Raw genomic sequence first — 57,671 nt, 5'->3', positions numbered from 1 at the left:
TTGGGAATTTTTGGTAACGGATAAAGCGACCAATGGTAGCAGACGTGCCGCCTGTACCTGCGCTCATCACCACCCAAGATGGAACTGGGTAACGCTCCAGTTTCATCTGATCGAAGATACTGTTGGCGATATTGTTGTTACCACGCCAGTCGGTTGCTCGCTCGGCGTAAGTGAACTGATCCATGTAGTGACCATTGAGCTCTTTGGCCAAACGGCGCGATTCTGCGTAGATCTGATCGGTGTGATCGACAAGGTGGGCTTTACCGCCGTAAAACTCGATCTGTTCAATCTTCTTCTTGGCTGTGGACTTTGGCACCACAGCAATAAAAGGTAAGCCTAAGAGACGAGCAAAGTAGGCTTCAGATACAGCCGTACTGCCTGAAGAAGATTCGATGATGGTGGTTTTAGGCCCAACCCATCCGTTACACAGTGCAAATAAAAACAGTGATCGAGCAAGGCGGTGTTTCAGTGACCCTGTCGGATGGGTACTTTCATCTTTAAGGTAAACATCCACATCTGGCACACTTGGCAGATTGAGCTTTATTAGGTGAGTATCGGCGCTACGTTGAAAGTCAGCGTCAATTTTGGCGATGGCCTGATTTACCCATTCTCTATCTATCATAATCTGCTACCTCAATATGTTTTGATGTTGAACTCAATACTGAATCAACTGAGAATAATTCTCAACCCCAAATTATTTAGGGGTAATGCCACAGCATAGCAAGCCCATTTTCAACCATGAGAATCGTGCAAGAAAAGTGTGCGACAGATAACGCTTCGAAAACGGCAGGAATGAAAAAGCGGCTAAGTCCTACTTAGCCGCTACACCTAGCACTTACTACATTGTAAGTGATTATTTTTATTTACACTTTGCCAGCATTACCGATGTTGGTTGACCTGCATCGGAGAACTTCAAGCTATACACGTATCGGCCTGATTCAAACAAGGTTGCCGATGAATCCTTACCATAACCGCCAAGCCCCAGTGGCACCTCTTGGTTAACTTTAAGCTCCAAGCCAGTGGCAGAATATTGCGGGTCCCAAGTGCTCGCAGCAAATTGCATTCGAGCGCTACCAGCATTCTCATTGATCACCAGTTGATAGACATTTTGTCCTTTATAGGTGAGTCTGCGCTCATCTAGGTGTTTCCAGTCGGTCGTCTCACCGACGACATACAACTGGCTGCTGATTGGCCCTGAACCACTGACGTCCGGGTTATCACACTGCCCCATAAACGCATCACCCGTGATCTCATCGCTACCCGATGAAATCCACGAAGAGATTGGCCCTGCCGCAGATGGCTGTATTACTTTAAAGAAACGAGCTTCAAACGGATCAAGGTCAAACTGATAGTTACCCGAGGCCAATGCGATCGACTCGCTTGTTTGAAGATCTTGAATCGCCCCTTCTGACCCAGCATGCTCTCCACTTAAGGTCACAGTTTGAGCCTGATCACTGGTACTCACCACATAAAGCAAAGCTTCATCTGTACCTTGCTTGTGATCAACATAAAGATTCTGATTAGCTACAACATTAGTACGCACACCATTAGACAAGGCTGGATGATCTTTTCTTAGCTGCATCAACTCAGAGATGTAGGCTTTAAGCGCTTGTTGGTTAGCATCCAACACATCGCCCGTAACCCCCTCCACCTTGCCAGAAGTACGTGCAACGTGATCATCACACCATCCTTGAATAGCGCAGTCGGTTTCTACTTTGTCAGCAAATCCATCAAGCTGGTCGCCAATCTCTTCGCCGTAATAGGTAGTGATTGGGCCTGTATAAGCTGCTTGGAACGAGAAAACCGCACGATGGCGCTGCCAATACTCGGCCTCATTTGGCTCGGCAATATTGCCTCGCTGCAACAGATCACCAAAGCGTACGAGATCATGGTTACCAAGCATCAGGTTTGGTGTTGCATGATCAGGATAAACAGAGTGTAGACTCATGCCTTGATTGAGCCAGTCACCACCTTTGCCCCCTGTGCCACCTTCACTGATGCCGAAAGTTTCCACCATGCGGTAACGCACCGGAAAATCGAAAGCCGAACAGAGCGCCGGGCTGCCCTCTTCCCCATATCCCGTCTCTTTGATGTAGTTTTCGTTATTCCAGATCTCAGCCACCATGTAGCCAAGAGGGTTTACTATCGCACCATCTTTGTCTACGTAAGTGACGGATTGAGAAGCTTCGTCGACTGCTTTGCGGAGCTGCACCCAAGCCGAGGTAGGCACTTGATAAGCTTGGTCTAAACGCCAGCCATCAATCTTGAGTTCAGTCACCCAATATTGAGCCACTTCTTTGTAAAACTCGAGGCTTTGTGGGTAGTCCACGGGATTACTACCACCGCTTGGTCGTTTTCCCGTCGGCGAAGCGACAACATTGTCTTTGTGGTGACCAAAAACACCATCAAAAAACACATATAGCCCCTTAGCGTGGGCTTTCTCCACCAGCTCTTTGGCCTTCTCCATAGTGCCAAATCTTGGGTCGATGGCGAAATAGTTAGTGGCAAAATAGCCCGTAGCATCCAATCGATCTGCCCAATGGTCTTGGCCAGATACTGCCACGGAATCAAACACTGGGGTGAGCCAGATGGCATTCATACCCAAAGATTCAATGTAATCCAGCGAGTCGATAATGCCTTGAATATCGCCCATGTGATGGCTAGTACCGTAACCCGTACCATGGCCGATACTGGTATCCCCATTGACGAAGCTCTCAACCATAACTTGGTAGATTCTAAGATCATTACCTTCTTCAGCAGAACAAGCGTATTGCTCTATAGGCAAGCTGGTCTCTGAGCCAGAGTCATCACTACCACTACTGCCACACCCCGCAAGAGCTGCGGCGAGCGACAAACTGATTATCGACTTACTAAAATTCACGTTACTACTCCACTGTATTGCTCTTATAGTGATCCCATATTAAGGGTTTATAAATTGAACAAACCCTCCTTAAGGGCCAAGCATCAGGGAGGAGTCTCTGGGCTGAGTTAGCTCGGTCACGCTTTAACAAACTGAGGGCACTACAAAGTGGACACTGCATCACAAATTCAACGCAGATTATCTACATCTCAGGAGAAAAAATTTTTTACCAGACATCGCTTTGTATCTAAGTTATCAACTTGCGAGGAAGTAATGGCACATTGTCAAATGGAACTCTTATAAAGTGGTTGAATTTTTATCTATAAAATTAGACAGTTAACTATGAATCAAAGCAGTACAAGGAAGTCATCAATGATCACCCCCAAGCCGCTCAAAAAAGGCGACAAAATCGGTTTCTTTTCCCCATCGTCACCTGCGACAGTATTCGCCCCAAAGCGATTTGAGCGAGCAAAATCCTACTTAGAGTCTCATGGGTTTGAACTGATTGCAGGCTCGCTCACTGGTGTTTCAGATGGTTATCGTTCTGGCTCTATCCAAGCTCGAGCCGACGAGTTGAATGCATTGATCCGTGACCCACAAGTGCGCTGCATTATGTCCACCATTGGCGGCAACAACAGCAATGCATTACTCCCATACATTGACTACGACGCCTTAAAACGCGACCCAAAGATCATCATTGGGTATTCTGATGTTACCGCTTTACTGCTAGGCATCTACGCAAAAACAGGGATAGTCACCTTCTACGGCCCGGCATTGGTGGCTTCATTTGGCGAGTTCCCACCGCTTGTCGACCAAACCATGCACTCCTTTCTAGAACTGGTCACCAACCCACACCTAGGTGACTTAGCGCAGCCCTACCAGTACCTAATGCCTGAATTCTGGACCGACACCATGATCAACTGGGAAACTCAAGACGGCCCAAAACCCGTAACGCCTAATGAATGGCAGTTCATCGGCCAAGGGCGAGTCACAGGTCGCATCATCGGTGGCAACCTCAACACCATGGCAGGGATCTGGGGCAGTCCATACATGCCGAACATTGAAGAAGGGGACATCTTATTACTCGAAGATTGCCTAAAAGGCATAGAAACCATCGAGCGCTCTTTTGCGCATCTATTGGCCTGTGGCGTGTTTGATAAAGTTGGAGCAATTATTCTTGGCAAACATGAACTGTTTGACGATAAAGGGACAGGGCGAACACCGCTAGACGTGCTTTTAGAAGTATTGAACGGAAAAAGCGTCCCGATCCTATACGGCTTTGATAGCTGCCATACTCATCCAATGTTGACGACACCGATAGGAGTTCAGGCATCGATTGATTTTGATAAGTGCCAGATAAGCCTAATTTAAGCAACAAGGATCGCTTGCCCCTATAAAAATCGCTCTCAGTAGCAACTTGCCACTGAGAGCGATGACACCACCTAAGTTCCGTATCCTAAGGTGAATATCTGGTTAAAGCGACAATTACATCGGCTCATTCACCTGCACAACAAGCTTACCGAAGTTTTTGCCTTCAAGCAGGCCGATAAAGGCTTCTGGTGCCTGTTCTAGCCCTTGTACCATGTGCTCTTTATATTGGATTTTTCCTTCTGCTAACCACTTACTCATGTCTGCGGCAAACTCACCGTATCGATGGCCATAGTCGTCAAAAATAATGAAGCCTTGCATCTTGATTCGTTTGATCAGAAGTTTTGCCATCAGCATCGACATACGGTCAGGCCCTTCTGGCAGGGAAGTGGCGTTGTATTGTGAAATCAGGCCACACAAAGGGATACGTGCGCCAGTGTTAAGCAGTGGCATTACCGCATCAAACACTTTACCGCCAACGTTTTCAAAGTACACATCGATACCATCGGTACAAACCTCGGCAAGTTGCGCAGCAAAATCTTGCGCTTTGTGGTCGATACAAGCATCAAAGCCAAGCGTATCTGTCGCAAAAGAGCATTTCTCTTCTCCACCAGCAATACCAATCACTTTGCAGCCTTTAAGCTTTGCAATCTGACCCACCATAGAGCCGACTGCACCTGTCGCAGCAGCCACGACAACCGTTTCTCCCTCTTTCGGCTGACCAATATCCAACAGCCCCATGTAAGCGGTGAAACCTGGCATACCCATTACACCTAATGCATAAGACGGGAACTGTGGCGTTTTGCCCAATTTGATCAGGCCTTCACCGTTTGATACCCCATAGTCTTGCCAGCCTGAGAATGCCAGTACCCACTCACCCACCTCGTAATCTGGGTGGTTTGAGACTTCCACCTGACTCACGGTACCACCGACCATAGCTTCATCAATCGCCACAGGGTCAGCATAGGATTCAGCATCGCTCATGCGACCTCGCATGTACGGATCAAGAGAAAGATAAACCGAACGCAGCAAAATCTCGCCATCGTTGGCCACAGGTTTTTCCGCTTCAACAAAACGGAAGTTTTCAGCCGTTGGTGCACCCACTGGGCGAGACGCTAAAACAATTTGGCGGTTGGCAGTTGTCATGGTGACTCCTTTTGTGTGACTTGATTTTAATATTAGACCAGTCGTCTAGTTGTGATTTCTAAAAAATCCTGCGAGAACGCTTTGCAAACCAAAGTGTAGAAGCGCAGGATGATTTGGCGGCTATTTCGCCTTAAGTAATTGCTTAGTGGTGCTTAATGCGTGATGCAAATGTTCACCATCTTGGCTGAGCTTGTTGAGCAAACTCGCCCCAAGCCATAGTTGGTACAGTGTTTTGGCAGTGCCCGTCGCATCTTGTACTTGAATCGAACCATCATCAATACCCGCTTCAATGCCTTTTGCTATCGCTAAGACAATTCTTGCAGCTCCTCTATTAAGAGCTTCTCGCATCGGCTCAGAAAGATCGGCAACCTCCGCGCTGAGCTTAACCACGGCGCACTTGTTGGCGTTACACACACCTTCTTCGACATTTAGCCAGCGAGAAAAGTAATCCATCACTCGTTCTAAGCCTGTACCCTGATTGCCAAGCAAAATCGCTTCAATCCTCTCCAAGTAAAGATCAAAGTAATCGACTATCAGCGCCTCCCCAAATTGCTCTTTCGACTTGAAGTAGTGATAGAAAGATCCTTTAGGCACTTCGGCAGTTTTTAACAACTCTGACAGACCAACAGCAGTGAAGCCTTTATTAACAATCAGCTGATAGCCAACTTCAAGAATGTGCTGACGAGTTTGGTTCGTTTTCATGTTCATGGCGCTTACCTTAACCAAAATTAGACCAGTCGTCTAGAAAAAGATCATTCCTTACATCGTTCTCATAACAAGCAATAAATACCCAATCCAAATAACACTGACATTTACATCTCCACAACATCCTGTGAGCCATTTTTATAATCATATTGGGAGTAAAATCGCAGCGCAATTGACGATCAATATCACAAAAATTGCATTTCAATTTAATGACACCAATTGCGTATTAAACGCCTAAGCGATCTCGTAACCCTTTACAGCACTGATATACCAAGGGTTGCACAATCTAGGTCTGGAATTATAAAACGTACGATGTGAGACCCTAAAATTAGCCGGAAAATTCATGCCAATTAAGGGGATGACATTCGCTTAAAAGTTCAACAAAATGGCAACAATTAAAACACACGTTTGAATAATAATTTTTTCGAGTGACTTTGCTCTATCACTCGTTTTTCAACATCAGCACAAGGAAAGTACCCATGTCTACTCAAGAAACATTTAAAGCATTCACATCACAACTCGAAACTGTGACTAACCCGTTCTACAACTTCAATCAGTTGATCACTAAAAACGTTGAGACACTGTCTAAAATCCAGCTAGAAAGCCTTCAGGCATACAGCACGCTAGGCAACGAGACACTACAAAGCATGGCAGCGATCAAACAACCTCAAGACCTTGCTGGCTATGGCACCAAGCAAATGGAAGTGGCGAGCAAAATTTCTCAGCAACTTCTAGAAGACAGCCAAAAGCTGTCTCAGCTTGGTCAAGATTTCAAAGTAGCTGCGGACGAGTTAGCAGCAGCATCTGTTCAAACAGCAAAAAGTGCTTAATTAACGCGATACTGATACCAATACCACTAATTATGTGATCTTGTATTGCGACGGACAGATTTTCTCTGGCAAGGAAGAAATCTTATGCCTAGCTGGGACTAGGGATATGATTTCTGACGCCGCTAGAGGAAATATGGACTAGCTAGACTGAGCAGATAATTGGTGGGATTGGTATCACATTGCTTGCTCACCCTCTCGCTCCCCCCAGATCGTGAGTAAGTTGTAGCGTTATCTTTAGCTTTTTGGCGGTGCACTGATTTGCGAGGGGTGCACTGCCGTTTTTGTTTGCTTGTTAACAAGGACGTCAGGATGGAAAATAAATCGCCGTTCGAAGGCATGATGAATAACATGCTTCAATACAGCCAAGCTTGGATGGAAAATCTTGGCCAGCCAACGCAAAACACCTTAATGAAGACTCAAGCAGAAGACTTAGGTAAGTGGCTGCAATCTGTGTCAGAAAACCCAACCAACACCATTGAGCAACAGATGAATTGGTGGACGCAGCAAGTCAGCTTGCTCAATCAATGCATCTTAGGCACGTCTGGTGAAGAAAAAGAAACTGACCGCCGTTTCCGTGATCCTGCTTGGAATGAAAACCCACTCTACAAATACATCAAAGAGAGCTATAAGCTCGCTTGCAACACGATTCAAGAATCGGTCGAGAATTCACAAGGTCTTGATGAACAAACGAAAGAACGCCTAGCGTTTTTTACTCGTCAGTATCTTAACGCGATGTCGCCAAGTAACTTTGTTGCCACCAACCCAGAAATCTTGAAACTGACCATGGAATCTAACGGTGAAAACCTAATCCAAGGCATGAAACAGTTCCGCCAAGATTTGGCTCAAAGCGCCGACACGCTGAACATCCGCATGACGGATAAAACCAAATTTGCCTTAGGTGAAAACATCGCCGCCACGCCGGGTAAAGTGGTATTCAAGAATGAGATGTTTGAGCTTATCCAATACAAGCCGACCACTGAACAAGTTTATAAGCGTCCGATGTTGGTGGTGCCACCGTTTGTAAATAAGTACTACATCATGGATGTGAACCCAGAGACTTCATACGTCAAATGGTTAGTGAGCCAAGGGCATACGGTGTTTATGATGTCTTGGGTGAACCCAAATGCAGACATGCGTGACGTCGGCTACGGAGACTACGTGACCCGTGGGATCTTGCCAGCACTTGATGCCATTGAAGCACAAACGGGTGAGCGTGAAGTCAACGGCGTGGGTTACTGCATTGGCGGCACCACATTAGTGGCAGCAATGGCCTACCTTGCTGGCAAACGACGTAAGCAGCGCATCAAGTCTGCCACTTTACTGACAACTATCTTGGACTTTAAAAAACCGGGCGAGTTGGGCATTTTCATCAATGATCCAATCATCTCTAGCATCGAAGCGCAAAACAATCTTCGAGGCTATATGGATGGTCGTCAGATGGCGGTTTCCTTTAGCTTACTGCGTGAAAACAGCCTCTACTGGAACTACTACATCACCAACTACCTCAAGGGCGAAAGCCCAATGGCTTTCGACCTGCTTTACTGGAACTGCGACAACACCAACGTAACCGCAGCAACCCACAATCAGCTACTTCGTCAATGCTATCTGGAAAACCGTCTCGCCAAAGGCGAAATGGAGATCGATGGGGTGAAAATCGACCTGAATAAGGTGAAGTCTCCGGTCTACTTCTTATCCGCTATCGAAGATCACATCGCGCTGTGGGACGGCAACTACGAAGGCACTCAATTATTGGGTGGTGACAGCAAGTTTGTGTTGGCAGAAAGCGGCCACATCGCAGGACCAATGAACCATGTTGATGCCAACAAGTACGGTTATTGGACCAACGACAATACCGACCAAGATGCTGCGCAATGGCTGGCAAGCGCCGACAAGCACCAAGGCTCATGGTGGCCTCACTGGCAAACTTGGGTTGATGAGCGCAACTTCTCAGAAAAAATCGATGCCCGTGAACTCGAAGGTGAACTGGATGCACCTGGCGAGTATGTCCGTGCACGCATTCAAGACGTTATCCAACAGCAAACAGAAAAGGAATCTGCGTAATGAAACCAGAAGTTGGTCAGATTGCGACCATTGAAAAGCGCTTGGATGCACAAACTGTCGCAACCTTTGCCTCAGTCTCTGAAGACTATAATCCTGTGCACCTTGATGAGGAGTTTGCTAAAAGTACTCCTTTTGAGCGTCCTATCGTTCATGGCATGTTGGCTTCTAGCCTGATTTCTGGACTGCTTGCTTCAAAAGTCCCTGGTCCCGGTGGAATTTACCTTGGCCAAACGTTGAAGTTTACCTGCCCAATTTTTGTTGGTGAGACAGTAACTGCTAAAATTGAAGTGAAAAGCGTACGTGACGACAAACCCATCGCCGTGCTTGCTACTCAAATCCTGAACGCTGAAGGAAAAGTAGCGGTCGATGGTGAAGCAACGGTCATGTACACCGAATAACTTCACCTAAAAGGGACAAAGCATGAAAACTTTCAACCTAGTGATTGGAATCCTTTGTCTTGGAACACTTATTGGTTGTGCACCTCAAGGTAGCAACCACTATGCTTCACAGCCAGAAAAACAAATAAACATTGGCTATGAAGCCAAAAATCACAAGCGATAGCTTGGACTCCTCCACAACGCCCAGCTTTGGTAATTCTCTCGTTCATTGCCCTAGCTGGGTTTTTCTTAGCGCCTATTCTATCGCTGCATATATCACGCAATAAGTGCGAGTCACTCGCATGAAACCTTTCCTCATCACTGCTAGTTTTTGTGAACGCCTCACAGAAGCGCTATCTCAGGCTACCTTTTGCAGTGAATTTTGGTCACTCTTTTAGCCATCTTAAACTAAACACGTGATTATGGATGTCTCACACACTCACCATTGGTCAGTACTCTTCTGATTCTTATTGCGGCTTTGCGACCATCACACTTAGCGAAGAGAGTAAATTATTAAAGCCACAGCAGCACTCTGATATCGTTAACCCGTCTTATATCGCTCGCAGTGACAGCGGAATTTATCTGGTTTCAGAGCAGTCTCAACTACAAGGGGCAGCGCTCTATTACATTGCCAATGACAGTGATGGCTACCAAGTTAAACCCCTCAATGGTGATTATCCGTGCCACATTGCTATTTCGCCTTGCAAGCAAATGATTGGGGTGGCGCATTACGGCTCAGGTAACTTTGAACTGTTTCAATTGATGGAAAATGGTGGCATCGGTGAGCCGATAGCCAACTTACAAAACCCTATCCCACAACAGCGAGTAGGAAAGCATTCAGAGCGTCAGCAAGGCCCGCACGGCCATCAGCTCTACTTTATCGCGAAGCATCAACAGTTTGTTACTGTTGATCTGGGTGGCGATACTCTGCATTTCTATAACCTAGACAATCAACAGGTGACGCCTATTCAAACACTGGAGTTGCCAGCAGGTTCAGGCCCAAGACATGTGGTATTCAAGAAAGATGGTAGCTGCGGATTTGTGTTGTGCGAACTCAGCGAGAGTTTAATAACCCTAGAGCGAATCCAGGGTGAATGGAAAATTAAAGCTCAGCAAGCGGCACTTCCTAACACGGCTAACCATGAAGCGGCAGCGGCGATCAAACTCTCCGCAGACGAGCGTTTTCTCTACGCATCCGGTCGAGGAGAACCGCTAATTAGCTGGTTTGCCATCGACAATGGTCAAGCTAAACACCAAGGCTGCGTATCCTCCGGTGGCGACTTCCCACGAGATATTACGCTAACCGATGACGGTAAGTGGCTGATTGCAGCCAACCAAGGCTCAAATAGTCTGGCGCTGTTTTGTTTACACAAAGAATCCGGACAGCCAGAGCTGGTCGACACGCTCGAAGAAATCCATCAACCTGTGTGTGTTTGCCTGTAATCGTCTATCTACATGAACCACCAGTTGGCCTTTAACCCTCTTGGCGCAAATCCCTTGCGCCAAGTACCCCCTAGCAAAAACCGCCATTTCGAGTACACTGTCGACCGATTTTATTCTCGACCCACATGGCTTTATTTTGCATACACTCTCTGCGTTAAAATCCGGTGAGCTTGCCGGTATTACTCGACTCTCTTTGGCTGAAGACCTGACTGAATTCCCGATGGAGATCCTCTCTCTTGCGGACAGCTTGGAAATTCTGGATTTGTCGAACAACCAATTGACTGAACTACCGCAAGAGCTTACACAAATGCATAAGCTCAAGATTGTGTTTGCTTCAAACAACCTGTTCACCCACCTACCAGAAGTGTTGGGATCGCTGCCAAACCTTGAAATGGTGGGCTTTAAGTCGAACCAAATTCATCATGTTGCAGAAGATGCACTGCCGCAAAAGCTGCGCTGGCTGATCTTAACTGACAACCAACTCACCCATTTACCAGAGTCATTAGGTGAACGACCAAGAATGCAAAAGCTGGCGCTGGCAGGCAACCAGCTCGTTAAGCTACCTCAAAGCCTCGCTAAACTGCACAATCTAGAGTTGGTACGCATCTCTGCCAATGCATTGACCGAGTGTCCTGAGCAACTACTTGGCTTACCAAAACTGGCGTGGCTAGCCTTTTCTGGAAACCCATTTAGCCAATCAGAAATTAAAAATACGTCCGTACCTAGCGTTGCATCAAACAGCTTCGAGCTTGGTAAGCTGCTGGGGCAGGGCGCTTCGGGGGTGATTTCTAAAGCGCAATGGATTGAGCAACCACAAGGTCTACCAAATGACATTGCCGTTAAGGTATTTAAGGGAGAAGTAACCAGTGACGGTTACCCTGAAGATGAGCTGCAGGCGTGCCTAAAAGTGGGCAATCACCCTAATTTGGTCCAGTCTTTAGCACAAGTGTGTGAAACTGGTTACCTCGCTCTGATCATGAATCTAATTCCCGAGCACTACAAAAACCTTGGACTACCGCCGAGCCTAGAAAGCTGCACCCGCGATACCTTCCCACTAGGCTTTAATCTAAGCATTGATGAGATTGAAAAAATCGTTGCGCAAATGGACACCGTGTTTACTCACCTCCACAACAATCAGGTATGTCACGGTGACTTGTATGCGCACAACACCCTGTTTGATCAAGACGCCAATATCATTTTTGGTGACTTTGGCGCCGCCACCATGTACCACATGCTAAGCGATGACCAGCAGCAACAAGTTCGACGCATTGAGCAACGTGCGCTTAACCATTTCATTGATGATCTGCTCTCTGTTTGTGAGCTAAATGATCACAATGACGCTCGATTTATCGCTCTGCGTGAACGCTGCCAATAGCATGGACCGAGGGCAGCAGTTAAAGCTGCCCTTCTAGCCAATTGATGAAGGTACGGATCTTGGGACGATCCTCCGTGCCTAAAGGACAAATCACATCATAGCTCTTGGTCGTCGGCATACTCGGGTATGGCGTGACAAGCTCACCAGATTCAATCAAATCTTTCACGAAGTGATATTTGCCCATGCCCACACCAATGTTGTGCAAGGCACTCAAAAATCCCATCTCGCGATGACTGACGCAGTAAAACTGTTCAAAGATATCGATATCTAACTGCAAATAATCTCGCCAGCGCTGCCATACGTCAGACCCAACCGCATGAATGAAATTAATCCGTTTCAAGGATTCAAGCCCATCTTCATATAACCGATGTTTTTTGGCGTACTGTGGGGTACAGACGGGTATATATTCATCGCCAAACAGACGTTTACGGTACATGTCTTTCATGTCTTGGGTATCGTAGTAGATGGCTACTTCAATGTTGTGTTTGTGGAAGTCTTGCTGTTCTTGATAGCCCCAAATGTTGAGATTGAACTTAGGGTACTTGGCTTTAAAATCTGCCAACCTTGGCAGTAACCAGCCATTGGCAAAGCCTGTTGAGGTAGCAATGTTCAGCTCTCCCGCCATATCTGTCGCTTTGATCTCTTCGATCTCAGAGAAAATGCCGTGAAGGTTTTTCGACAAGGTATGGTGAAAGCGAGCCCCTTCTTCTGTCAGCTCAAGCTGGCGTGTCCCACGAACAAACAGGTTAAACCCCAGCTCTTTTTCCAACACTTTAATGCGATGACTCACCGCACTTTGAGTGAGATGAAGCTGCTTTCCCGTGATAGTGAAGCTTAAGGATTTCGCCGCCATATCAAAAGTGTGTAGGTTTCTGAGCAATAACTGTTGATTGGCCATAACGCCCCCTATGGATTAAAAATTTTAATTCATGCTACTAGCTGATTCGTTTGTTCGCACTAGAAATTAAGTCATAAAATGCCTTAAAAGTTATGAAATGTGACCCGACACTGCGGATGACGACCGAGTCAGGTACACAAACAAAATCAATAATCAAAACTAGGGGCGTAAATGAACATACTCGGATATATGCAAAAAGTGGGTAAGGCACTGATGGTACCAGTTGCCACCCTACCAGCCGCCGCCATTCTTATGGGGATTGGCTATTGGCTTGATCCTGTCGGATGGGGCTCGGAAAACATCTTGGCAGCTTTTTTAATCAAATCTGGTGGTGCCATCATCGATAATATGGCGGTGCTATTTGCAGTCGGTGTTGCCTTCGGTTTAAGTAAAGACAAAAACGGCTCTGCGGCGTTATCAGGCTTTGTCATGTACTTGGTGGTGACGACTTTGCTAGCACCGGGTGCAGTGGCGCAATTACTCAGTGTTTCTATTGATGAAGTCCCTGCGGCGTTTGGTAAAATCAACAACCAGTTCATCGGCATCATCATCGGTATCCTGTCAGCGGAGATCTACAACCGCTACTCAAGTGTAGAGCTGCCGCAAGCGCTGGCGTTTTTTAGTGGTAAACGCTTGGTTCCGATTTTAACTTCCATTGCAGGCATGGCACTTTCTTTCGCCTTGCTTTACATTTGGCCTGCGGTATACGACGCACTGATCGTATTCGGCATCAAGCTTGAAAGCATGGGTGCTCTGGGTGCTGGTCTATTTGGCTTCTTTAACCGTCTATTCCTATCCGTGGGCATGCACCATGCGCTGTATCCGGTATTCTGGTTTGACGTGGTGGGCATCAATGACATACCAAACTTCCTTGGTGGCGCACAATCCATTGCCAATGGTACTGCGGTTCCGGGCCAAACTGGCATGTACCAAGCAGGCTTCTTCCCTATCATGATGTTTGGCCTGCCAGCAGCAGCACTTGCGATGTATCACTGCTCTGATGCAAAAAACAAAAACCAAGTGTTCGCTATTATGTTGGCGGCGGGTATGGCTTCATTCTTTACAGGCATCACCGAGCCGCTAGAGTTTAGCTTCATGTTCTTGGCGCCTGTACTATTCGTTATTCACGCAGCACTGACTGGATTGTCACTATATGTCGCAGCCAGCATGGAGTGGATGGCAGGCTTTGGCTTCTCCGCAGGTTTTGTCGATTTCGTACTGTCGAGCCAAAACCCACTGGCGACCAACTGGTACATGCTGATTATCCAAGGCCTTGTGTTTGCAGCGCTTTACTATGCGATCTTCCGTTTTGCCATCATCAAGTTCAACTTAAAAACACCAGGTCGTGGCGAAGACATGAACAGCGAAGCGTCTGAAGACATGCAAGGTTTGGCGAAACAGTACATTCAAGCTATCGGTGGTGAAGAGAACATCCTTGAGGTCGACAACTGCATTACTCGACTTCGCCTGACGGTAAAAGACTCCTCAATAGCAGATAGTAGCAAGCTAAAACAGTTAGGTGCAGCGGGTGTGGTTCCTGTGGGCAAAGGCGGTTTACAGGTCATTATTGGGCTGGGCAAAGTCGACAAAGTTGCTGAACAAATGAAGCTGATTCTCGCTCGATAAGCGCAAGAATTTCCTTCCTTAAAGAATTGCGATGAGTCACCTTCATCGCATCCCCCTGAAGCGCTACTTCGCTTAGTCACCGAAGCGGCGCTTCTTTTTTAGGTGAATACTGGTCATCATTAGTCTGTAGTGCTTACGATGAAACTTGAGCAAGACAAACATCCTACCAAACCATCCACTGTGACACGCGTCACACAATTAAGTTTTATATAAAACCATCCTCTCAATATTATTTATTTAAAAACAACAAGTTAAATAAGAAAGTGCATATTGCATGCTGAGCATGCAAGTTCAGCAGTGTTGGTATTACATCAAAACAAATGATATGAATATAACAAATAGTGATGAAACAAGGTGGATATGGCATTTCGTTTTACATCCGTAACTAAGTGCACCCGCCTCCAATTTCATCAGTCAGCTGACGATGAAAGTCATCACATGCTTTAACCATATCAATTATCAATTGGAACAAGAGATTTTATATGTTTGATCTAACAGGAAAGGTTGCCGTTATTACAGGTGCAGCATCAGGCATCGGTAAATGTACTGCTGAACGTTTTACCAAAGCTGGGGCAAAAGTTGTCGTTGCAGATATCAACGTTGAGCAAGGTGAAGCGACAGCGAAAGAGCTAGGCGGTTTGTTTGTTAAAGCAGATGTCACCAAAGAAGTGGAGATCCAAGCACTGATGGAGACGGCGAAACGTGAGTTTGGCCAAATGGACATCTTGGTGAACTGTGCAGGCATCTTGGGCTGGTCTTCACCGATGAACGAAGTCGATGCAGACAAACACGATCTAACGATGGCACTGAACGTTAAGAGCGTTGTATTGGCGATGAAACATGCAGCAAACAACATCAATCAAGGTGGCGCTATCGTAAACCTAGCTTCAATTGGCGGTATGATTGGCATGCCAACCTACATGGACTACGTGACCTCTAAGCACGCAGTGGTTGGTGCAACTAAGGTCGCAGCGTTAGAACTTGCGGACATGGGCGTAAGCGTCAATGCTATCTGTCCTTCAACAGTAGACACCCCGATGGCTTACGCTGAGGGTGGCGAAGCAGAATTGGCCATGTCGAAAGTGATCTGGCCAAAACGTCGCATGGCAAAACCAGAAGAAATTGCAGCTCTTGCACACTTCCTAGTAGCGGACGATTGTAAATACCTAACAGGCCAAGCACTGTGTGTTGATGGTGGCTACCAAGCTGGCATCGGTCTACCTGTCATGGAAACTATCTTGGGTGAAGAGGCTTAATCACTACAGTAGAAGAGTCTGAGTTCAGCCCCAATGATTTGGTCATCACCGCTGATGCTCGCTCAGTAACTTAAGCAAGAATGTCCTAACCATTTAGGGCATTCTTGCTATTTTGATTCGACACCAGCAATCCGCACAAACTGCCCCAACATGCATCGATTCTACCCATTACTTTCTCAAGCGCACAATTGAAGAGCGAATTAACAGCTCACACCACCACCCATACTCGAATAAATTCTAGTAAAGTATTAACAATAGTGTGATGTGAACCACATATAGAAAAATCAGCAGACACACCAAACCCCAACAAAACCTATTAATAATCAACAATATAGCAGTCAGATCGATAGCGGTGTATTGATTTCACCAGCAATCATATTGTTGATTTAATGTTAAAATAAGTGGTATAACACTTACATCCTAACGACGCACCAGAGCAAGCAGTTAACAAGATGATCTCGTGTCGGAGTCACAATTAGATTAACGCTGTTTCGCTATTGTTCTATAGCTATCAATGACAAATAGTGGTGCAGGCTCTGTGACATTTCACTCTAAAAGAGATGCACAGTACGGGAAGCCCAAGAAAAAACGATGATGTCCTAATTTATAAGGCAAGATGCTGGAGGTTAAAGACGGATTTCAGGTACCTACAATCAAAATATTCTAAGCGCAGATGATGAGTAAACTCCCCTTTACTACTTCCCCACATCTGTCGCTATCTTAGCAGGCCTTAAAGCCTGCTTTTCTTTTGCGTAAGTGATGTGATATCGCCAAGGCAAGTTAAAGTTTTGCCTTAATGGGCGTCAAATAAATACGGTGTGGTTTTGGTAATAAACTCAAAACCATGCTTTGCCACTATTGGGCGACTCATGTCTGATGCATCAATGGTGAGATACTTGATACCACGGGCTTTTGCATCACAGATACGCTTGTTCAGTAGCGCCGTATAATGGCCTTGCCCACGGTGCGAACTCAAAGTACTGCCGCCCCAAATGCCTGCAAACGGACTGGAATGGTTATAGATAATCCAAGCCGACGACACTGGTTCTCCTTGCTCGTACACCACGTAAATCGTAATTTGATCGGGTGTTTTGGTTTTCATCGCAACAAGATGGGCAAGTTTGCCACTAAAATCTCCACCCCATACTTGCTCTTGCACTTTAATCGCATCACGAATGCCCTCGTAATCACTTACTTCCGTGCATAATTCGTCCCTTTTACTATCAAGGTGGGCACTGACTACATCTAGCACCATGAATGATTCTGGCTCGTCGGCAACAAACCCTTTTTCTATCAGTACCTGAGCAATATTTTCAGGATGATCAGTATCGTAAGTCTTCCATTCAAAATTGAGGTCACGCGCTTTAAAGTAAGCCACCTCTTGATCGATAACCTGCTGCGCATCTTGCTCCGAGAAATTGAAATATGAGACGAAGCTGCCATATTTGTCTTGAGAGACAAACTTCACCACTTCCTTACTTGCCACTTTGTCATACCCTGACAGAGTTAAGTCGACACGTTCGTGCTGGTTATACAAATCCATGATCTGTTGTGGGTTCATTGCTCAATCCCTGATTGGTTGCTGGTTTGAAATACCACCTGATTGAAGTCAATCCAACCATTGGCCAGTAGTTCCATGGTAGAGAGTTTATTCGATATCCGCATATCCTGCCCACATTGAAAAAGTGGCAAGTACAAGCCTTTCTTAATCAATGCCTTTTCAATGCGTCGATAAGCGTTTATTCGAGAGGTTTCATCGCTTAGTTTGAGTGCCTCAAACACCTGATTTTTGGTAGATTGCATTAGCTTACCACCGAGGCACGCCTGCACTGTCGTGGTACACAGCAACCAACCCAACCAGGCACTTTCTAAATGCTCACTAAAGACTTCACCCGACACGATAATGTCCGCCAGAGCCTGAATTTCTGGCTTAGCAAATTCAGGATAAGCCAACACTTCTAAGTTGGCCCTAATTCCAGCTTTTTTGAGAGTCTCTAGAATGTTTTCTGCAGTTTCTATATGGCCTGATAGCTGGTAAGTGAGCACCTTTAATGGCGCAATACCTTCAACCGGAATATCCTCTATGCATTTACCCAGAACCACAGGTTCGAGATTGGTCATGCCCCCTGATCTGCGATAAAGGAGGTCATCTTTGATACCAGACAGCGGCAAGTTTAGTAGCTGCTGTTGCAACCACTTCCGATGTTTCAACCGCTTCATCCAAGCATGGTGACTTGGGTTAAAAAAAGCGTAAATACAGCCTTGTTCCCATTGCTGTTTTTGCAAAAAGCCTTCTTCAGTATCTGGGGCCAAACTGCCATGGACGATATCGCAATGTGAAGTGAACTCTTTGGCTTCTTGTCCCATGTTCCAGATTTCGACGCCATCTAGCCACGGTCGAAAGCCGTGATAGTGTTCGGAGGCATGCAGCAATGTTCGATAAGATGTCTGCTCAACCAGTCGAAATGAACCACTACCGACCCAGCCATTTTTAGTCAATTTGGCCACAGAAAGCGCACCTCTTGCCATCAGCATAGGGAGGTAGTTGGCGAGAGCTTTTGATTGGACTCGCAAGGTTGTTGCATCTAACGCCTTAAACTCGTCAATCAGGTGAAACAGACCGAGACTGACCGAATCGGTTTTAAGCAGATTATCGAACACATCTTGCACCTCATAAGCCGTCAAAGGTGAACCATCCCAGAACTTGAGTTGCTTACGCAGCGTTAGCTGCAACACTTCACCTTGATGTTGCCAACGCTGGGCTAAATCGCCCTCTAGCGATCGTGTCGCCGGGTTGTAACGCAACAGTCTAGCGTACAAGTAGCTTGCAATATGGTGCTCACTGCGACGTGATATTTCACTCGGGACCAGGCTGTGAGTTGCTCGGTAAAACGGCACTTGCAGAATATCCAATGATTGCGATTTTGTTTGATACTGACTAACGAACTCGGCAATAAATTGATCTCGCTCGTTAACCGCAATCAGCATTAGCGCTTGGTCCGTTTTACCTTCTTGCATCCATTGGCGTGCTTGGGAATGCAATGGTTCAGCCAGATCCTTGAGCAATTTCAACTTAGGTAAGTTGCCTCTTCCGACCCCTGCTTGCCAATCAATGACCCGCTCTTCAACCAACTTTTTCACCACAAACTGGGCGTTACGTTTGGTGCAGGCCAATGCCTTGGTCAAACGCTCCAATGAAATCGGTGTCCATTCATCTAATTCAAAGCCAAAGTCTCGTAAAAAAGCCAACGCCAACCAATACCGCATAAAGGTGAAATCCTTATTTAATCTTTCTATTTTTCTTCATCTTTTACTTCTGAATAATAAATACCCAAACCAAAATGAAAAGGATTTTAAGATGAATACGTTAGCCGAGTCTCAAGGCTCGATATGGAAAAATAAAACCTTTGTCACCCTATTTAGCAGCGCACTATTTGTTAGCTTTGCCAGCCAGATTTATACCTTAGCTCTGCCGCTATTGGTCTATGAACTCACCCAATCCTCACAATGGATGGGGTGGATGCGAGCCATCGAGTTTTTGCCCAACTTGCTGTTGGCATTGTTTATAGGAGTATGGGTCGATCGAAGCGACAAAAAGCGCTGGTCACGGGCGATGTTACTCGGACAGGCCATTACTGTGCTGTGTTCGTACTTGGCGGTAGAGTACCTAGCGCAGCCATTATGGGTGCTGTTTCCCTGCGCATTTTTGATGATGGCGTTTAACTACGGCTACCATAATGCTCGATTGTCGATGCTCAAAAATGCACTGCCACAGGAGAGCCAAAACACCGCTACAGCCCGCATGAGTTCACTAAACAGTGTGATGGAAACCGTGGGGCCTGTTCTCTCTGGGGCAATCATGCTGCTCGCGACTATTCACAATGTATTTGTCGGCGTAGCACTCTTGCTGATACTGGCGTGTTGGCAATTGCGTTCATTGGAGCTCAACACCACCGCTAGACCAAAAACACAAAGCACTTTCGCCGCCATTAAAGATGGTTGGCATGCATTGCACCAAGAGCGCAATATGTGGCTTATCACCTTAGCAGTGATGGTAATAAACACCACAGGCGCTGTATTTTGGATTCAAGCCATTTTCTATGCCAAAGCAGAGTTAGGACTAAATTCCGTTGGTGTGAGCTATCTGATTGCCGCCTCTGGCATTGGCGGTTTGATTGGAGCGTTTAGCGCAGATAAGCTACGCAAGAAGTGGGGACTAGGTTGGCTATTGATCGGCTCGATCGGTCTTGAGGCTGTCGGCTTTATCATTCCACTGGCAGCTTCAAACCTATGGGCGCTGGTGACAGGATTTTTCTGGATATCCGCCATCGGGCTATACAGCAATATTTGCATCTGGAGCTATCGCCAAGAAGCCTTCGATGAGGGTGTACTCGGTCGAGTAACAGGCATTACTGGCTCACTGTTCAAACTCTTAATGCCTATCGGGCTCGCAAGCTCTGGTTATCTCACTGAATGGCTTGGCGTGCAAACTGTGTTCATTGCTTGCTTCGTGATTCAAATGCTAACGGCATTGTGGCTAATGAACACTTGCGTTCGCCATATACGTTAGCTTCAGAAAAACCAAAAGCAAAACGCCCAGCAACATTGGCTGGGCGTTTGAATATTATTCAAGCAACTAGCTGTCTTGTGACACCGTAGAAGACGAATTCGGCTGTTCCACTTCGGTGAACAAGCCCTTCACTAAGCTCACACAACCGAGCAGCAAGATCACCGTAAATGGCAGTGCTGCAATAATGGTAATGGATTGCAGCGCTTGCACCGATTGAGTACCACCAATCCACAGCATCACCATGGCAATAGCACCCGAGATGATCGCCCAAATCACTTTCTGCTTCACAGGTACTTCAAGCTTGCCCCCCGCCGTCATGCCATCGATAACGATTGAACCTGAATCCAACGTGGTGACGAAGAACACAATGATCAGCGCCACGGCGATCACAGATAACACATCACCCATTGGGTAAGCATCTAGCATGTAGAACAAGCTCAAAGAGACATCAGTAATGCCTTGATCTATTCCAAGTTGTCCCACTTTAGCAATCACTTGCTCAATGGCTACACCGCCAAAAACAGACATCCAAGCAGTGGTCACAATCGTTGGGATGATTAGTACGCACACTAAGAATTCACGTACCGTTCGGCCCTTTGAAATTCGGGCTACAAACATACCAAAGAATGGCGCGTAAGCGACCCACCAAGCCCAGTAGAACACCGTCCAGCCATGCAACCACGTGGTATCTTCACGACCCGAGGTCTGGCTCAATGGCAAAATGTTTTTCACGTATCCAGTAACAGCAGTGGCTACCGAATCTAGTACGGTAGTGAAGTTGAGCAGCGCAATGAATCCAAGGAAAACAAACGCAATCACCATGTTTAGGTTGCTTAGAAGCTTCACGCCACCATCCATGCCGCGGATAACCGAGATGATCGCAAGGCCCATGATCAGCACGATGATTGACTGTTGCAGCAGCAAGCTGTTATCAAAACCAAACACATGACTAATACCACTCGCCGCTTGGGTACCACCCAAACCTAGAGACGTCGCTAGGCCAAACAGAGTCACGAGTACCGTCATCACATCAATCACGTCGCCCGCTTTACCCCATACTTTGTCGCCCAGCAACGGATAAAACACTGAACGCATCGACAGAGGTAGCCCCTTGTTGTATACGAAGTAGGCTAGGCTCAATGCCGCCATGCCATAAATCGCCCAAGCGTGCAGACCCCAGTGGAATACAGTGGCACCCAGCGCAAGCTCTCGGCCTGCATCAGTATATGGCTGTGCGTTTAATGGAGTACCAAACCAGTTGGTGTAGAAGGCTGTAGGTTCCGCAACCCCCCAAAAGATAAGGCCAATACCCATGCCCGCTGCGAACAGCATCGCTATCCAAGAGAGCATCGAGTAGTCTGCCGTGGCATGTTCACCACCTAAACGGATCTTACCTAACGGTGAGATAGCAAGAATAATGGCAAGAATTAGAAAGGCGTTACCACCCCACATGAATAGGAAATCAAAGTGCGTTAATACCGCACCTTTGACCGCATCGATTGCGGCTTTGGCATCTTCTGGCACCATAGCCAGCAGCGTGACGATAAATAAAATTGAAAGGCCTGCAGAAGCGGTAAAAACGGAGTTATGAACATCCATCCCCCACTTGGTCACATTGTCTTGACCGACTTGATAATCTGTTGAATCTATACTGTATTTTTTTGATTTAAAACCCATAAAATATGATGTTCATCTACTCGTCATGGCAAGTAGTAGGACTCTCTCCGTATCCAATGAAAAACAACGAGCTCACCTTAACACCTCACCTCAACACAAGGGGCCAAAAAGCGACTCAATGGGTTAAAATTTTCGGTGTGGAGCTCAATCCAAGGTCGGATACTTTAGCATAAAAACCCAGCAAAATTTGGCATCAGGGAAAGCAGACAAGCTGCGAACAGCGTTGAAAAGGACAAAATAAGCGCTTAAGTTACGCCTTTTTACCGTTAACTATTCCATATTAAATCTATCCAAAATAGCCTGTATTTAGGGTGTTAATAAAAAAACAAACATAGTTGTTCGACATCAACCCTCCTCGCTGAGAAAAATGTCTATTTTTCGCATAAATATTTTTCCATTCGCCCTAATTAAGCCCTGCTAATTGGCCTTATATACAAAAAGGCAGCTTAAAAAAGCTGCACTTTAATACTCTTGTGACGACACTAGCGATCGCTTACCCCCGCATACGCAACACCAGATAGATCGGCCATCTCTTTATTCCAAGTAGCAAGATCATTAATGTTGAATTGACCTAAATCATCATGACCACAAGCTCTCGACATAACTTGCATCAGCTCAACCGAAGCGGTGAAGAAGTTACACAACTGCTTCGCTGATTTCTCAACATTCAGTCTCTGGCGTAGATCCGTTTTTTGAGTGGCAATCCCCGCCGGGCAGTTATTGGTATTACACATGCGAGCGGCGACGCATCCAATCGCTTGCATCGCACTGTTTGAGACAGCGACACCATCTGCACCGAGGGCTAAGGCTTTAACAAAATCCATCGGTACTCTTAGACCACCAGTCACGATCAACGTCACTTCACCACTTTTGCCCTGCTTGTCTAGATAGCGCCGAGCTCTTGCAAGTGCGGGAATGGTTGGTACGCTAATATGATCCCTGAACATCTCAGGGGCGGCACCAGTGCCACCACCTCTACCATCTAAGATGATGTAGTCAGCACTGGCATCCAGTGCGAATTGAATATCCGCTTCGATATGATTGGCGCTAAGTTTAAAACCAATCGGAATGCCCCCCGTTACTTCTCGTACCCTGTCAGCAAAGGCTTTAAAGTCTGCTGCGCTATTTATGTCTTTAAACGTAGGAGGGGAAACCGCTGCGGTGCCTTCCTTAATACCTCGAACTTGAGAAATCTTACCGATGTTTTTAGCCCCCGGTAAATGCCCGCCCGTACCCGTTTTTGCCCCTTGCCCTCCTTTAAAGTGGAAAGCCTGCACCTGTTTTAACTTAGCTTCATCGTAGCCAAATTGGGCACTCGCCAACTCATAAAAGTAATGTGAATTGGCCGCTTGCTCTTCGGGCAACATACCCCCTTCTCCTGAACATATGCCTGTGCCAGCCAATTCAGCGCCCATCGCTAACGCAATTTTTGCCTCTTCCGAAAGAGCACCAAAACTCATATCAGAAACAAACAGCGGGATATCTAGCACCAGAGGCTTTTTCGCCTTTGGCCCAACTACCAATTTCGTCGCAACAGGCACATCCTCCATCAGAGGTTTGGTCGCCATTTGCGCCACCATCACTTGCAAGTCATCCCAATGCGGCAAGAGATGACGAGGAACCCCCATTGAAGTCATCGGGCCGTGATGACCAAGCTTTGATAGACCTTCTCTGGCTAATTGATGGATAAACTCAACCGTGGGCTCTTCGGTAGTCGCAACCGCACTTGGTGTGACATCTTTTGACGGGATAAACCCCACGCCTTCCTTACCAACCTGCTCGACAGAGAACTGTTTATGGCTACCATCACAGTAAGGCAAATTATTAGAATGCTTACAGTTACATAGATACGCATCCCCCGACTCACTCGGGGTAAACTTCATCGGTTTAAAATCCGTCCCTGCGTGGGACCCATCGCAGTAAGGTTGGTTTTTGGAGCGCCCACAGCGACAGAAGTATTGATCTTCCCCAGCCGTCAGTTCCACTTTGACTGGCTTGTTATCGGCGACGATAGGTTTGCTCATTGCTCATCCTCAGCAACTTTGCGTTGCTTTTTGTTGGTATTACTTGAGCATAGGAGAGGCTTTTTAAAACTCAACTTATTGAGAGTAAGCGGGGCAGTGTTCACCTTTCGAGGCCAACACACCCTAGTACTTAAGGCAAAAAAACACCGAGCCAAAGTGGCATACTTTGACTCGGTGTTTAGTGTTCACAATCTGAAAAGCAAGGTTAGCTATCTGACTTACCCAGCGCCTCTTCAATCTTCTTATCGGTTTTGTATTGGCTCAGAGCATAAACAGACCAGATTGCCGCAGGCAACCAACCAATCAGTGTAAGCTGCAAAATCAAACAGATAATGCCAGCAAAAGGGCGACCTATGGTGAAAAACTGAAACCAAGGCAGCAAGATAGCTAAAATTAGACGCATGTATTCATCCTTGATGATAATTAGATTACTAAACTTCCTAATACTATAGCGCTCTGTCTACTCTTCTCAAGTAGTAAGACTGCGACTTTTATCAATGCCTTTATCGACTTGCCATAGGGTGATCAGGGTTAAGTTGCAGCAAGTCCCATAAGTTGCCATAAAGGTCTTCAAACACGGCTACTACACCATAGTCTTGCTCTTTTGGCTCTCGTACAAACTTAATGCCCAAAGAGGTCATTCGCTCATAATCGCGCCAAAAATCATCGGTATTGAGAAACAAAAATACACGGCCACCCGCTTGGTTGCCGATAAAGTCGTGCTGCTCCGGTTTAGAAGCCTTAGCCAAGAGCAGGGTAACCCCATGCGAATTCGGTGGCGCTACCACCACCCAACGCTTATCTTGCTCAGGCTGATAAGTATCTTCAATGAGCTCGAACTTAAGCTTATTAACGTAAAAATCAATCGCATCATCATAGTCTTCGATCACCAAAGCGATGTGAACAATGTTCTGTTTCAATCAACTGTCCTCAGTTCGTGACCTCGCACACCATAATCGTTGTCTCGATATCATGGTGTGGAGCAAGATGCAGCGCTTTAAAACCGTGTTTTTGATATAGCGCTATATTGAAACTCTCGCACTGCAAGTAGAGCTCCGTAACGCCGAACTTGGCCGCAAGCTGTTTAGCTCGAAGTAGGAGTTGACTTGCAATCCCTTGGTTACGATAGCTAGGGTCAATGAAAACACCTCCCACCCAATGTTCGTATTGTGGGTAATATTTATTTTCTCGATATTTTAGCTCTAATACGCCTGCCAACTGGTCTTGTTGGTGTGCCACCAAAGCCATAGGGAATTGGTCACGGTGTATAGACTTTTCAGTGACTTTTCGAGCGACCATAGCTTGCGTCATGTTGGGCGCAGTATGAGCCCATTCGTCAAAATACCACTGTGCAATTTTCTCAATCTCGTGAGGGTGTTCCGACAAAGTTGATAGTTGAATACTCATTTGACTTGCCCTAACTTCAAATACGAATGCAACTCGCCATTTTTATACTCTATCGCCGAGTGAATGTTGACCTTACTATTACCGACCACTGCGAATTGATAGTGGTTGTCGCCTTTGTAAATGGAAACATTCAAAATCCCTTGAACTAACTGCCACACGCCACAGGTTTCGAAGCGATCAAACAGTCGGTATTCATGCAAAGTGCCGTCTTGGTGGAAGATAACTTCGGTAACGTAACCTGCCGTACAAGTTTTTATCCAATGAGTATCGACAACGTCTGCCATGACCAAAGCACGCTTCGTCTCCTGCCATTTAGCGAAGTAGTTTTCATCAGGTGGCGTGCTGGCAACCTGATTCTGCTCTACTAGCTCAAAGGGCTCATTTTCTCGCATATACAGTTGCTGCATCACTAATGTTTTTGTCATTGGACTACTCATAACAATTATTTGATTTAGCCTAGTAGGGACTAGGGATACGATTTCTGACGCAGCTAAAGGAAATATGGACTATCTAGGCTGATCAGATATTTAGATGGATTGGTGTCATAGCCTAGCGCTGCTGCACATCAGGAGAAATGCTAAAACCGAATTTTTGCGGTCGGATCTCACAATCACACCAAAAAGACTTGTCCATAATCGAAATGTACATTTATTGGTATGAGTTGACGAGTCGACGGATCTCGTCAAATAGGTCACTCGCTAATAAGCCACGCTCACCATGCTGCTGAGCACATCGATCAGCAGCGTGGCTATGTAACCAAACACCAAGGGTGGCTGCTTCAATCAGCGACAGTTTTTGCGCTAATAAACCACCAATCACCCCAGACAACACATCGCCCATTCCGCCTGTCGCCATACCGGGGTTGCCTGCACGACAAACATAACAGTGTGAGCCATCATCGACTAATGTCCCCGCCCCTTTGAGCACCACAACGCCGCCATATTTTTGCTGCAATGCACGAACCGCTTGGTATCGATTGGCTTCAACCTTAGCGATACTGGTACCAAGTAGCCTGGCCGCTTCTCCCGGATGAGGAGTGATGATACGTTGTGAATGAGTATTAGGAGCTTTTGCCAACCAATTGAGACCATCGGCATCCAAGACCATTGGTTTTTGACTATGGATAACATCTTTAAACAGCGAATGTCCCCATGTATTCTGCCCGAGCCCCGGTCCAAGCACTAATACGTCACTCCATTCACACTGATTTTGCAGTGCTGTTTGGTCTTCCTGCCACCCCTTTGCCATCACCTCTGGGCGAGCAGTAACGATAGCACTTACATTGTCTGGCTGAGTGAGCACAGCGGTTAATCCTGCGCCAACTCGCAAGCAAGCTTCTGAGGCCAACCGAATTGCCCCAGCCATGCCGCTATCCCCACCAATACAGGTGACTTTACCATGATCGCCTTTATGCGCCGTTCGTTTGCGAGGGCCTAAATACTTGGCAACTAAATGTTCGGAAATAACCGAGATTTGCGAGGCTTGCTGGGTTGAAAACGTATCGTCAACGCCTAAGCCTGCAAAACAGAGCTCGCCGACAAATTGTGCAGCCTGCCCAGTCACAAGGCCTTGTTTCACTCCGATGAAAGTGACCGTACTATGCGCAAGAATCGCTTGGCCAAGCGATACTCCAGTATTAGCGCATAGCCCAGATGGCACATCAACAGAGACCACAGGCACCTCTGCTAAGTTTACCGCTTCGATCAGCTGTTGTTGCGCAGCCCTTATCTGACCGTTTAACCCAGTGCCTAAAATCGCATCTATGATCAGCTCTGTTTTCGGCGGGATCAGCTCTTCTACTTCTGCAATATCCCCTTCAGCTTTAAGCCACGCATCACGGGCGATTGCAGCATCTCCTGTCAGTTTGCTGGGGTCACCCACGTGCCAAAGTTTAACCTCCACTCCAGCGTGTTTAGCCAATCTTGCCACCACATAACCATCACCACCATTGTTGCCACCTCCACAACACACCAACCAATGATTGGCCTCTGGATGGTGCTGACGAGCGTACTGGAAAACAGCTTCTCCTGCTCGCTCCATGAGTTGGTACATCGGAATACTTTGGGTTCTAGCGGCAAGTTGCTCGCCTTGGCGCACAGCTTCAGCGCTATATAAGGATGAAGGAAACAAGGATGGGGGAAGTGGGCTGGAATTCATGACTCGGCCTTTGCTTAGCAATATCTCAATCATTTATCCCAGCCTAGCGCTGGGAGATTCGAGACTAAAGGCCGACATTGCGCTTTTGTGCGCTACCCCACCATGACTAAAAACTCGACCACTGCAATCGTAATGGCAATCAATGCAACGGCTTTCCAAAATGCCACAGGGTTTCGCTCTAGCAGAGGCTTTTCTTCTAACTCTTTTTGCAACGCTTTATTCGGCGTATAGAGGTCGGAGACAAACTCGCTCAGTACGTCATAGCGTTTGGCGGGCAAATGATGCACACCTTTTTGGAACACCAAGTCCACCCACTCTGGAATATCATCTCGATACTGCTTTAAAGGGCGATAGTCCCACTTCATATGACGAGCATTTTGTACATTTTGCCCTGAAGTCGCTTTATAGGGCAGCTCACCTGCGAGCATCTCATAACCTATCACCGCCACAGAAAACAGATCGGAGCAAATGGTCGCTTCACCGTGGTTAATCGTCTCGGGTGCGGTATAATTAATTGCGCCTAAAGGCGTATCGTCCGACTTTTCTGGTGAGATCTCTTCTAACCCTTGAACCTGAACAGCACCCAAATCGATGATCTTGATGCTGCCGTCTGTGGTTAGCATCACGTTCTCAGGTTTTAGATCTCGATGCACCATATCCGCACGCTGTAAGACACGTACGGCTTTGATCAATTTATCTAAAATCGTTCGAACACTGGCTAATGATGGCGTTGGATTATCGTACATCCATTGGCGAAGGTTGATGCCATCAATGTACTCACACAACTGGTAAACAAATTTCGATTGGCGAGGTTTAGGGTACATACGCATCACTCGATCACTGTCGAGTTGGCTGCCTATCCAGTACTCATTAGAAAAGTGAGTAAGGAACTCAATATCGTCTGCGTAAAAAGGCGACGGCGCTTTAAGCACCATCTGTTTGCCTGAAGTCTCTTCAGTCACCAGATAAACATGACTACGAGTGCCAGCAAACAGCACTTTCTCGATACGGTAGTCATCAATTTTTTGGGCGACCCTGAGCGCTGGGGGAATAGAGCGCTGCAAGGTCAATTGCTGATGTTCTAGTAGTGAATGCCCTGGAAGTTCTGTCACTTCCACAATTAAGCAGCTTACATTATCTGGGCTTTGATTAGTGAGTGCTTGCTCACAGATGGTTTGGCTTAACGCCTCAAAATCTTGAATCTGAACAGTCGATGCAAGACGTTGCAGCACCTCTTGTTCCATATGATCATGCACACCATCCGTGGTCAGAATAAAACGGTCACCCACCTGTAACGATACGCTCTGGTAGTCCACTTCTAGCGTGTTATCCATGCCTAAAGCACGAGTTAAATAAGCGGCTTGTCCGAAGTTAGTGCGTTGGTGATCTCGGGTTAACAAATGGATCTGATTGTCACGAATACGATAGATACGGCTATCACCCACGTGAAAAATATGAGCCGTATTGGATTTAAAAATCACCGAGCTAAAAGTGGTGACTAAGCTGTTATGAGTAAGTGCTTGCTTCTCCCCTTGCTCAAACAGCCAGCGATTAAGGGTTTTGATAATTGATCCCGCAGCATGGCGTGTGCTCCAACTATCTGGGGTAGCGAAATAGTCCGTCACGAACTGAGTGGTTGCGATATGGCTTGCTTGCTGGCTAACGTTGCTGCAACTCACACCATCGGCGATCGACGCAACGACCCCCTTATGCGTGAGTTCTTCCAAGTTATCTGGCGCATTCACAATAAATGCATCCTGATTTTCTTCTCTTCTGCCCTTCAAGGAGCAGCCACCAAACTTGAGTGAGAGCTTGGCTTGAGTGTGTTGCAGTTTTGCGTTCATGACTTCCTACCGATGAAAGCTCAGTGGCCGGACTCCGACCACTGAGCGAGAACTAGTTCTCCCCCTTTTCAAGGGGGAGTTAGAGGGGGTTAAAAAGAGGTGGGTAGTAAATATATAGCTAAATGTATCACTTGAAATACGCCCGCAAATTAACCCCTCCTAGCCTCCCCCCGGAGCGCCGGTCGCTTGAAAAGGGGGAGAACCTAAGAACATTAGTGCGACACGTCAATCAATGTCACGCTGCCATCTTCATTCACCTCTGCAATCTTACCGCTTGGCTCTTCCATAAATAGTAGAGCGACAAAGCCTAGCACTGCTGTGCCAGCAATCACGTAGAAGAAAGTTTGGTAATCAACGAACGAAAGAATCGTTAGGTAAGTTACTGCGCCCACGTTGCCGTATGCACCTGTCATGCCTGCAATCTGACCTGTCATGCGACGCTTGATAAGTGGAACCGTTGCAAACACTGCACCTTCACCCGCTTGAACGAAGAACGAACAGACCATAGCAACCACAACTGCTAGCCAGATTGGCCACTCACTACCAACTTGACCCATCATGAAGTAGCCAACAGCAAGACCTGCGGTCAAGATAAGTAGCGTCGATTTGCGACCAAACTTATCAGAAATCCAACCGCCACCTGGGCGAGACATCAAGTTCATGAAGGCATACGCTGAAGCGACCATACCTGCCAATACAGGTGACAATTCGAATGTTTCAGAGAAGAACAGAGGCAACATAGAAACCACCGCTAGCTCTGAACCGAAAGTTGCAAAGTAAAGCACATTCAGTACCGCTACTTGCTTGAACTTGTACTGATGGATCTCTTCAACCGGCTTTTCGAAAATGCCTTTGTTCACCTTCCATACTTGGCTTGCTTCGAGTAGGTAAAGTGCCACAAGGCCTGCATAAATACCGTTAACCACAAGGTCAGAAAGCATGCCGATGTTTGAAGGAGACAGTTTCCAAGCCAATAAACCAAGTACCGCATACATTGGGATTTTCATCAGCAGTAGGAAATAAAAGTCACCTTTTGAAGTCACTTCCATCGCTGTTAGGTGTTTCGGTTTGAAGTAAGTCGAACCCTTTGGCGTATCAGTTACGTTTTTGAAGAAGATGAAAGAGAACACCAAGCTCATCACACCTGTGATAGCCGTTGCGTAACGCCAACCATCTTCACCACCGAACATCACAGCGACGGTTGGTAGGGTAAATGCTGCGGCCGCAGAACCGAAGTTACCCCAACCACCGTAAATGCCTTCTGCCGTACCCAGTTCATCATGTGGGAACCATTCAGATACCAAGCGAATACCGATAACAAAGCCTGCACCGATAAAGCCCAATAGGAAACGGGCGATCGCCGCTTGCATGAAAGAGTCTGCAAAAGCGAACATAAAACAGGGGATGGAACAGACGGCCAGCAGCGCAGAGTAAACTAATCGAGGCCCGTATTTATCGGTAAGCATACCGATCACCACACGAGCTGGTATGGTCAAAGCCACGTTAAGAATCAACAGTGTTTTGATCTCTTGAGTCGTCAATCCCAAGGTCTCTTTGACCATTGATAACATTGGCGCAAAGTTGAACCAGACGACGAAGGTAATAAAAAACGCCATCCAGCTCAGGTGCAAGATTTTCATCTTGCCCTTAAACGAAAATATTGAAAATTTAGTGTCTTCCATAACGGTTATTCCTTAAGAGGTGCCCCTTAGCCAAAAGTGCAAGACCTCGGGGCGAATCTAATTATTTTTTATATTCTTTATTTGCGATAAAACGCTTATGCGACCGCTTGAGCGGTTGGTGCAAGTTCTTTAGCAGCAACGAAAATTTGTCCTGCTTCAACTTTCAATCCAAAGGTCTCAATCGAGTGTTGCGGCTCTTCCAAACATGCGCCGGTCGCAAGATGGAAATGCTGCTTATAAAGCGGCGACGCCACATAAGGTTCACCTTCGATGGTGCCAATAATGCCGCGAGACAAAATGTTGGCTTTACCGATTGGGTCGTAATTAGAAATGGCATATAGCTGACCACTGCGTGCGTCGTTAAACACGGCGACTTGCTTGCCTTCTACCAGTGCGCACACACCTACGTTTGGCGCAATATCTTCTACTGAACAAATACTTACCCACTTTTCCATGGCATATCTCCTAACTTAAATATGTAATTTGGTTACTCAACTTCGACGACATCGATTTTCAGAGAAGGCTCTGGCTCAGGGAAACGCTGTTCGCGCACTGAGACAAATTTAAGGTTGTCATCACGATCAGCACTGTTGATGAAGTGGCTGAAACGTTTAAGTTTTTCAGGGGATTCGATGGTGGTTTTCCATTCACACTGGTATTTGGCGATATTGGCAGCCATCTCTTTTTCTAGCTCGTCACACACGCCTAGTTTGTCTTCGATAACCACTTGTTTGAGGTATTCAATGCCACCTTCAAGGTTTTCAAGCCAAACTGACGTACGTTGTAAGCGGTCTGCGGTACGGATGTAGAACATGAGTACGCGGTCGACATATTTGATCAGTGTTTCTTCGTCTAAGTCGGTCGCAATCAAGTCTGCGTGACGTGGGCGCATACCGCCGTTACCACACACGTACAAGTTCCAACCGTTTTCTGTTGCGATGATACCGATATCTTTCGACTGGGCTTCAGCACACTCACGCGTACAACCCGATACCGCAAATTTCAATTTATGAGGAGAACGTAGGCCTTTGTAGCGGTTCTCAATGTCGATAGCGTAACCAACACTGTCACCCACACCGTAACGACACCAAGTGCTACCTACACAAGATTTCACCGTACGAACCGACTTGCCGTAGGCGTGGCCAGTTTCAAAGCCTGCATCGACCAATTTCTTCCAGATGATTGGCAGGTCGTTTAGCTGCGCACCAAACAAATCGACACGCTGGCCACCAGTTATCTTGGTGTATAAGTCAAACTCTTGCGCCACTTGCCCCAAGATGATCAGTTTCTCTGGAGTGATTTCGCCGCCCGGAATACGTGGAACAACCGAATAAGTACCATCTTTTTGCATATTGCCAAGATAGATATCATTGGTGTCTTGCAGCTCCATGTGCTGATCTTCAAGAATGTAATCATTCCAGAATGACGCCAAAATCGAACCGACCGTTGGCTTACACACCATACAGCCGTGGCCTGAACCGTATTTCTCTAGCAGTTCATCGAAGGTCTTGATTTTGTTGATACGAACAATGTCAGACAGTTCTTGGCGAGAGTAAGCAAAGTGCTCACACAAGTCGTTATTCACTTCCACACCAAGGCTTAGCAATTCAGCATCAAGCACTTGTTTGGCAAGCGCACTACAACCACCACAACCCGTCGACGCATTAGTGCTGGCTTTAAGATCACCCATGGTTGCGCAACCCGCTGCTACCGCTTCTTTGATATCCGCTTTTGTCACATCAAAACATGAACAGATCACAGCGCTATCAGGTAGAGCATCTACCCCCATCGCACCAGAGTCTTCATCCGCAACATTTGGCAGGATCAGTACCGATGGGTTAGCTGGCAGTGGCATGTCGTTTTGCTTCATTTGCAGCAATGTGCCATACGCATCAGTATCACCAACCAATACCGCACCTACGATCTTGCTACCATCTTCAGAAACAATCAGGCGTTTGTAGACTTGCTCAATTTCATCATTAAAGGTGTAAGACTGCGCACCTGGTGTGCGACCATGCACTTCACCGATACTCGCAACATCAACACCCATTAGCTTCAGCTTGGTGCTCATGTCAGCGCCTTCAAACGCTTGACCTTCATCGCCAAGAATATGGCCTGCCGCCACTTTTGCCATCTGGTAGCCCGGAGCCACCAAACCAAAAATCATCTTCTCCCACAACGCACACTCACCAATGGCGTAGACATCTTCTAGGCTAGTTTGACAGTCGTTGTTAATCACGATACCGCCACGTTCGCCTAGTTCGATATCAGTGCCTTTTGCTAGTTCATCTTGTGGACGAATGCCTGCCGAGAAAACAATCACATCGGTTTCTAAGAACGAACCATCGGCAAAGTTCATGCGGTAACGTGCTGATTCACCTGCAACAATCTCAGTGGTCGCTTTTTCGGTATGAACCGAAACGCCTAGGTCTTCAATCTTGCGACGCAGCAACGCACCACCGCCATCATCTAACTGAACGGCCATCAAGCGAGGTGCAAACTCTACAACGTGCGTTTCTAGGCCAAGGTTTTTGATAGCATTCGCCGCTTCCAAACCGAGTAGGCCGCCACCAACAACAACGCCACTTTTGCTCTGCTTGCTCGCCGCCTCAATCGCATCTAAATCTTCGATGGTACGGTAAACATAACAGTGCTCTTGATCGTTACCTGGGATCGGTGGAACGAATGGGAACGAGCCTGTTGCAAGCACTAGCTTGTCGTAGCTTTCCGTGCGACCTGACGCCGTCACAACCTGCTTTGCGTCAGTATCTAGCTTGGTGACTTTTTCATTCATCACATAGCTGATGCCGTTAGCTTGGTAATACGCTTCATCTGTCATCGCCAAGTCTTCTGCGGTTTTACCCGTGAGGTACGACGTTAATTGCACTCGGTCATAAGCCAAACGTGGCTCTTCTGAGAAGGTGACAATCTCTAGATCGTCACGCTCAGAAGCAATCAATGTGTCGATAAACTTGTGGCCAACCATACCGTTGCCCACGACTAAAATTCTTTGCTTACTCATATTGTCTTCCCTGAATCTGCTTTAATTTTTATTGGCATTGCGACTTAGGCAATGCGTTGTAATGCCATTTGTTCAATTGATACGTCACCAAACTGGTCTTGCAGCTGTGCCAGCTTTTGCATCTCACTTGCTACCGACACCACTTTGCCAATCACGATCAACGCTGGTGATTGAATGTCATGGTGCTGCTTGATCTCACTCAGCTTGTCGAGCTCGCCGACAAACAGACGTTGTGAAGGTGTACAACCCTTCTCAATGAAAGCGATAGGTGTGCTTGGTGACATGCCGCCTTGGATTAGACGTTCACGAATTAGGTCCGTTTTGCTGAGCCCCATGTAGACAACTAGGGTTTGATCAAGGTTGGCTAGGGCTTCCCAGTTAAGGTCTAAGCTCTTATCGGCGTGTGCTGTAATAAAAGTACAGCCTTGGGCTAGGCCTCGGTGGGTAAGTGGAATTTGTGCGTAAGTAGTACACCCTGACGCCGCCGTAATGCCTGGGACAACTTTTACGTCAATCCCTTGCTCTGCCAGCATCAACATCTCTTCACCACCACGGCCGAAGACAAAAGAGTCTCCACCTTTTACTCGGCAGACATTCTTACCTGACAACGCCGCTTGGATCAGTAGCACATTGATCTCATCCTGAGTTGAACTATGCTTACCTTTGGCTTTGCCGACATACAGTGTTTCTGTTTGTGCGGGAAAAAGTGCTCTTATCTCTTCACTGACCAGATTGTCAAAAACAATAAGGTCAGCACTTTCGATCGCACGGACTGCTTTGACTGTTAGCAGTTCTGGGTCACCTGGGCCTGCGCCGACTAAACTCACCGTTCCTGGGCGAGCATACCGTTTCGGTTTGGTCGGGGTAGTTTGCATCATGTTCATCGCCATACTCCCTATGGGTCAAATTGAATCGCATAAACTTTGCTTTAAGGGGGTGCAAAAAAGTTGCCAAAAACTGTAATTTTCATTCATTTTTATTTTTAATCATTTAAAAACAAAAAGTTACACTGAAATTTAATAAGAACACCAGCTTGTAAAAACAACCAATTTTCGAGCCAACCCACAAAAAATGACCTCTTGTGGTGCAAACAGCCTCATTTGGGTGCACCAAACAATAAAACCCCTCTATATATAGCCATAAATCACCTACCACTTTAGGGTTATATGGTAATTTAAACTATTGATTTTAAATGACTAAAAACATGAAAATGTAATTTTAGCCATTTTGGTTCATATGTTGCTTATTAACCTCTAACTGAAAAGTTTTAATAAGAATTAGAGGAAATGCGATGAGTGATGCTAACCAAGGATGGATTAAAACCACTTGTGCCTATTGTGGGGTGGGTTGCGGTGTTGAAGCGCGACCAAAAATGTCTGGTGAGCTCGAGATTCGAGGCGACAAAGATCACCCATCAAACTACGGAAAGCTATGCACCAAAGGCATTGCCTTGGGTGAAACCGTGATTCAAGATGGTCGACAACTCTACCCACAAAACCGCAAGACGGGCGAACCCCTTAGCTGGGATCAAGCCACTCAAACCGTGGCAGATAAGTTTGCGCAGGCCATAGAGGAGCATGGCCCTGATAGCGTGGCGTTTTACGTTTCTGGTCAGCTACTTACTGAGGATTACTACCTAGCGAACAAACTGATTAAAGGGTTTATGGGCACTGCTAATATCGACAGCAACTCTCGTCTCTGTATGGCATCATCTGTAGTAGGTCATAAGCGTGCCTTTGGTAGTGACACTGTGCCCGTATGCTATGAAGACTTAGAACAGGCAGAGCTTGTGGTGTTGGTCGGCTCAAACTTGGCTTGGTGTCACCCAGTACTGTTCCAGCGATTACGTAGTGCAAAACAAGACAATCCGAATCTTAAGGTGGTAGTAGTAGACCCGAGAAGAACCGATACCAGTGCAATCGCCGACCAACATCTATCGATCCATTCTGGCGCAGATGTTGCCCTGTTCAATGGCCTGTTGAGTTACTTAGCCGCCAACGATCACCTCGACCATGAATTTATTCAAAACCACACCAACCAGTTTGAGAAAGCCATTGAAGCCACAGCTTCTGATACCCAAACCAGCCTAATCACTGGCTTGTCTGAGCATGAGCTGAATGAGTTTTATCGTGATTTCGCCGATACCGATAAAGTGATCACTATATACTCACAAGGGGTGAATCAGTCTACGAGCGGTTCAGATAAAGTGAACAGCATCATCAACTGTCACCTTGCCACAGGTAAGATTGGCAAAGAGGGCACCGGGCCTTTTTCCGTCACCGGACAGCCTAATGCTATGGGTGGACGTGAAGTAGGTGCACTAGCTAACACCCTAACGGCACATATGGAGTTCGAGAACGCCGAACATCTGCAATTGGTGAGCAATTTCTGGAACACCAACCGCCTTGCCGTCACCGCCGGACTGAAAGCGATCGATATGTTTGATGCTATGGCTGAAGGCAAAATCAAAGCGGTATGGATCATGGCAACCAATCCTGTGGTTAGCTTGCCAAATAGTGACAAAATCAAGCAGGCGCTCGACACTTGCCCATTTGTGGTGGTGTCCGATTGCATTGCTGATACCGAAACCAGTAAGCACGCCGATTTGGTGCTTCCTGCCCAAGGCTGGAGTGAGAAATCAGGCACAGTGACGAACTCGGAGCGTCGCATATCTCGCCAACGCAAAGTGCTACCAAGCCCGGGGGTGGCAAAGCCTGACTGGTGGATCATCTCTCAAGTGGGACAAAAGATGGGCTTTGAGTCCGAGTTCACTTATCTGCATGAAGGACAAGTATTCAAAGAGTACGCCGAGCTAACAACCCAAGGTAACCTCAATGGTGAACGCGACTTCAACCTGATTGGTTTAACGCAACTTGACGACAAAGGCTACAGCCGTTTAACCCCGCAACAGTGGCCTGTCACCAAGCCACAGTCTGAAGTGGTCAATCAACGCCTATTTGCTAACGGTAAATTTTTCACTCCAGATAACAAGGCGCGCTTTATCCCTGTACAGTACCAAGCGCCACAAAGTGAAACCGATAAAGATTATCCATTACTGCTCAACAGTGGCCGTAGCCGAGACCATTGGCATACCATGACTCGTACTGGTCTTGCGACATCACTTGGCGAATTTGATCCAGAACCGTATGCACTGCTTCACCCACATACTGCGCTGAAATATCGAGTCAGTGAAGGCCAACTGGTGAAGGTAAGCAATGCGCAAGGAGAGTGTTTGGCGAAAGCGAAAATCAGCCAAGATATCGATCCAAATCAGGTGTTTGTGCCAATTCACTGGAATGGTGCCACGGCAAAACAGAGTAAGCCTTGCGCCCTAATTTCTCCGTTTACCGACAGTTTCTCTGGCCAACCTGAGTTTAAACATACCCCGGTCACCATAGAGCCTGTGACGATTCGCAGCGAAGCCGCACTGATTAGCCCAACAGCGTTAACACTCGAAGGCTGTGATTATTGGGCAAGACAGAAGATCTCTGGTGGCTACCTGTATCGAATCGCATCAAATTTGAGCTTTAATGAGCTGGCGAGCCAGCTGAGATCTCAGCTAGAACACACAGAAGCGAAACAGATTACATTCGATGGCAGCTCGGAAACGCTTTTTGCTACCACCAGCGAAGATAAATGGCTAATGACCCTTAAAGCAGCCTCAACACTGCAAGCTTGGCAATATGATCAGATGATTGCTCTATACACCCAGCCTTATACGGCGGAAGCGGAAATGGAGTTTTTGGGGCAAAGTTTGGCGCAGAGGATCGCTTAACCAACGACGTGGCTCTCCTTCACATGAAGGAGAGCGAGCATACGAGTAACCTATACCCAGCAAACCATACTCAGCAAACCATCCCCACTAGAGCGACGAATCTAGATAGTTGAGTATTGCCACACAGCCTGTCTGAGAGCCTCGATTACGAATTTCAAACGCCCATCCATAGCTTTTTGCAATTCGACTGACAATTAGCAGCCCCAATCCATGTTCTGTCTCTGGTTGTTTAGACAACCCACGTCCTGAATCTACAACACCAATTTCGGACTCGCTCACACTGATAGTTACTTCACCCTCAACCGTAAACCTGAGCGCATTTTCAACTAAGTTATTGATGATTATGCTCGCCACCACAGGGGGCATATTGAGAGATACCTGAGCATCCATGTGCAGTATCACCGACACACCCTTTGCGGCTTTTTGCTCAAAGTCTGCCAGCAAAACCTCATCTCGCTTTAGAACGTGCAATTTATCTTTATGAGCCGCATTCTCCTGCTTAACGATATTAAGCAAGACCTCCACCGTTTGCTGCATACCATCGGCAGCATCAACAATACGTTGTCGCTGTTTGGCTTGAAATTGAGGTTCATCACTCATGGCTTGCAAGTTTGCAGCTCCTGAGATGATCGCAATCGGTGTTTTAAGTTCATGGCTGGCGTATTTGGCAAACATCAGCTCCTGTTTGGCGACCCTTTCCTTCATTTCACTATAGGAATTAAGCTTATTGGTCAGCTGCTTTAACTCATCAATGGCAGTCTCGGAAACCGCAAAGTCCCCCGTTTTATCCGAGCTCAGTTGATTACTTAACTCAGTCATCGGAGCCATGAGTTGATCGAACACTCGCTTTAATGCAAAACGAAGAATCACCAGCAAAAACACCATTAATAAACTCGACGTCATCAATAATGTATCCCAGTTGTCGTCGCCAAATTCCACTGCAGTTCCATCAATGGTCAAATAATAGGAAATCGTCTCTCCATTCCACTCAAACTGATTGTGATAGATCATATAACCCGCTTCGAACGGGTCACGAAAGCGGCTAACGCTTCCCACAGGAACAGGCAACTGCTCAAGGTAAAGCTCGGGCATCAGACTTCTATCGTAGTAAGCCGTTACATACTGACTAAGCACAGCGTAAGGCTGCTGTGAAAGTTTGTAGTGTGTCACGGCCACCTGTTCAAATGATTGGAGATGGCGCTCAATTTGCTCATCTTCTTGCACGATCAAGCGTACGGAAAAGGCCATAAACACTAAAAATGAGGAGAGCAAAGCGATGATAGAAAAGTGCTTTAGCAACCTGACCTTGACGTCATGAATCGAGTTACTGTGTTTGCGTTTCTCAATGCCAAACATCATTTCACCAACTTAAATCCAAATTTAGGGACAGTCACCAGCATTGGGTGATCAAATGGTTTATCTAAACTGTTGCGCAGCAAATAGATGTGGCTTCTCAACACATCATTGTCGGGAACATCCTCTCCCCAAAGCTGGTAAATCAACGTTTCTCTCGACACTACTTCGCCTTGAGCTTTAACTAGGGTAATTAATATTTGATACAGCGCAGGACTGATGTCGAGTACCTTGCCACAACGAGTCACTTGATGGGTTTTGTCATCGACTTCCAGCTCGCCAAAGCGCATAAGTGTTTTAGCAACATCACCACGATAGCGCTTAATTAAAGCACTTAAACGAGCTTCCAATTCTGGAAACTGAAACGGCTTGGAGACAAAGTCGTCCACACCCGATTCAAATCCAGTCAGCAAGTCTTGCTGACCATTCAGAGCAGTGAGCATCAATATAGGGGTCGTGACACCTTGGCTACGGAGCAACTTTGCGACATCCATGCCATCCATTTTGGGCAACATCACATCCAAAATAATGGCATCAAACTCACCACTTAAACCTAATTCAAGGCCCAGTGCACCGTCAGCGGCAAAGTCAGCTTCCGCACCTTTTATTTCCAGAAAATCGGCCAAAATACCTTGCAGCTCAAGGTTGTCTTCCACCACTAATATTTTTCGCTTTTCCAACATCGGCTAATCCTTTTTTTAATAGTTCTATGTTGTCTCGTGGCGTGTCGATGAAATGTCGAAAGCGACGCTGATTCGCCTGCCTGATCGTTTATCGCACTAATTCTACTAGGTGTCGAACCCACTTCGACAAAAACTCGACATCAAGATTGAGAGACTGAATCCAACCCAAGAATTTGGAGATTTAGTGATGAAAAAAACCACATGGGCACTTTGTATTGCGAGTGCACTTTCGACCCCAGCAGCTTTTGCTACCAACTTAGTTGGCGAGGCTTTTGTTGCAACCCCTCAAACAATTGTCAGCAAAGTCGACGGCGTGATGAGCTCTGCACCTTTAGAGCTTGGAGAACCTGTTCTAAAGCAGCAGTTGGTTGCTAGCATTGAAACTCAAGACTTTGAGTTTGCGCTAGAAAAGCAGCAAGCCAACGTCAATCTTGCCTCAGCCGATTTAGTGCAAAAGCAGTCTATCTATGAGCGCTATCAGGAGTTAAGCAGTAAGAATAGTCTAGCAATCAATGACCTTGATATCGCCAAGGCGCAATATCTGACTTCTAAGGCGAGCCTTGCTTTGGCAAAGATAGAGCTTAAAGAAGCCAAGCAAGCACTCGAAGATACTCAAATCACCACCAGCATCTCCGGTTTTATCGTCAGCTCTAGTGTGGAGTCTGGTGACTGGGTTTCAAAAGGCGATGCACTTTATCAAGTCATCAATATAGACCAGATTTCAGTGCGACTTTACGCCAGCGAGTATGACATCAATAGCTTACAAATCGGACAGTCTGTCACCTTATGGGCTGAAACTGCACCTTCACAACTCATCAAAGCGCAGATCAGTCGTATCGGTGTTCAGCTCGATCCAAATACCAAAGCCTACCCCATTGAGATCGACATCGAAAATCAGGGTCATCAACTAAAACCCGGCATGTCAATTCACGCCACGACCGATAGCCAATAAGGAGCACTCATGACCTCGTTTATTCGCTACTTTGCCCAGCGCAGCTTTCTTGCTCGGATCATGACCATCATGGTACTGCTTCTCGGTGCAGCTTCTTTGTCCTCTTTAAAGCTTCAAGAGTACCCAAATGTTGCGTTCGAATCGGCTGACATCGTGACTCATTACCCCGGAGCCACTGCGCAAGACATTGAAATCAATATCACCAATAAGATTGAAAAAGAGATCAAGAACATTGAAGGGGTGAACTACTTTTCTTCTCAGTCAGTTGATGGCACTTCAACGATCGAAGTTGAGTTCCTACCTGATGCAGATCACGCAAAAATCATGCGTGATCTGCAACAAGCGATTGATCGGATCAACGACTTGCCGACGAACCTTAAGAACCCACCCACCCTGACGCAGCGTGCAACCTCCTCTTTTGAAGTCATGACTTTTGGTGTCAACCTTGCAGATGACAATCAAGACATTGGTCAGCTTCAACAGTACGGTTATTTGCTCGAAAAGAAGCTGCGTAATATCAATGGCGTTAGCCAAGTCTCTATCAATGGGTATAACGAACGTGAGTTTCAGATCAACATCGACCCCGAGCTGGTCAGTCGCTATCAGTTGAGTTTTGATGATATTAGCCAAGCGATTCAAAACCATAGTATTTCCCAGTCAGGCGGGAGCATTGAGTCTTGGATTGGTGAACAAAAAATTGTCACTATGACTCAAGTGAAGTCTGCTGATGACATTAGCAATATCGTGATCAAAGCATTACCTAGTGGAGCAATCGTCCGAGTTGGCGATGTGGCTAAGGTAGAGGATACCTTTGTCAAAGCTACCGAAGTGGGCATGGTCAATGGAGCTACTAGCCTAATATTTTCAGTCACCAATAGTGGCAGTGCAGACATCATTGCCACCGTTGAGCAAGTCCAGCAACTGCTTGCGCAGGAGCAATCCAACTGGCAAGGGGTATTCGAATATCAAATCAACGTAAATCTTGCCGATGACATGGCCAATAAATTCTCTATCGTTGCCACTAACGGCGGCATAGGTTTGATTTTAGTTTTGGCGGTGCTTAGCCTGATCTTAAAACGTCAGGTGGCTTTTTGGGTTTCGGTATCCATCCCATTTTGTATCTTAGGTGTCATGGTTGTGCTACCTATGGTAGGACAGAACCTTGATAGCATTACTCTTGCGGCATTACTGCTGGTGATAGGGATTATCGTCGATGACTCCGTCATTATCGCCGAAAGCATCTATCAGCAAAAAGAGCAGGGTAAACCCGCTTTGCAAGCCGCGATCGATGGCACCAAAGACGTATTTAAGCCAATCCTCGCAAGCCTAACCACCACCGCACTCGTGTTTATTCCGATTGCATTTATCCCAGGTACTATGGGTAATGTTGCTGCGGTGATCCCAGTAACCGTTATCGCTGCACTGCTCTTCTCTCTGGCAGAATGTACCTTTACTCTGCCCGCCCACTTGGCTCACTCTTTGGAAAAACAAACGCTACGTCAAACTGAATCATCTCGCTGGAATCGAGTAAGTCAGGGTTATCAAGCTCTGCTTGAGTGGTGTCTTCGTTTTCGCAAAACCGTACTGTTGATCGCTATATTGGCGCTCAGTGGCAGTGCATTTCTCACCACCACTTTAAAAGTGGATATTTTCCCATCAGATGCGGCTAAGTACATTGAGGTGTATACCGAAACTGAGACGGGCACGCCTTTGAGCGAGATACGTAACGCACATCTAGCAATGGAAACGGCGATCGCTTCTTTGCCAACAAGCGAACTGAAATCATTCCAAATGGTATATGGTACCCCAACCAGCCAAGGCACCATTGTCTTGAGCAATTTCGATCAGCGTGAGCGCACAGCCCAACAGATCATCGCAGACCTAAACAGCCAATTAACACTCAATGACAATGCGTTATTTGTTAAGTTTTCAGTGGATGCGGGCGGGCCGCCACCGGGGGAACCTGTAGAGATCCGAGTCTTAGGCGGGACACAAACATCGCGCGACCAAGCCGTCGCAACGGTCAGCCAATGGCTAACGGAACACTCAGGGTTGGATAACGTGTCCAATAGTGAAGCATTGCGAGATAAACAACTAAGCATCCTTCCTCAATACCATTGGTTAGCAAAATATGGACTGACCGTTGCGGACTTGACCACAACCCTTCGCATTGCTTTTGAAGGTGATACGGTGACCTCGACTTGGATTGGTGATCAAAATGTCGATTTAAGAGTCATTCTTGACCAAAAATACCGCCAATTAGACCAACTTGCTAAGCTCAAAGTCTATACCGCTCAAGGCACTCAAGTACCGCTGGCACAGCTTGCAAAAGTAGAAGAGATTGAGTCACCTCAGCTCATCAAACACTACAATGGTGCTAGAGAGGTAACCGTCACCGCTCAAATATCTGATCCAGACCTGACTGCGGTCGAAATTTCCGATGCAATGGCACAACATCTTGAAGGCAAGATCCCTGCTGGGGTAGAGATCGAATTCGGTGGCGAAGCAGAGAGCACCAACGAAACCATGAGTGGCTTTATGGTGGCATTTCCTGCCGCTATGGTTGGGATCTATTTTGTCTTAGCCGTGATGTTCAACTCGTTATTGCAGCCCGTGCTTATCATGGCCGTGATCCCATTTGCTGTGGTCATTTCACTGATGGCTTTGGTGCTACATATGCAAGCTCTGTCCATGTTTGCCCTGATTGGTATCTTAGGCATGACGGGCGTTGTGGTGAACAACTCACTGGTTCTGATTAACCAGATCAATCAGCGTCGGGCGCAAGTACAAGATGCTACTCAAGCCATTGTAGAGGCTTCGGTGAGCCGTTTGCGCCCAATCCTATTAACGTCTTTGACCACGGTCGCAGGTCTGCTGCCTCTGGCTTACGGCCTAGGAGGGACTGATGTTTACATGGGGCCAATGTCACTAACACTTGGCTATGGGCTACTGTTTTCTATGCCTGTCGTTCTATTGGTTGTACCTGCGCTTTACGCCGTCTGCTTTGCAAGACAAAAATCAGAAAAGCACTGACCTATAGCCAAAGCCCTAGCCGCATTGCGCTAGGGCTTTGTTAACCGCCGCCCAGATATATTCGGCTAATAAAACACCGCCAACCAAATTGTCTCTTCATCGGCCTTTGTCGCCGCGACTTTATGCTTTTCATGAGCTTTTATGTTGAGATAATCACCACTCTCAAGCACCACGATCCGACCATCTTCAAACTCAAGTACACCTTGGCCTTTAAGCACCATCACCCACTCGTTTTCTTCCTGATCGTACCAACCTGTTTCGGGGGAGCTGTGTCCATAAGAAACAATTCGTTCAATACGAACGTGTGGGTTTTTGACGATATCTTCAAAAACTTCTTCGGATAAATCATTGGGTATCTGGCTGAATATATTGCTCTTTTTCTCTTTCATTTTTTGCATTCCTCCATCGTTCTTTTATTGATCACTATTTCACCCATTGACACAAGTAGAACGATCACTCTACCCTGTAAGTAGAACAAACATTCTACCCATTAGGAATTGTCATGCTCAAACAACAAATTGCCGAGAGATTGGAACAAGCTTTTAGCCAGCATGGGTTTGCTCAGCCAAGTGTCTCCCAGCTGAAAACCGAGTGCGATGTTAGCCTTCGCACCTTGTATAAACATTTCCCATCCAAAGAGGCAATGATTGTTGGGGCACTCGAGTTTCGCCACCAGCGTTACCTCAAATTACTTGCCGATAACCCACATCCGGCTGGACTTGATGCGGTCGAGTTTGCCTTTGAGCAGCTAAAAACATGGATGGTGGAGTATGCGCCTAATGGCTGTATGTCAGTCAATGCAATGGCAGCATTTCCCGATAATGAGCTCATCAACCAAGCCGTCAAAAAACACAAACTCGAAGTCAAAGACAAACTCGGAAACTTGGCGGGCAACGAGCCACTCGCAGCAAGCCTATATTTGCTTCACGAGGGCGTTTCTAGTGCGTGGGCCGTACTTGGTGATCAAGCGATCATCAGTGCAAAAATGACATTAAAACAGTTAATTAAGGATTCGTAACCATGACGACTAACACCATGACAGGCGTGCAGCTTGTCGGCCATGGCGGGCCTGAAATGCTAGAAATCCGCCACGACCTTGCCATTCCGACACCAGCGAAAGGCGACGTACTGATCAAAGTCCACGCCGCAGGGGTGAACAATACCGATATCAACACTCGTATCGGCTGGTACTCCAAAGGCGACAACGAAGCGGACGACGCAAGTTGGGGCGGCACGGCTCTCCCTTTACCGCTCATTCAAGGGGCTGACGTGTGTGGAACCGTTGTGGCTGTCGGTGAAGGTGTTGATCCAAGACGAATTGGTGAGCGTGTCATTATCGAACCTTGCCTACATTACGCGGATGGGCAACCTCTAGAATCTGCATGGTACTTCGGCTCAGAGTGCAACGGTGGGTTTGCACAATTTACTAAAGTTGCAGCGCAGCATGCCTTTACGGTGAATACGGATCTCACTGATGCCGAACTGGCGTCTTTTCCTTGTTCTTACTCTACCGCTGAAAACCTACTCACTCGCTCAAAAGTCAGCGCTTCAGACACAGTATTGATCTCTGGTGCTTCTGGCGGTGTGGGTTCGGCGGCAATACAACTGGCAAAAGCTCGTGGCGCTAAAGTCATCGCAATCACCAGCGAAAGCAAGTTTGAAACTATTCTGGCTTTAGGGACGGATCAAGTGGTGTCTCGTCATACCAACTTGATTGAAGCCCTCGGGCACAACAGCATTGAAGTCGTCATTGATCTGGTCGGCGGCGAAAACTGGGATGACTTCTTACAAGTTCTAAAACCGAAAGGTCGCTACGCCGTCTCTGGTGCCATTGGTGGCGCTTTGGTAGAGCTCGACCTAAGAACCCTTTACCTAAAAGATCTAAACTTCTTTGGCTGCACCGTGATTGAGCCTGAGGTCTTTGGCAACCTTGTTCGTCATATTGAACACGGGAACATCAAGCCGCTAGTGGCACAAACGTACCCACTTAGCGAAATCAACCAAGCGCAGCAAGCGTTCCAAACTAAGAGCCACGTCGGAAAAATCGTTTTAACCCTAGAGTAAAATTCGCAACTTCGGTCAAGAGCACAGCAGTATCGATAGATACACTGTAGGTAAGTTCTAACAAGAGACAGAAACGAAATGAATGCGAGTCAGCGCCGTCAGCAGCAGATCAAACGAGTATGCGACTACATCGATACTCACCTAGATGAAACATTGAGCTTAGATGTACTAAGCCAAGTAGCGATCTGTTCTAAGTACCATTTCCAACGTGTGTTTAGCGCATACGTAGGCATCAGTGCAACTCAGTACGTGCTGCTGACCCGATTAAAGCGAGCATCTTTCCGATTGGTATTTGAGGGCGATGTCAGCATTACTGACATCGCTTTTGAAGCGCAATTTGAGAGCTCGGAAGCGTTCACCAGAGCCTTTTCTCGCGTATTTTCGCAAACTCCATCTCAATTCAGAACCCAACCTGAGTGGCAACACTGGCACTCTAAATATGAATTTTATCCAGATGCCTTGGGAGAAAAAGCCTTGAACGTAGAAATTATCGACTTCGCTGAAGAGCCTGTGGCCGTGCTCGAACACAAAGGCAGCCCACATCGTATTTTTGACAACGTCGCCAAATTTGTCGAGTGGCGAAAGAGCACCGGATTCTCACCAATTCGCAGCAGCCGCACCTACGGTGTTGCCTACTCAGATCCAGCTCAAACACCACCAGAAGAGTTTCGATTTGATATCTGCGGCAGTCATGTGGGCGACATCCCGGAGAACCAATACGGGGTCAAAACTGGTGTTATCCCAGCAGGGCGCTGCGCTGCAGCAATACACAAAGGCAGCCACAGCAATATTGGTGAGACCATTTGTCGCCTCTACCAAGAGTGGCTTCCAGAAAGCGGTGAAGAGCTCAGAGAGTATCCCGTCTATTTTCGCTATCTGAATTTCATTCACGAAGTGGACGAATGCGATTTACTCACTGAGGTGTATCTGCCTATCCGTTAACAACACAATCAAAAGGAGCGAATTGTCGCTCCTTTTGATTAATAAATATTACCATTGGGGATGAAAACTAGCTCAACACTATCGGTGCATGCAACTTAGCAATATAGAATATCGCCACAAATAACCCACACGTGACCGTCGCCAACATTGCACGCGTTCTATCATGAATAAGCGGCTTAAACGTCGCCATGCCGAAGGCAACATAAGCCACCAATAACACCAGTTTCTCTGTTAACCAAGCATCCGTCATTGGGTACATATTGAGTGTCACACATAAAGCGGCGGCACTGAGCAACATGGTCAGAGTAATCAATTTGTGCATCATCAACGCACCTTTACTCTCTAACATTTCAGAACCTTTAAATCCCCAAAGCGCTCTTAGTAAAAAGCTTAAGAAGCTCAACACAATCAACAACACATGGGCTTTTAATAGCAGTGGGTACATAGTCATCCTTAACTTAAAATCACTTTCAAACAGGTGTTTAAATTTAAGTCAATTTCCCCACCTCTTCTTTGATGTAAATCAATTGTTGCAAATCGCACCAAAACTTAACATGACAATTCCCTGTCTGATCACCTTTCAACGACTAAACAAATTAGTATAAGCTGCAACCCCAACACCAAATTGTCAGGAGTTAAGATGTACCTCGTTCTGTTTTGTCACAATATCGGCATGACCGACTTTTCCTACTTTGAGTCTGAAGTGTGGGATATCGATGAAGGGTTTGCTGTACGAGGAAAGTGGCCAAACGAAGCGGCGTTTAGGCAGTTTTTGAGCAAAGAATTTGGTGACTTAAGCCAATACCAAGTGATTGACCTTATTCATAAAGATTTTGACGGTGTTGAAGCACTGTTTAAGCAAGTGCCAGATGAAGAGACCCTGCAAAGCTTTACAAAGTTAGTCTAAACTCTCGGCTTCAAAACGAGCTGTGCGAGCTTGGGCAACCGAGCAATCTGTCTCGGCCATCATCTCAGACAGGGTAATATTGGGGTTTGCCACCACTAAAGCAATTAACTGCTCTTCAAGGCTTAATTGTGGGATCACTTCGATAGGCACGGCGGCGATCTTATCGATCATAAAGCGCATTTCGCTGGAGTGGTCACGACGTAATTGGCTTTGCAGGCTCAAAATCGCAGCAGCCTCACCAAGCAACTGCCAATTACGAGAGCGCCTTACTCGCTTTAACTCACACCCTTGAGATTGGGCAAGCACTCTTGCCTGCTTCACAACGTCGCTTCCCATACGGTGAATAAGGGATGGCAGCGGGACGGTGATGATCTCATTTTCCATGGGGGCCTTAATTGAGTGATTTAGCTTGGTGATTTAATTGCGCTCGGGCTGTTATATCACAATCGAGCCATTCCAGTTCGGATAATGATTGATTGAGCAATCTTCGCTGCCTAATATGACATCGAGTATTCCAAGGAATAGGCGCACAATGCACATCCCTAACGTGGGTTTTAACCACCAGCAGTCCAACCAGTCCGAGTTTCAAATCATCAATTTGGCCGACCTTTATCAACGCTCTGACTTAAACCCAGATCCACAAACCCCACACCGAGTGAGTTTCTTTTTATTTGTGATAATAGAAACGGGCAGTGGCTATCATATGGTGGATTTCGAGCAATACGCCTATCAACCTGGGTCGGTAATTTTTATCCAGCGAGAACAAGTGCACCAGTTCGATTTTACCCACCAGCCAACGGGTAAGGTGATTTTGTTTACTCAAGCATTTTTGGACCAGATCCACGCAAATATGCGCTTACCCAACTACACACCCACCCACCTCAACCAGCATCACTCACCACTATTTGAGTTAACAGGCGACCAAGGCAGGAGTTTTACAACCCTACTCAATGAGCTGATCACCGAGCTTGCCCGCACCGACAAAGACCCCTTGATCAGCATGTACCTTTTCTCAACGCTGGCGCTAATATTGCACCGCATTCGCCCAGACATGCGCCACGACAAGCTTTCTTCGCAGCAAAGCGTTCGGCTTGCTCGCTTCTTTGAATTGCTGCAAAGCAACGGACAAAAGGTGCGAGATGCGAACTGGTATGCCACTCAAATCAACACCACCTACAAAACCTTAAACCAGATCTGCAAGCTTGCAGCCAACCTCACCGCAAAACAGATGATTGATGCGTACACCATCATCGAAATCAAACGCCAGCTTGTTGTGACCAATATTACCACCGCTCAGATCGCGTATGATTTTGGGTTTGAGGATGTGAGTAACTTCGTAAAATACTTCAAGAACCTGACCAAACAGACCCCAGCACAGTTCCAAAAACAGTATCAATCACCGAAAGTATAAGGTTCAAGATCTACCATTTTTGCGCCCATATTGACTCTGCCGACACGATCCTCTCTGTCCTAACATAGCTTCACACCAACAAGAGGACGGAATCATGAAAACATCAAAACTATTTGCTCGTACCCTGCTAGCCACTAGCGTTGTTAGCCTTGCCGCTTGTGCCAATGTGGGTGGTAGCAGTGCAGAACTCACCAACAAGGAAAAAGCCGTAGCGGTGATCTCAAGCATTGAGACAGGCGATCAAACAGCCGTCAGCTACATCAATGCTGAAAGCTACACTCAACACAACCTTGCAGTGGCCGACGGCCTAGCGGGCTTTGGTGAAGTGCTTCACGCCCTTCCAAAAGGGAGTGCCAAAGCACAAGTAAAACGTGCACTACAAGATGGCGACTACGTAGTCACTCATACTGATTACAACTTTTTTGGCCCAAAAGTCGGTTTTGACGTATTCCGTTTTGAAAATGGCAAAATTGTCGAGCACTGGGATAACTTGCAAGAGATTGCACCAGCTAACCCAAGTGGCCGCACTCAGTTAGATGGCCCAACCGAGATCACCGACCTCGATAAGACTGAAGCCAACAAAGCTATCGTGGCCGACTTCGTCGATACCATCTTAATGAAAGGCGATATGGCGCAAATCAACCAATTTATCGCCAACGACGATGAGGCTTATCGACAACATAATCCGATGGTAGCAGATGGTTTGAGCGGCCTTGGCCAAGCGCTAGAAGCCCTAGCAAAAGCAGGCACACCGATGCAGTACAAAGCCAACCACAAAATCCTAGGGGAAGGTAACTTTGTTCTATCGATCAGCGAAGGCATTTTCTTAGGCAAAGACGTGGCGTTTTACGACCTATTCCGTCTCGACAACGGCATGATAGTTGAGCATTGGGATACTATCGAAAATATCCCGCCTCGAAGCGAATGGAAAAACGACAACGGCAAATTTGGCTTCCAATAACCGGTTTAGCGGCTTCTTTCATGAAGCCGCGATTCACTACTAGGTTACTAAAAGTTAACTACTTGATGAAAAGAGAATTTGTACCTAGATTAGTTGGGTAACGAAGGTGCGATGACCTTTCAAGGCCACCGCATACTCAAAAGTAACCCAGTGAAAGGAAGCCGTACAATGGCCTATTCAAACAAACTTAAAGCGGGTGACCCGTTCCCCACGATTACCGCTACCACGTTGGATGGCAGCAGTGTGACACTTGGTCATCCACAAGGTGACGCAACTTGGCAAGCAGTGTTTGTCTATCGTGGTAAGCACTGCCCACTGTGTACTCGTTACTTAAACGAGATCGAGACTTATAAACAAACTTTCGCCGATGCAGGCGTAGATATTTTGGCGGTCTCTGGAGATGCCAAGCACCAACTGGAAGCACATCTCGAAAAACTCGATATTAGCTTCCCAATCGCCTATGGCCTGACTGAAGCACAAATGAAGACCTTAGGGCTATATATTTCCATTCCTCGCTCAGAGAAAGAGACTGACCACAACTTTGCCGAACCAGGGTTATTTGTGGTGAACGAGAATGGTAATCTGCATGTAGTGGATATCTCGAATAATCCGTTTGTGCGTCCTGAGCTTGGAGCGCTAACACGTGGTTTGGCTTGGATTCGTGATCCAGAGAATCACTATCCGATTCGTGGGATGTTGGATTACTAACGCTTGTCAGTCGGTGAAATAACGGGGCACTGGATTGAACCGTTATTTCTTTAGCTGGATATCATGCTTCTCTGACCAGATCCGCAATTCTTCTAAAATATTAAGTGCGGTTTTTCCAAACTCGGTCAGCTCGTAGCTCACCGCAATCGGGCGATCGCTGATCACTTTGCGCAGTATCATGCCTTCACTTTCCAACTCCTTTAAGCGCTGGTCGATCATTTTCTTACTCGCACCACCAAGCAATCTTGCCAAGTCATTAAAGCGTACCGGCCCATCTTTAAGGTGATAGATAATAGAGCCTTTCCATTTACCACCAATCAAGCGCATGCCTTTTTCAATGGCACAGGGCTCGCTGCACACATTGACAACACTCTTACGCCCTTTGTCATCTACCATTACTTTGCTTTCCATCTCGGCCCCCAAGTTCAAGTGAAAAAGCGATGCAGTCACCCACATCGCTCAAAATTCAAATCTATTTTACTGGTTGAATGCGGCCAACCCAAACTTAAAAATGCGCATCTAGGTGTGCCTTGAAGCGCTTAAAGTCATTGTCTACCTCTGCATTTTTCATGACGTCATAACAAGCAAATGTCGGTAAAGCAGACATACCGAAGAAACGGAAATTGGCGTGCATATGGAACATTAAATCATCAACACTCTTACCTTCAAATAGGTACTCATCTGCATCGTTGAAAGACTCTTCTGGCGCATTGAATGTTAGGGACAGCATATACTTACTCTGTGTACGCTGTCCGCCAGTACCATAATTTTTCTTCGGCTCAGCTTCGTTACGGCCATCAAACAGGCACAGTGCTCCGCCCATTCCGGCAGTAAAAACATCATCCATGTACTTTTTGAACGACCATGGCACACTCATCCAATTGACTGGTGATTGAATGATCACTCGATCCGCCCATTCAAATAAGGCTAACTGCTCGTCGACTACGTACTCTTCTTGCATGGTCACGACTTTGACGTCATGGCCTTTTGCCATAAGTCGAGTGGTTGCTTTATCCACTAACGAGGCATTTAGCTTGCCTGGTGAGTAGGGTGAAACTTGGTGTGCATTAATAATTAATACCTTGCTCATGATGAATCCTTGGTCAAAAAAATTATTCACTGAATAAGAAGAGGTAGCCTCTTACTTTGTGGTTTATTTTAGTAACCTGAATACCAATAGCAATTAGTATACTTTTTGTAACCACCCGGAATTTCAACTTAAGTAACTGAAATTAATATATTAAAAATTTCGATTTTTTTGATTCTCTTGGACTCAAAGCGAACTTAATTAAAAACGAATCCCAAAAATTTCAGCCCACTTCATATAAGTGCTTTAAATTCCTCTCAAAATCTCTCGACTTAACTACAATTTTATAAACCCATTAATAGAGCCTATTCTATGACAAAAACCTGTAGTTACTTGCTTTGTGCCTTCATGCTTACCTCCTCAGCAGCGCTGGCATCCGACCCTTCCTCGAAGAAAATGATCAAGCTATACTCGAATCAAGTACCGGGATCGGTATATGACCAATGGCTAAGCAAAGTATATCACGATCTTTACAATCGTTTAGGTGTGCGGGTACAAGTGATTGACCTGTCAGAAGTGAGAGCATCTAAAGACGCCGATTCAGGAAAAATTGATGGCCAATTCGGGCGGGTGTTTGACTATCAGCAAAACCATCCTAATCAGATCCGAATTGATGTGCCTATCTACCAAGTCACATTTGAAGCCTACACTCACAAGAACTCGGGCATTCGCTTAGAAGGCGGTTGGCAAAGTCTGGACAATGAAGCGATCCGAGTCGATTATCGCCGTGGTGTGATAAATGCTGAAGAGAATCTAAGCAATGACCATGCCTACACATTGCAAAGCGTCACCAATATCGTCGAAGGGTTTCAAAAGCTTTCTACCCACAGCAGTGATCTGTTTATTCACGCCAATATTGGCGCTTTTCCTTATCTTGCGTCTAAACCATTTAAGAACATTATCATCTCAGCAGGTGTCATGGATGTTCAGCCCATGTACCACTACATCAGCCAGAATCAAAAAGCGCTTGCCCCTAAAATCGAGCAAACCCTAAGCGAGATGATAAATGATGGCACTGTGTTGAAATATTGCACCGAGACAGTCGATAAGAGCGGTGGCGATCTATGTCAGGTGTTAATTGCTCAGTAGCCGCTAAAAATTGTGATTGAACTAAAAAAGACCAATGGAGATAGTCCCTATTGGTCTTTTTTCACTATGGCTGCATTACAAAGAAGTCGTTCTAGACGGTAGAAAGACTTCACCCAACATGCAGCGAACACTGCCACCACCGATAGTTTCAATATTGCTCACATCAAAAGGCAGCAACTTACCATGCACCGCTAACTGATTGCGCTGTGCATCAGAGAATGCATCGTATGCCGATTGAGACATAGCAATCACTCGATCGCCATTAATGGTTTGCAGTTGCAACACGTTGCCACAGAATTGATTCATCTGCTCAAGAGAGATATGGATAACCTGTTTGTTTTTGGCCAACGTCTTCACCACATAGCGGCGTTCAAACTCGGGGATCACTTCATCGCAGATAACGCAAAACTCTTCGCCTACCGACATCATCACATTGGTGTGATACACCGAAGAACCTGAAGGCAGTGAGGTATGAAAACTCACCACTCGGTAACCAATTCGCTCTGCAAAGGCTTCTAAAATCTCTCGCTCACAACGCTGTGACAGTGCTGCGTAAATGGTGCCACTGAAGTGATCCATCACCATTACACCAGTGCTTTCTAGGAAAGCATCAGAGTTGGAAACGGCAAAATGTTCGACGCGTTTGACTCGGCGGCCTGCCTGTTTAAGGCTTTGAGTCAGCGCCTCAGGGCGAACTTCAAGTTGACGATTAGGGCATGCCATCGGGAAGGTAAACATCTCTCCACTCGGAAGCGTTGCAAACCAGTTATTTGGGAACACCGCATCTGGGGTCGCTGTTTGCGCCAACGGATAGTCAAACTCCGTCACTTGAACACCAGCATTGCGAAGCCCTTCGACCATGGCGTTAAACTCTTGCATCACAGCAGCCCTAAGCGCTTCTTCACTCAAGGTTGGGGCATGTTGGAACTCGTTATCGGCAGCCGTTTGGGCATTGAATGCAAATTCCTTCGGTGGAACCATCACGACACTGTTGGCCGTGTGTGCACGTGGCATTGCATCAAGATTGCTGTCAAATGGACTAAACAGAGACATAACTTTCCTTGTCTAATAACGGTTGAATGCGACAATTGTAAATGTCTTGTTAAAACAAGATTTACTGAAATCTTGGTCAGTTTTGCGGTTCAAGTTTACTTTTTTACTGCGAACGGATGAAATTTCAGTAAAAGTAACGACACAAGAATAAGTCACTATGATTTCTCAACTTCAAACCATTACATTTGGTGTTAATTGGAGTAGTCTATGCAACAGCACTTAATGCAACACCAGAGCAAAAGATGCATTGCTTGTCCGTTCGGTGCATTTCTCGGCTTATTCCACCTCCCAACTTTCGCACACTCCACCTAATAAGCCGTGGCAAGTTCATAATATCTAAGGAAAACTATGTTGTTTAAGAAGTTTGAAAGCTTCACTCAGGCATTTCCTGAGGAAGAACCCGGGCAACCACCTAAAGGCATTTTGGCCTTTTGTCGTCATTACACCCGTGGCTTTGAAAAACCGCTGATAGCCATGATGCTGATGAGCACGACGGTGGCGATCATCGAAGTGTCTCTGTTTGGCTTTATGGGTCAACTGGTCGACTGGCTAACTGCCAGCAACCCAGAAACCTTTTGGCAGGATAATAGCGATACTTTGATCCGTATCGGCGTCTTGCTGTTAGTTGTCATGCCTATTCTGGTCACCATCTATTCATTGATTGTGCATCAGACCTTGCTGGGCAACTACCCAATGTCGATTCGCTGGTTAGCACACCGCTACCTACTAAAACAAAGCGTCTCTTTCTATCAAGACGACTTTGCAGGAAGAGTCGCAACCAAGGTCATGCAGACGTCATTGGCGGTGCGTGAGACCGTCATGAAGACCTTTGATGTGTTCGTGTATGTCTCGGTCTACTTCACCTCAATGCTGGTGTTGCTAGCCCAAGCCGATATTCGTCTAATGATCCCGATGGTGTTCTGGCTAGTTGCTTACATTGGCATTCAGGTCTATTTCGTACCTAAATTGAAAAAGGTCGCTTCACAGCAAGCGGATGCACGTTCAACCATGACAGGCCGAATCGTTGATAGCTACACCAACATCACTACCGTCAAGTTGTTCGCCCATAGCCAGCGAGAGCTAGAGTACGCTGAAGAAGGCATGGATGAGTTCCTAGTGACGGTAAAACGCCAAATGCGTTTGGTTACAGGCTTTGACGTCTGCGTTGAGATCGCCAACTACATTCTTGTGTTTTCAGTGGCCGCTATCTCGATTTACCTATGGTCGATCAGTGCCATCAGTATTGGTGCGATTGCCATTGCGATCAGCCTTGCGCTCCGTATCAACGGCATGTCGATGTGGATCATGTGGGAAGTCGGTGCCCTATTTGAAAACATGGGTACTGTAGTCGATGGTATGGAAACACTATCGAAACCTGTAGCGATTGAAGACAAAAAAGACGCGAAACCAATCCAAGTACCTGCGGGTGGTATTGAGTTTAAAGACGTGAGTTTCCACTACGGTGAAAAAGATAAAGGGGTGATCAGTAATTTGAACCTCAATATCAAACCGGGTGAAAAAGTGGGGCTTGTAGGGCGCTCAGGAGCGGGTAAATCGACCCTAGTAAACCTATTGCTGCGCTTCCATGACGTTGAAAAAGGACAGATCTTAATTGATGGTCAAAACATCTCGGAAGTGACTCAAGACTCACTACGTGGCTCAATTGGTATGGTGACACAGGACACTTCCCTGCTGCATCGCTCGATTCGTGACAATATTTTGTACGGCAAGCCAGATGCGACAGAAGAAGACCTTCTGCGTGCCACCAAACAAGCTCACGCACATGAGTTCATCGAAACCTTAACTGACCCTCATGGCAACGGCGGTTACGATGCTCAAGTCGGCGAACGAGGCGTAAAACTCTCTGGCGGCCAACGTCAGCGTATCGCTATCTCGCGTGTACTGCTAAAAGATGCACCGCTATTGGTACTCGATGAAGCCACCTCTGCTCTGGATTCAGAAGTAGAAGCTGCGATCCAAGAGAGCCTAAACGAGCTAATGCAAGGCAAAACGGTTATCGCCATCGCCCACCGCCTATCAACGATTGCTGCGATGGATCGCTTGATTGTACTCGATGGCGGTCAGGTCGTTGAGCAAGGCACTCACCAAGAACTGGTGCAAAGCGGCGGAATTTATTCCCAGCTTTGGGCGCATCAGACCGGTGGGTTTATTGGTGAAGGGATGGTTGAGAAATCTGCTTAAGCTGAGATTATAAAGGACAATGGGCTGCTAGAGATAGCAGCCCATTTTTTTGTTTTAATACTTAAATCATACATTTTTCACCCTCAAATAACTTATAAGTTAGCTAGAGATAGAATGAATACCCCCTAGGAGCAAGAACAAGAGAAGATTGCTAGCTTCCTGTCAGCTCTCGATAAAAAGCTAGATCTAAGCAGTTCAGAATTAGTAACAGCCAAACAATAGAAAAAGGCTTACTGCAACAGATGTTTGTATAAATTCAAAGGACCCCCTCTTTAATGGCATATAACAAACCTTGGCACTCATACGAAGACATGGTGGTAAAGCTGCAAGAACGTGGCCTATCCATTACTGATGAAGACAAAGCCATCACTTACCTGTCTAGAATCGGTTACTACCGACTCAGTGGCTATTGGTACACCTTTCGCCAACTCAGTGGTCCTTGTTGCCCGCTAGAGAAGCCAAAGGGGAATAAAAAAGGTGGTACACGTCGCATCACACTGGAAGAGTTTAAACCCGGTGCCAAGTTTGAAGATGCGATTTATCTGTATGTGTTTGATAAAAAATTACGCTTGTTGGTACTCGATGCCCTTGAGCGCATCGAGATTGCTTTTCGGGTGGAAGTCGCACACCTGTTAGGGAAAAGGAATGCTTTTGCCTACTTGGATAAAGAGCAGTTTTTCCCTAAGTTTTCCCAGCAGATAAACCCAAAGACAGGCTTAACCGATCATCATGATTGGGTAAGCAAACAGGCAGGGCTGATTAATCGCTCTCGTGAAAAGTTTATTGAGCACAATAAGAAAAAGCACGGGTTGCCGTTGCCTATCTGGATTGCTTGTGAGGTCTGGGATTTTGGCGCACTTTCGCTACTCTACTCAGGCATGAAAGAGCAAGACCAAGATATCATTGCCAGTAAATTCGGCATGTCTAACGGCAGGGTATTAGCCAAGTGGCTGCGCTCACTCAACTACCTACGCAATGTTTGTGCTCATCATAGCAGGCTATGGAACCGCAATATTATTGATCAGCCAAATCTACCTGCGAGCACTGAGGTGCCTTGGGTCTCACATTTCGAAGGGAAAGGTTCTGACAGGCTAAGAGCTAGACCATTCATGCTATTTTGTAT

Annotated in this window: 49 protein-coding genes (2 of these 49 cut by a window edge); 22 read left to right on the top strand and 27 right to left on the bottom strand. The window is 46.5% G+C overall.

The annotated features are described in order from the left end of the window. Both J4N39_RS15395 and J4N39_RS15390 read right to left on the bottom strand, forming a co-directional pair. Positions 1 to 622 carry the 5' portion of a PLP-dependent cysteine synthase family protein gene (locus J4N39_RS15395; protein ID WP_252025516.1) on the bottom strand. 440 nt of this gene lie to the left of the window's left edge, so the window shows 622 of its 1,062 coding nt (coding positions 1-622); the start codon lies at positions 620 to 622; the stop codon falls past the left edge of the window. 237 nt (positions 623 to 859) lie between these two features. After that, positions 860 to 2,881, bottom strand: a complete 2,022-nt coding sequence (locus J4N39_RS15390; protein ID WP_252025514.1) for an alpha-amylase family glycosyl hydrolase — start codon at positions 2,879 to 2,881, stop codon at positions 860 to 862. A gap of 351 nt (positions 2,882 to 3,232) precedes the next feature. Between J4N39_RS15390 and J4N39_RS15385 the strand changes: the two genes are divergently transcribed. After that, complete coding sequence (locus J4N39_RS15385) at positions 3,233 to 4,231, top strand: S66 family peptidase (protein WP_252025512.1); 999 nt, start codon at positions 3,233 to 3,235, stop codon at positions 4,229 to 4,231. Between the two features lie 114 nt (positions 4,232 to 4,345). Here the strand turns inward: J4N39_RS15385 and curA are convergent, their stop codons facing one another. Both curA and J4N39_RS15375 read right to left on the bottom strand, forming a co-directional pair. After that, positions 4,346 to 5,374 carry an NADPH-dependent curcumin/dihydrocurcumin reductase gene (gene curA, locus J4N39_RS15380; RefSeq protein WP_252025510.1) on the bottom strand — a complete coding sequence of 343 codons (1,029 nt, stop codon included), beginning with the start codon at positions 5,372 to 5,374 and terminating at the stop codon, positions 4,346 to 4,348. A 120-nt stretch (positions 5,375 to 5,494) separates the two neighbouring features. Then, the gene (locus J4N39_RS15375) at positions 5,495 to 6,082 is read right to left on the bottom strand and encodes a TetR/AcrR family transcriptional regulator (RefSeq protein ID WP_252025508.1); all 588 of its coding nucleotides are present in this window, start codon (positions 6,080 to 6,082) and stop codon (positions 5,495 to 5,497) included. A 476-nt stretch (positions 6,083 to 6,558) separates the two neighbouring features. On the opposite strand from J4N39_RS15375, the gene J4N39_RS15370 reads away from it, so the two are divergent. The 5 genes from J4N39_RS15370 (at position 6,559) to J4N39_RS15350 (ending at position 12,165) form a co-directional block, all read left to right on the top strand. Further along, positions 6,559 to 6,909 carry a phasin family protein gene (locus J4N39_RS15370; protein ID WP_252025506.1) on the top strand — a complete coding sequence of 117 codons (351 nt, stop codon included), beginning with the start codon at positions 6,559 to 6,561 and terminating at the stop codon, positions 6,907 to 6,909. 309 nt (positions 6,910 to 7,218) lie between these two features. Further along, on the top strand, positions 7,219 to 8,970 hold the full coding sequence (phaC, locus tag J4N39_RS15365; RefSeq protein WP_252025504.1) for a class I poly(R)-hydroxyalkanoic acid synthase: 1,752 nt from the start codon (positions 7,219 to 7,221) through the stop codon (positions 8,968 to 8,970). Further along, complete coding sequence (locus tag J4N39_RS15360) at positions 8,970 to 9,368, top strand: MaoC family dehydratase (protein WP_252025502.1); 399 nt, start codon at positions 8,970 to 8,972, stop codon at positions 9,366 to 9,368. Before phaC ends, J4N39_RS15360 begins: the two co-directional genes overlap by 1 nt. Positions 9,369 to 9,773: 405 nt before the next feature. Further along, the gene (locus J4N39_RS15355; protein WP_252025500.1) at positions 9,774 to 10,790 is read left to right on the top strand and encodes a lactonase family protein; all 1,017 of its coding nucleotides are present in this window, start codon (positions 9,774 to 9,776) and stop codon (positions 10,788 to 10,790) included. 136 nt (positions 10,791 to 10,926) lie between these two features. After that, the gene (locus tag J4N39_RS15350; protein WP_252026907.1) at positions 10,927 to 12,165 is read left to right on the top strand and encodes a leucine-rich repeat-containing protein kinase family protein; all 1,239 of its coding nucleotides are present in this window, start codon (positions 10,927 to 10,929) and stop codon (positions 12,163 to 12,165) included. Positions 12,166 to 12,184: 19 nt separating this feature from the next. Here J4N39_RS15350 and J4N39_RS15345 read toward each other — a convergent pair whose 3' ends face one another. Next, entirely contained in the window at positions 12,185 to 13,063 is an 879-nt protein-coding gene (locus J4N39_RS15345; RefSeq protein WP_252025497.1) for a LysR substrate-binding domain-containing protein, read from the bottom strand. Positions 13,064 to 13,234: 171 nt separating this feature from the next. On the opposite strand from J4N39_RS15345, the gene nagE reads away from it, so the two are divergent. Together nagE and J4N39_RS15335 are read left to right on the top strand one after the other, a co-directional pair. Then, complete coding sequence (gene nagE, locus J4N39_RS15340) at positions 13,235 to 14,689, top strand: N-acetylglucosamine-specific PTS transporter subunit IIBC (protein ID WP_252025495.1); 1,455 nt, start codon at positions 13,235 to 13,237, stop codon at positions 14,687 to 14,689. Between the two features lie 482 nt (positions 14,690 to 15,171). Continuing rightward, a complete protein-coding gene (locus J4N39_RS15335) occupies positions 15,172 to 15,945 on the top strand; it encodes an SDR family NAD(P)-dependent oxidoreductase (RefSeq protein ID WP_252025493.1) in 774 nt (257 codons plus the stop codon). 793 nt (positions 15,946 to 16,738) lie between these two features. On the opposite strand, the gene J4N39_RS15330 is transcribed toward J4N39_RS15335, so the two are convergent. Both J4N39_RS15330 and J4N39_RS15325 read right to left on the bottom strand, forming a co-directional pair. Continuing rightward, positions 16,739 to 17,506, bottom strand: coding sequence for a GNAT family N-acetyltransferase (locus J4N39_RS15330; protein WP_252025491.1), 768 nt, complete (start codon positions 17,504 to 17,506; stop codon positions 16,739 to 16,741). Beyond that, positions 17,503 to 19,212 (bottom strand): ABC transporter substrate-binding protein, encoded by a 1,710-nt coding sequence (locus J4N39_RS15325; RefSeq protein WP_252025489.1) that lies wholly within the window; start codon positions 19,210 to 19,212, stop codon positions 17,503 to 17,505. The genes J4N39_RS15330 and J4N39_RS15325 overlap by 4 nt, the downstream gene beginning before the upstream one ends. A 91-nt stretch (positions 19,213 to 19,303) precedes the next feature. Here J4N39_RS15325 and J4N39_RS15320 point away from each other — a divergent pair, with 91 nt between their 5' ends. Then, positions 19,304 to 20,515, top strand: coding sequence for an MFS transporter (locus J4N39_RS15320; RefSeq protein ID WP_252025487.1), 1,212 nt, complete (start codon positions 19,304 to 19,306; stop codon positions 20,513 to 20,515). Positions 20,516 to 20,581: 66 nt separating this feature from the next. On the opposite strand, the gene J4N39_RS15315 is transcribed toward J4N39_RS15320, so the two are convergent. From J4N39_RS15315 to cobA, 12 genes are all read right to left on the bottom strand, one after another. Then, positions 20,582 to 22,192 (bottom strand): BCCT family transporter, encoded by a 1,611-nt coding sequence (locus J4N39_RS15315; RefSeq protein ID WP_252025485.1) that lies wholly within the window; start codon positions 22,190 to 22,192, stop codon positions 20,582 to 20,584. A gap of 482 nt (positions 22,193 to 22,674) precedes the next feature. Next, positions 22,675 to 24,216: a glutamate synthase-related protein gene (locus tag J4N39_RS15310; protein ID WP_252025483.1), complete on the bottom strand. Its 1,542-nt coding sequence runs from the start codon at positions 24,214 to 24,216 to the stop codon at positions 22,675 to 22,677. 205 nt (positions 24,217 to 24,421) lie between these two features. Further along, a complete protein-coding gene (locus tag J4N39_RS15305; protein ID WP_252025481.1) occupies positions 24,422 to 24,619 on the bottom strand; it encodes a YqaE/Pmp3 family membrane protein in 198 nt (65 codons plus the stop codon). A gap of 100 nt (positions 24,620 to 24,719) precedes the next feature. Continuing rightward, positions 24,720 to 25,136 (bottom strand): VOC family protein, encoded by a 417-nt coding sequence (locus J4N39_RS15300; RefSeq protein ID WP_252025479.1) that lies wholly within the window; start codon positions 25,134 to 25,136, stop codon positions 24,720 to 24,722. A 10-nt stretch (positions 25,137 to 25,146) separates the two neighbouring features. Further along, entirely contained in the window at positions 25,147 to 25,623 is a 477-nt protein-coding gene (locus tag J4N39_RS15295; RefSeq protein ID WP_252025477.1) for a GNAT family N-acetyltransferase, read from the bottom strand. Then, positions 25,620 to 26,048 carry a hypothetical protein gene (locus J4N39_RS15290; protein ID WP_252025475.1) on the bottom strand — a complete coding sequence of 143 codons (429 nt, stop codon included), beginning with the start codon at positions 26,046 to 26,048 and terminating at the stop codon, positions 25,620 to 25,622. The genes J4N39_RS15295 and J4N39_RS15290 overlap by 4 nt, the downstream gene beginning before the upstream one ends. A 223-nt stretch (positions 26,049 to 26,271) precedes the next feature. Then, entirely contained in the window at positions 26,272 to 27,780 is a 1,509-nt protein-coding gene (locus tag J4N39_RS15285) for an NAD(P)H-hydrate dehydratase (RefSeq protein WP_252026905.1), read from the bottom strand. Between the two features lie 92 nt (positions 27,781 to 27,872). After that, the gene (locus J4N39_RS15280) at positions 27,873 to 29,624 is read right to left on the bottom strand and encodes a bifunctional protein-serine/threonine kinase/phosphatase (RefSeq protein WP_252025473.1); all 1,752 of its coding nucleotides are present in this window, start codon (positions 29,622 to 29,624) and stop codon (positions 27,873 to 27,875) included. 212 nt (positions 29,625 to 29,836) lie between these two features. Beyond that, positions 29,837 to 31,306, bottom strand: a complete 1,470-nt coding sequence (locus tag J4N39_RS15275; RefSeq protein ID WP_252025471.1) for a NarK family nitrate/nitrite MFS transporter — start codon at positions 31,304 to 31,306, stop codon at positions 29,837 to 29,839. Positions 31,307 to 31,401: 95 nt separating this feature from the next. After that, positions 31,402 to 31,761, bottom strand: a complete 360-nt coding sequence (gene nirD / locus J4N39_RS15270; RefSeq protein WP_252025469.1) for a nitrite reductase small subunit NirD — start codon at positions 31,759 to 31,761, stop codon at positions 31,402 to 31,404. A gap of 32 nt (positions 31,762 to 31,793) precedes the next feature. Then, positions 31,794 to 34,328 carry a nitrite reductase large subunit NirB gene (nirB, locus tag J4N39_RS15265; RefSeq protein WP_252025467.1) on the bottom strand — a complete coding sequence of 845 codons (2,535 nt, stop codon included), beginning with the start codon at positions 34,326 to 34,328 and terminating at the stop codon, positions 31,794 to 31,796. A 44-nt stretch (positions 34,329 to 34,372) separates the two neighbouring features. Continuing rightward, positions 34,373 to 35,212: a uroporphyrinogen-III C-methyltransferase gene (gene cobA, locus J4N39_RS15260; protein ID WP_252025465.1), complete on the bottom strand. Its 840-nt coding sequence runs from the start codon at positions 35,210 to 35,212 to the stop codon at positions 34,373 to 34,375. A gap of 407 nt (positions 35,213 to 35,619) precedes the next feature. Between cobA and J4N39_RS15255 the strand changes: the two genes are divergently transcribed. Continuing rightward, on the top strand, positions 35,620 to 38,103 hold the full coding sequence (locus J4N39_RS15255; protein ID WP_252025463.1) for a molybdopterin oxidoreductase family protein: 2,484 nt from the start codon (positions 35,620 to 35,622) through the stop codon (positions 38,101 to 38,103). 87 nt (positions 38,104 to 38,190) lie between these two features. On the opposite strand, the gene J4N39_RS15250 is transcribed toward J4N39_RS15255, so the two are convergent. Next, a complete protein-coding gene (locus J4N39_RS15250) occupies positions 38,191 to 39,462 on the bottom strand; it encodes a sensor histidine kinase (RefSeq protein ID WP_252025461.1) in 1,272 nt (423 codons plus the stop codon). Then, positions 39,459 to 40,139, bottom strand: coding sequence for a response regulator transcription factor (locus tag J4N39_RS15245; protein ID WP_252025459.1), 681 nt, complete (start codon positions 40,137 to 40,139; stop codon positions 39,459 to 39,461). Before J4N39_RS15245 ends, J4N39_RS15250 begins: the two co-directional genes overlap by 4 nt. Before the next feature lie 187 nt (positions 40,140 to 40,326). Between J4N39_RS15245 and J4N39_RS15240 the strand changes: the two genes are divergently transcribed. Both J4N39_RS15240 and J4N39_RS15235 read left to right on the top strand, forming a co-directional pair. Further along, entirely contained in the window at positions 40,327 to 41,091 is a 765-nt protein-coding gene (locus J4N39_RS15240) for an efflux RND transporter periplasmic adaptor subunit (protein ID WP_252025457.1), read from the top strand. Between the two features lie 9 nt (positions 41,092 to 41,100). Beyond that, positions 41,101 to 44,124 (top strand): efflux RND transporter permease subunit, encoded by a 3,024-nt coding sequence (locus J4N39_RS15235; RefSeq protein ID WP_252025455.1) that lies wholly within the window; start codon positions 41,101 to 41,103, stop codon positions 44,122 to 44,124. A 65-nt stretch (positions 44,125 to 44,189) separates the two neighbouring features. Here the strand turns inward: J4N39_RS15235 and J4N39_RS15230 are convergent, their stop codons facing one another. Further along, entirely contained in the window at positions 44,190 to 44,513 is a 324-nt protein-coding gene (locus J4N39_RS15230; RefSeq protein WP_252025453.1) for a cupin domain-containing protein, read from the bottom strand. A gap of 113 nt (positions 44,514 to 44,626) precedes the next feature. Here J4N39_RS15230 and J4N39_RS15225 point away from each other — a divergent pair, with 113 nt between their 5' ends. The 3 genes from J4N39_RS15225 (at position 44,627) to J4N39_RS15215 (ending at position 47,130) form a co-directional block, all read left to right on the top strand. Continuing rightward, positions 44,627 to 45,142, top strand: a complete 516-nt coding sequence (locus J4N39_RS15225) for a TetR/AcrR family transcriptional regulator (RefSeq protein ID WP_252025451.1) — start codon at positions 44,627 to 44,629, stop codon at positions 45,140 to 45,142. Between the two features lie 2 nt (positions 45,143 to 45,144). Beyond that, on the top strand, positions 45,145 to 46,188 hold the full coding sequence (locus J4N39_RS15220) for an alcohol dehydrogenase family protein (protein ID WP_252025449.1): 1,044 nt from the start codon (positions 45,145 to 45,147) through the stop codon (positions 46,186 to 46,188). Between the two features lie 78 nt (positions 46,189 to 46,266). Beyond that, positions 46,267 to 47,130, top strand: a complete 864-nt coding sequence (locus tag J4N39_RS15215; protein ID WP_252025447.1) for an AraC family transcriptional regulator — start codon at positions 46,267 to 46,269, stop codon at positions 47,128 to 47,130. Positions 47,131 to 47,197: 67 nt separating this feature from the next. Here the strand turns inward: J4N39_RS15215 and J4N39_RS15210 are convergent, their stop codons facing one another. Next, the gene (locus J4N39_RS15210; RefSeq protein ID WP_252025445.1) at positions 47,198 to 47,575 is read right to left on the bottom strand and encodes a SirB2 family protein; all 378 of its coding nucleotides are present in this window, start codon (positions 47,573 to 47,575) and stop codon (positions 47,198 to 47,200) included. 195 nt (positions 47,576 to 47,770) lie between these two features. Between J4N39_RS15210 and J4N39_RS15205 the strand changes: the two genes are divergently transcribed. Next, complete coding sequence (locus J4N39_RS15205) at positions 47,771 to 48,037, top strand: hypothetical protein (protein ID WP_252025443.1); 267 nt, start codon at positions 47,771 to 47,773, stop codon at positions 48,035 to 48,037. Here J4N39_RS15205 and J4N39_RS15200 read toward each other — a convergent pair. Beyond that, positions 48,029 to 48,421: a ribosome recycling factor family protein gene (locus J4N39_RS15200; protein WP_252025441.1), complete on the bottom strand. Its 393-nt coding sequence runs from the start codon at positions 48,419 to 48,421 to the stop codon at positions 48,029 to 48,031. The two genes, J4N39_RS15205 and J4N39_RS15200, sit on opposite strands and share 9 nt — an antisense overlap. A gap of 148 nt (positions 48,422 to 48,569) precedes the next feature. Between J4N39_RS15200 and J4N39_RS15195 the strand changes: the two genes are divergently transcribed. From J4N39_RS15195 to J4N39_RS15185, 3 genes are all read left to right on the top strand, one after another. Next, positions 48,570 to 49,448, top strand: coding sequence for a helix-turn-helix domain-containing protein (locus J4N39_RS15195; protein ID WP_252025439.1), 879 nt, complete (start codon positions 48,570 to 48,572; stop codon positions 49,446 to 49,448). Between the two features lie 94 nt (positions 49,449 to 49,542). Further along, positions 49,543 to 50,409, top strand: a complete 867-nt coding sequence (locus J4N39_RS15190; protein ID WP_252025437.1) for a nuclear transport factor 2 family protein — start codon at positions 49,543 to 49,545, stop codon at positions 50,407 to 50,409. A 168-nt stretch (positions 50,410 to 50,577) separates the two neighbouring features. After that, on the top strand, positions 50,578 to 51,117 hold the full coding sequence (locus tag J4N39_RS15185) for a redoxin domain-containing protein (protein ID WP_252026903.1): 540 nt from the start codon (positions 50,578 to 50,580) through the stop codon (positions 51,115 to 51,117). 42 nt (positions 51,118 to 51,159) lie between these two features. Here the strand turns inward: J4N39_RS15185 and J4N39_RS15180 are convergent, their stop codons facing one another. After that, complete coding sequence (locus tag J4N39_RS15180) at positions 51,160 to 51,528, bottom strand: winged helix-turn-helix transcriptional regulator (protein ID WP_252025435.1); 369 nt, start codon at positions 51,526 to 51,528, stop codon at positions 51,160 to 51,162. Between the two features lie 94 nt (positions 51,529 to 51,622). Then, positions 51,623 to 52,207, bottom strand: coding sequence for an NAD(P)H-dependent oxidoreductase (locus tag J4N39_RS15175; protein ID WP_252025434.1), 585 nt, complete (start codon positions 52,205 to 52,207; stop codon positions 51,623 to 51,625). A gap of 309 nt (positions 52,208 to 52,516) precedes the next feature. Between J4N39_RS15175 and J4N39_RS15170 the strand changes: the two genes are divergently transcribed. Beyond that, positions 52,517 to 53,293 (top strand): transporter substrate-binding domain-containing protein, encoded by a 777-nt coding sequence (locus tag J4N39_RS15170; protein WP_252025432.1) that lies wholly within the window; start codon positions 52,517 to 52,519, stop codon positions 53,291 to 53,293. 75 nt (positions 53,294 to 53,368) lie between these two features. Here J4N39_RS15170 and J4N39_RS15165 read toward each other — a convergent pair whose 3' ends face one another. Beyond that, positions 53,369 to 54,346 (bottom strand): arginine deiminase-related protein, encoded by a 978-nt coding sequence (locus J4N39_RS15165; RefSeq protein WP_252025430.1) that lies wholly within the window; start codon positions 54,344 to 54,346, stop codon positions 53,369 to 53,371. Positions 54,347 to 54,697: 351 nt separating this feature from the next. Here J4N39_RS15165 and J4N39_RS15160 point away from each other — a divergent pair, with 351 nt between their 5' ends. Further along, positions 54,698 to 56,548, top strand: a complete 1,851-nt coding sequence (locus tag J4N39_RS15160) for an ABC transporter ATP-binding protein (RefSeq protein ID WP_252026900.1) — start codon at positions 54,698 to 54,700, stop codon at positions 56,546 to 56,548. 275 nt (positions 56,549 to 56,823) lie between these two features. Further along, on the top strand, positions 56,824 to 57,671 hold the 5' portion of the coding sequence (locus J4N39_RS15155) for an Abi family protein (RefSeq protein ID WP_252025428.1). Its footprint extends 181 nt past the window's final position; only the first 848 of its 1,029 coding nucleotides appear in the window; it begins with the start codon at positions 56,824 to 56,826; its stop codon lies beyond the right edge, outside the window.

This window comes from Vibrio sp. SCSIO 43136 (assembly GCF_023716565.1).
In the GTDB taxonomy this organism is placed as follows: domain Bacteria; phylum Pseudomonadota; class Gammaproteobacteria; order Enterobacterales; family Vibrionaceae; genus Vibrio.
The sequence above is the reverse complement of the archived record's forward strand: the minus strand, read 5'-3'. Positions and strand labels throughout refer to the sequence as shown.

What these genes read in the sequence shown, in the direction of transcription:
- J4N39_RS15385 (WP_252025512.1), top strand. Translation starts at nt 3,233, where the DNA reads ATGATCACCCCCAAGCCGCTCAAAAAAGGCGACAAAATCGGTTTCTTT.
- curA (WP_252025510.1), bottom strand. Translation starts at nt 5,374, where the DNA reads ATGACAACTGCCAACCGCCAAATTGTTTTAGCGTCTCGCCCAGTGGGT.
- J4N39_RS15375 (WP_252025508.1), bottom strand. Translation starts at nt 6,082, where the DNA reads ATGAACATGAAAACGAACCAAACTCGTCAGCACATTCTTGAAGTTGGC.
- J4N39_RS15370 (WP_252025506.1), top strand. Translation starts at nt 6,559, where the DNA reads ATGTCTACTCAAGAAACATTTAAAGCATTCACATCACAACTCGAAACT.
- phaC (WP_252025504.1), top strand. Translation starts at nt 7,219, where the DNA reads ATGGAAAATAAATCGCCGTTCGAAGGCATGATGAATAACATGCTTCAA.
- J4N39_RS15360 (WP_252025502.1), top strand. Translation starts at nt 8,970, where the DNA reads ATGAAACCAGAAGTTGGTCAGATTGCGACCATTGAAAAGCGCTTGGAT.
- J4N39_RS15355 (WP_252025500.1), top strand. Translation starts at nt 9,774, where the DNA reads ATGTCTCACACACTCACCATTGGTCAGTACTCTTCTGATTCTTATTGC.
- J4N39_RS15345 (WP_252025497.1), bottom strand. Translation starts at nt 13,063, where the DNA reads ATGGCCAATCAACAGTTATTGCTCAGAAACCTACACACTTTTGATATG.
- nagE (WP_252025495.1), top strand. Translation starts at nt 13,235, where the DNA reads ATGAACATACTCGGATATATGCAAAAAGTGGGTAAGGCACTGATGGTA.
- J4N39_RS15335 (WP_252025493.1), top strand. Translation starts at nt 15,172, where the DNA reads ATGTTTGATCTAACAGGAAAGGTTGCCGTTATTACAGGTGCAGCATCA.
- J4N39_RS15330 (WP_252025491.1), bottom strand. Translation starts at nt 17,506, where the DNA reads ATGAACCCACAACAGATCATGGATTTGTATAACCAGCACGAACGTGTC.
- J4N39_RS15325 (WP_252025489.1), bottom strand. Translation starts at nt 19,212, where the DNA reads ATGCGGTATTGGTTGGCGTTGGCTTTTTTACGAGACTTTGGCTTTGAA.
- J4N39_RS15320 (WP_252025487.1), top strand. Translation starts at nt 19,304, where the DNA reads ATGAATACGTTAGCCGAGTCTCAAGGCTCGATATGGAAAAATAAAACC.
- J4N39_RS15315 (WP_252025485.1), bottom strand. Translation starts at nt 22,192, where the DNA reads ATGGGTTTTAAATCAAAAAAATACAGTATAGATTCAACAGATTATCAA.
- J4N39_RS15310 (WP_252025483.1), bottom strand. Translation starts at nt 24,216, where the DNA reads ATGAGCAAACCTATCGTCGCCGATAACAAGCCAGTCAAAGTGGAACTG.
- J4N39_RS15305 (WP_252025481.1), bottom strand. Translation starts at nt 24,619, where the DNA reads ATGCGTCTAATTTTAGCTATCTTGCTGCCTTGGTTTCAGTTTTTCACC.
- J4N39_RS15295 (WP_252025477.1), bottom strand. Translation starts at nt 25,623, where the DNA reads ATGAGTATTCAACTATCAACTTTGTCGGAACACCCTCACGAGATTGAG.
- J4N39_RS15290 (WP_252025475.1), bottom strand. Translation starts at nt 26,048, where the DNA reads ATGACAAAAACATTAGTGATGCAGCAACTGTATATGCGAGAAAATGAG.
- J4N39_RS15285 (WP_252026905.1), bottom strand. Translation starts at nt 27,780, where the DNA reads ATGAATTCCAGCCCACTTCCCCCATCCTTGTTTCCTTCATCCTTATAT.
- J4N39_RS15280 (WP_252025473.1), bottom strand. Translation starts at nt 29,624, where the DNA reads ATGAACGCAAAACTGCAACACACTCAAGCCAAGCTCTCACTCAAGTTT.
- J4N39_RS15275 (WP_252025471.1), bottom strand. Translation starts at nt 31,306, where the DNA reads ATGGAAGACACTAAATTTTCAATATTTTCGTTTAAGGGCAAGATGAAA.
- nirD (WP_252025469.1), bottom strand. Translation starts at nt 31,761, where the DNA reads ATGGAAAAGTGGGTAAGTATTTGTTCAGTAGAAGATATTGCGCCAAAC.
- nirB (WP_252025467.1), bottom strand. Translation starts at nt 34,328, where the DNA reads ATGAGTAAGCAAAGAATTTTAGTCGTGGGCAACGGTATGGTTGGCCAC.
- cobA (WP_252025465.1), bottom strand. Translation starts at nt 35,212, where the DNA reads ATGAACATGATGCAAACTACCCCGACCAAACCGAAACGGTATGCTCGC.
- J4N39_RS15255 (WP_252025463.1), top strand. Translation starts at nt 35,620, where the DNA reads ATGAGTGATGCTAACCAAGGATGGATTAAAACCACTTGTGCCTATTGT.
- J4N39_RS15250 (WP_252025461.1), bottom strand. Translation starts at nt 39,462, where the DNA reads ATGATGTTTGGCATTGAGAAACGCAAACACAGTAACTCGATTCATGAC.
- J4N39_RS15245 (WP_252025459.1), bottom strand. Translation starts at nt 40,139, where the DNA reads ATGTTGGAAAAGCGAAAAATATTAGTGGTGGAAGACAACCTTGAGCTG.
- J4N39_RS15240 (WP_252025457.1), top strand. Translation starts at nt 40,327, where the DNA reads ATGAAAAAAACCACATGGGCACTTTGTATTGCGAGTGCACTTTCGACC.
- J4N39_RS15235 (WP_252025455.1), top strand. Translation starts at nt 41,101, where the DNA reads ATGACCTCGTTTATTCGCTACTTTGCCCAGCGCAGCTTTCTTGCTCGG.
- J4N39_RS15230 (WP_252025453.1), bottom strand. Translation starts at nt 44,513, where the DNA reads ATGAAAGAGAAAAAGAGCAATATATTCAGCCAGATACCCAATGATTTA.
- J4N39_RS15225 (WP_252025451.1), top strand. Translation starts at nt 44,627, where the DNA reads ATGCTCAAACAACAAATTGCCGAGAGATTGGAACAAGCTTTTAGCCAG.
- J4N39_RS15220 (WP_252025449.1), top strand. Translation starts at nt 45,145, where the DNA reads ATGACGACTAACACCATGACAGGCGTGCAGCTTGTCGGCCATGGCGGG.
- J4N39_RS15215 (WP_252025447.1), top strand. Translation starts at nt 46,267, where the DNA reads ATGAATGCGAGTCAGCGCCGTCAGCAGCAGATCAAACGAGTATGCGAC.
- J4N39_RS15210 (WP_252025445.1), bottom strand. Translation starts at nt 47,575, where the DNA reads ATGTACCCACTGCTATTAAAAGCCCATGTGTTGTTGATTGTGTTGAGC.
- J4N39_RS15205 (WP_252025443.1), top strand. Translation starts at nt 47,771, where the DNA reads ATGTACCTCGTTCTGTTTTGTCACAATATCGGCATGACCGACTTTTCC.
- J4N39_RS15200 (WP_252025441.1), bottom strand. Translation starts at nt 48,421, where the DNA reads ATGGAAAATGAGATCATCACCGTCCCGCTGCCATCCCTTATTCACCGT.
- J4N39_RS15195 (WP_252025439.1), top strand. Translation starts at nt 48,570, where the DNA reads ATGCACATCCCTAACGTGGGTTTTAACCACCAGCAGTCCAACCAGTCC.
- J4N39_RS15190 (WP_252025437.1), top strand. Translation starts at nt 49,543, where the DNA reads ATGAAAACATCAAAACTATTTGCTCGTACCCTGCTAGCCACTAGCGTT.
- J4N39_RS15185 (WP_252026903.1), top strand. Translation starts at nt 50,578, where the DNA reads ATGGCCTATTCAAACAAACTTAAAGCGGGTGACCCGTTCCCCACGATT.
- J4N39_RS15180 (WP_252025435.1), bottom strand. Translation starts at nt 51,528, where the DNA reads ATGGAAAGCAAAGTAATGGTAGATGACAAAGGGCGTAAGAGTGTTGTC.
- J4N39_RS15175 (WP_252025434.1), bottom strand. Translation starts at nt 52,207, where the DNA reads ATGAGCAAGGTATTAATTATTAATGCACACCAAGTTTCACCCTACTCA.
- J4N39_RS15170 (WP_252025432.1), top strand. Translation starts at nt 52,517, where the DNA reads ATGACAAAAACCTGTAGTTACTTGCTTTGTGCCTTCATGCTTACCTCC.
- J4N39_RS15165 (WP_252025430.1), bottom strand. Translation starts at nt 54,346, where the DNA reads ATGTCTCTGTTTAGTCCATTTGACAGCAATCTTGATGCAATGCCACGT.